General features: G+C 63.8%; 52 protein-coding genes and 2 tRNA genes (1 of these 54 only partly in view). 29 read left to right on the top strand and 25 right to left on the bottom strand.

Annotated features, from left to right (window positions below):
- Window positions 1–46 carry the start of a glutathione S-transferase family protein gene (locus tag U1738_RS08050; protein WP_332788520.1) on the bottom strand. Its footprint begins 614 nt before the window's first position, so 46 of the gene's 660 nt are visible here — the first part of the coding sequence; the start codon lies at window positions 44–46; its stop codon lies beyond the left edge, outside the window.
- A gap of 37 nt (window positions 47–83) precedes the next feature.
- Complete coding sequence (locus U1738_RS08045) at window positions 84–509, bottom strand: VOC family protein (protein ID WP_332788576.1); 426 nt, start codon at window positions 507–509, stop codon at window positions 84–86.
- 91 nt (window positions 510–600) lie between these two features.
- On the opposite strand from U1738_RS08045, the gene U1738_RS08040 reads away from it, so the two are divergent.
- The 5 genes from U1738_RS08040 to U1738_RS08020 all read left to right on the top strand — a co-directional run bounded on the left by U1738_RS08040 (window position 601) and on the right by U1738_RS08020 (window position 4,993).
- Window positions 601–1,299, top strand: coding sequence for a winged helix-turn-helix transcriptional regulator (locus U1738_RS08040; RefSeq protein ID WP_332788519.1), 699 nt, complete (start codon window positions 601–603; stop codon window positions 1,297–1,299).
- A 111-nt stretch (window positions 1,300–1,410) separates the two neighbouring features.
- Window positions 1,411–2,415, top strand: a complete 1,005-nt coding sequence (gene cobS / locus U1738_RS08035) for a cobaltochelatase subunit CobS (protein WP_332788518.1) — start codon at window positions 1,411–1,413, stop codon at window positions 2,413–2,415.
- 7 nt (window positions 2,416–2,422) lie between these two features.
- The gene (locus U1738_RS08030) at window positions 2,423–2,860 is read left to right on the top strand and encodes a hypothetical protein (protein WP_332788517.1); all 438 of its coding nucleotides are present in this window, start codon (window positions 2,423–2,425) and stop codon (window positions 2,858–2,860) included.
- Window positions 2,857–4,689 carry a cobaltochelatase subunit CobT gene (gene cobT / locus U1738_RS08025; protein WP_332788516.1) on the top strand — a complete coding sequence of 611 codons (1,833 nt, stop codon included), beginning with the start codon at window positions 2,857–2,859 and terminating at the stop codon, window positions 4,687–4,689. Before U1738_RS08030 ends, cobT begins: the two co-directional genes overlap by 4 nt.
- On the top strand, window positions 4,682–4,993 hold the full coding sequence (locus U1738_RS08020) for a ribbon-helix-helix domain-containing protein (protein ID WP_332788515.1): 312 nt from the start codon (window positions 4,682–4,684) through the stop codon (window positions 4,991–4,993). The genes cobT and U1738_RS08020 overlap by 8 nt, the downstream gene beginning before the upstream one ends.
- 76 nt (window positions 4,994–5,069) lie before the next feature.
- On the opposite strand, the gene U1738_RS08015 is transcribed toward U1738_RS08020, so the two are convergent.
- Both U1738_RS08015 and U1738_RS08010 read right to left on the bottom strand, forming a co-directional pair.
- On the bottom strand, window positions 5,070–9,695 hold the full coding sequence (locus U1738_RS08015; RefSeq protein WP_332788514.1) for an NAD-glutamate dehydrogenase: 4,626 nt from the start codon (window positions 9,693–9,695) through the stop codon (window positions 5,070–5,072).
- Window positions 9,696–9,917: 222 nt separating this feature from the next.
- Window positions 9,918–11,171 carry a PAS domain-containing protein gene (locus U1738_RS08010; RefSeq protein WP_332788513.1) on the bottom strand — a complete coding sequence of 418 codons (1,254 nt, stop codon included), beginning with the start codon at window positions 11,169–11,171 and terminating at the stop codon, window positions 9,918–9,920.
- A gap of 207 nt (window positions 11,172–11,378) precedes the next feature.
- Between U1738_RS08010 and U1738_RS08005 the strand changes: the two genes are divergently transcribed.
- The 3 genes from U1738_RS08005 (at window position 11,379) to U1738_RS07995 (ending at window position 14,069) form a co-directional block, all read left to right on the top strand.
- Window positions 11,379–11,454: transfer RNA gene (locus tag U1738_RS08005), tRNA-Thr, on the top strand.
- Window positions 11,455–12,417: 963 nt separating this feature from the next.
- Window positions 12,418–13,335 (top strand): CsgG/HfaB family protein, encoded by a 918-nt coding sequence (locus tag U1738_RS08000; RefSeq protein ID WP_332788512.1) that lies wholly within the window; start codon window positions 12,418–12,420, stop codon window positions 13,333–13,335.
- Window positions 13,336–13,538: 203 nt separating this feature from the next.
- A complete protein-coding gene (locus U1738_RS07995; protein WP_332788511.1) occupies window positions 13,539–14,069 on the top strand; it encodes an OmpA family protein in 531 nt (176 codons plus the stop codon).
- Between the two features lie 25 nt (window positions 14,070–14,094).
- Here U1738_RS07995 and U1738_RS07990 read toward each other — a convergent pair whose 3' ends face one another.
- The 9 genes from U1738_RS07990 to U1738_RS07950 all read right to left on the bottom strand — a co-directional run bounded on the left by U1738_RS07990 (window position 14,095) and on the right by U1738_RS07950 (window position 20,378).
- The gene (locus U1738_RS07990; protein WP_332788510.1) at window positions 14,095–15,534 is read right to left on the bottom strand and encodes a DUF4384 domain-containing protein; all 1,440 of its coding nucleotides are present in this window, start codon (window positions 15,532–15,534) and stop codon (window positions 14,095–14,097) included.
- Window positions 15,531–15,989 carry a hypothetical protein gene (locus U1738_RS07985; protein ID WP_332788509.1) on the bottom strand — a complete coding sequence of 153 codons (459 nt, stop codon included), beginning with the start codon at window positions 15,987–15,989 and terminating at the stop codon, window positions 15,531–15,533. The genes U1738_RS07990 and U1738_RS07985 overlap by 4 nt, the downstream gene beginning before the upstream one ends.
- An 11-nt stretch (window positions 15,990–16,000) precedes the next feature.
- Complete coding sequence (locus U1738_RS07980) at window positions 16,001–16,516, bottom strand: hypothetical protein (protein WP_332788508.1); 516 nt, start codon at window positions 16,514–16,516, stop codon at window positions 16,001–16,003.
- An 88-nt stretch (window positions 16,517–16,604) separates the two neighbouring features.
- A complete protein-coding gene (locus U1738_RS07975) occupies window positions 16,605–17,036 on the bottom strand; it encodes a DUF4384 domain-containing protein (protein WP_332788507.1) in 432 nt (143 codons plus the stop codon).
- Window positions 17,033–18,172 (bottom strand): hypothetical protein, encoded by a 1,140-nt coding sequence (locus U1738_RS07970; protein ID WP_332788506.1) that lies wholly within the window; start codon window positions 18,170–18,172, stop codon window positions 17,033–17,035. The genes U1738_RS07975 and U1738_RS07970 overlap by 4 nt, the downstream gene beginning before the upstream one ends.
- A gap of 3 nt (window positions 18,173–18,175) precedes the next feature.
- On the bottom strand, window positions 18,176–18,721 hold the full coding sequence (locus U1738_RS07965; protein ID WP_332788505.1) for a hypothetical protein: 546 nt from the start codon (window positions 18,719–18,721) through the stop codon (window positions 18,176–18,178).
- On the bottom strand, window positions 18,718–19,569 hold the full coding sequence (locus U1738_RS07960; protein ID WP_332788504.1) for a hypothetical protein: 852 nt from the start codon (window positions 19,567–19,569) through the stop codon (window positions 18,718–18,720). Before U1738_RS07960 ends, U1738_RS07965 begins: the two co-directional genes overlap by 4 nt.
- Entirely contained in the window at window positions 19,529–19,909 is a 381-nt protein-coding gene (locus U1738_RS07955; RefSeq protein WP_332788503.1) for a hypothetical protein, read from the bottom strand. The genes U1738_RS07960 and U1738_RS07955 overlap by 41 nt, the downstream gene beginning before the upstream one ends.
- Window positions 19,910–20,045: 136 nt before the next feature.
- Window positions 20,046–20,378 (bottom strand): hypothetical protein, encoded by a 333-nt coding sequence (locus U1738_RS07950; protein WP_332788502.1) that lies wholly within the window; start codon window positions 20,376–20,378, stop codon window positions 20,046–20,048.
- A gap of 327 nt (window positions 20,379–20,705) precedes the next feature.
- Between U1738_RS07950 and U1738_RS07945 the strand changes: the two genes are divergently transcribed.
- From U1738_RS07945 to U1738_RS07915, 7 genes are all read left to right on the top strand, one after another.
- Window positions 20,706–22,559, top strand: coding sequence for a caspase family protein (locus U1738_RS07945; RefSeq protein ID WP_332788501.1), 1,854 nt, complete (start codon window positions 20,706–20,708; stop codon window positions 22,557–22,559).
- 957 nt (window positions 22,560–23,516) lie between these two features.
- Window positions 23,517–26,024, top strand: a complete 2,508-nt coding sequence (locus U1738_RS07940; RefSeq protein ID WP_332788500.1) for a TonB-dependent receptor domain-containing protein — start codon at window positions 23,517–23,519, stop codon at window positions 26,022–26,024.
- Between the two features lie 265 nt (window positions 26,025–26,289).
- Window positions 26,290–28,704: a TonB-dependent receptor domain-containing protein gene (locus U1738_RS07935; protein ID WP_332788499.1), complete on the top strand. Its 2,415-nt coding sequence runs from the start codon at window positions 26,290–26,292 to the stop codon at window positions 28,702–28,704.
- 177 nt (window positions 28,705–28,881) lie between these two features.
- Complete coding sequence (locus U1738_RS07930; RefSeq protein ID WP_332788498.1) at window positions 28,882–29,919, top strand: DUF2332 domain-containing protein; 1,038 nt, start codon at window positions 28,882–28,884, stop codon at window positions 29,917–29,919.
- A gap of 55 nt (window positions 29,920–29,974) precedes the next feature.
- Entirely contained in the window at window positions 29,975–31,786 is a 1,812-nt protein-coding gene (locus U1738_RS07925) for a methyl-accepting chemotaxis protein (protein WP_332788497.1), read from the top strand.
- Window positions 31,787–31,957: 171 nt separating this feature from the next.
- Entirely contained in the window at window positions 31,958–32,113 is a 156-nt protein-coding gene (locus U1738_RS07920) for a hypothetical protein (RefSeq protein WP_332788496.1), read from the top strand.
- 221 nt (window positions 32,114–32,334) lie between these two features.
- Window positions 32,335–34,809: a TonB-dependent receptor gene (locus tag U1738_RS07915; protein ID WP_332788495.1), complete on the top strand. Its 2,475-nt coding sequence runs from the start codon at window positions 32,335–32,337 to the stop codon at window positions 34,807–34,809.
- Here U1738_RS07915 and U1738_RS07910 read toward each other — a convergent pair.
- A complete protein-coding gene (locus tag U1738_RS07910) occupies window positions 34,799–35,797 on the bottom strand; it encodes a FecR family protein (protein WP_332788494.1) in 999 nt (332 codons plus the stop codon). The genes U1738_RS07915 and U1738_RS07910 overlap by 11 nt on opposite strands.
- Window positions 35,794–36,240 (bottom strand): RNA polymerase sigma factor, encoded by a 447-nt coding sequence (locus U1738_RS07905; RefSeq protein WP_332788493.1) that lies wholly within the window; start codon window positions 36,238–36,240, stop codon window positions 35,794–35,796. The genes U1738_RS07910 and U1738_RS07905 overlap by 4 nt, the downstream gene beginning before the upstream one ends.
- A 211-nt stretch (window positions 36,241–36,451) precedes the next feature.
- Between U1738_RS07905 and U1738_RS07900 the strand changes: the two genes are divergently transcribed.
- Together U1738_RS07900 and U1738_RS07895 are read left to right on the top strand one after the other, a co-directional pair.
- A complete protein-coding gene (locus U1738_RS07900; RefSeq protein ID WP_332788492.1) occupies window positions 36,452–38,791 on the top strand; it encodes a TonB-dependent receptor in 2,340 nt (779 codons plus the stop codon).
- 16 nt (window positions 38,792–38,807) lie between these two features.
- Window positions 38,808–40,280 carry an amidohydrolase gene (locus U1738_RS07895; protein ID WP_332788491.1) on the top strand — a complete coding sequence of 491 codons (1,473 nt, stop codon included), beginning with the start codon at window positions 38,808–38,810 and terminating at the stop codon, window positions 40,278–40,280.
- A 66-nt stretch (window positions 40,281–40,346) separates the two neighbouring features.
- Here U1738_RS07895 and U1738_RS07890 read toward each other — a convergent pair whose 3' ends face one another.
- The gene (locus U1738_RS07890) at window positions 40,347–41,420 is read right to left on the bottom strand and encodes a PepSY-associated TM helix domain-containing protein (protein WP_332788575.1); all 1,074 of its coding nucleotides are present in this window, start codon (window positions 41,418–41,420) and stop codon (window positions 40,347–40,349) included.
- 4 nt (window positions 41,421–41,424) lie between these two features.
- Window positions 41,425–43,533, bottom strand: coding sequence for a TonB-dependent receptor (locus tag U1738_RS07885; protein ID WP_332788490.1), 2,109 nt, complete (start codon window positions 43,531–43,533; stop codon window positions 41,425–41,427).
- Window positions 43,534–44,140: 607 nt separating this feature from the next.
- Between U1738_RS07885 and U1738_RS07880 the strand changes: the two genes are divergently transcribed.
- Window positions 44,141–44,578, top strand: a complete 438-nt coding sequence (locus U1738_RS07880) for a GNAT family N-acetyltransferase (protein WP_332788489.1) — start codon at window positions 44,141–44,143, stop codon at window positions 44,576–44,578.
- A gap of 217 nt (window positions 44,579–44,795) precedes the next feature.
- Here U1738_RS07880 and U1738_RS07875 read toward each other — a convergent pair.
- Window positions 44,796–44,886 (bottom strand) — tRNA-Ser (locus U1738_RS07875).
- A 102-nt stretch (window positions 44,887–44,988) separates the two neighbouring features.
- Here U1738_RS07875 and U1738_RS07870 point away from each other — a divergent pair.
- The gene (locus tag U1738_RS07870; RefSeq protein ID WP_332788488.1) at window positions 44,989–45,861 is read left to right on the top strand and encodes a peptidylprolyl isomerase; all 873 of its coding nucleotides are present in this window, start codon (window positions 44,989–44,991) and stop codon (window positions 45,859–45,861) included.
- A 141-nt stretch (window positions 45,862–46,002) separates the two neighbouring features.
- Here the strand turns inward: U1738_RS07870 and U1738_RS07865 are convergent, their stop codons facing one another.
- The 6 genes from U1738_RS07865 to U1738_RS07840 all read right to left on the bottom strand — a co-directional run bounded on the left by U1738_RS07865 (window position 46,003) and on the right by U1738_RS07840 (window position 50,451).
- Window positions 46,003–47,064, bottom strand: coding sequence for a 5-(carboxyamino)imidazole ribonucleotide synthase (locus tag U1738_RS07865; RefSeq protein ID WP_332788487.1), 1,062 nt, complete (start codon window positions 47,062–47,064; stop codon window positions 46,003–46,005).
- 10 nt (window positions 47,065–47,074) lie between these two features.
- Window positions 47,075–47,557, bottom strand: coding sequence for a 5-(carboxyamino)imidazole ribonucleotide mutase (gene purE / locus U1738_RS07860; RefSeq protein WP_332788486.1), 483 nt, complete (start codon window positions 47,555–47,557; stop codon window positions 47,075–47,077).
- Window positions 47,558–47,599: 42 nt separating this feature from the next.
- Entirely contained in the window at window positions 47,600–47,914 is a 315-nt protein-coding gene (locus tag U1738_RS07855) for a hypothetical protein (protein ID WP_332788485.1), read from the bottom strand.
- Complete coding sequence (gene gpmA, locus U1738_RS07850; protein ID WP_332788484.1) at window positions 47,915–48,601, bottom strand: 2,3-diphosphoglycerate-dependent phosphoglycerate mutase; 687 nt, start codon at window positions 48,599–48,601, stop codon at window positions 47,915–47,917.
- A gap of 99 nt (window positions 48,602–48,700) precedes the next feature.
- The gene (locus U1738_RS07845; protein ID WP_332788574.1) at window positions 48,701–49,819 is read right to left on the bottom strand and encodes a M14 family metallopeptidase; all 1,119 of its coding nucleotides are present in this window, start codon (window positions 49,817–49,819) and stop codon (window positions 48,701–48,703) included.
- 11 nt (window positions 49,820–49,830) lie between these two features.
- Window positions 49,831–50,451: a DUF4136 domain-containing protein gene (locus tag U1738_RS07840; protein ID WP_332788483.1), complete on the bottom strand. Its 621-nt coding sequence runs from the start codon at window positions 50,449–50,451 to the stop codon at window positions 49,831–49,833.
- A gap of 162 nt (window positions 50,452–50,613) precedes the next feature.
- On the opposite strand from U1738_RS07840, the gene ykgO reads away from it, so the two are divergent.
- From ykgO to U1738_RS07820, 4 genes are read left to right on the top strand one after another with little or no spacing between them, the layout of a single operon-like run.
- Entirely contained in the window at window positions 50,614–50,739 is a 126-nt protein-coding gene (gene ykgO / locus U1738_RS07835; protein WP_003046794.1) for a type B 50S ribosomal protein L36, read from the top strand.
- A 2-nt stretch (window positions 50,740–50,741) separates the two neighbouring features.
- Window positions 50,742–51,356 (top strand): HAD family hydrolase, encoded by a 615-nt coding sequence (locus tag U1738_RS07830; RefSeq protein WP_332788482.1) that lies wholly within the window; start codon window positions 50,742–50,744, stop codon window positions 51,354–51,356.
- Window positions 51,357–51,401: 45 nt separating this feature from the next.
- Complete coding sequence (locus U1738_RS07825) at window positions 51,402–51,725, top strand: type II toxin-antitoxin system Phd/YefM family antitoxin (protein ID WP_332788481.1); 324 nt, start codon at window positions 51,402–51,404, stop codon at window positions 51,723–51,725.
- Window positions 51,722–52,117 carry a type II toxin-antitoxin system VapC family toxin gene (locus U1738_RS07820; RefSeq protein ID WP_332788480.1) on the top strand — a complete coding sequence of 132 codons (396 nt, stop codon included), beginning with the start codon at window positions 51,722–51,724 and terminating at the stop codon, window positions 52,115–52,117. The genes U1738_RS07825 and U1738_RS07820 overlap by 4 nt, the downstream gene beginning before the upstream one ends.
- Here U1738_RS07820 and pyk read toward each other — a convergent pair.
- Window positions 52,114–53,571, bottom strand: coding sequence for a pyruvate kinase (gene pyk / locus U1738_RS07815; protein ID WP_332788479.1), 1,458 nt, complete (start codon window positions 53,569–53,571; stop codon window positions 52,114–52,116). The genes U1738_RS07820 and pyk overlap by 4 nt on opposite strands.
- A gap of 71 nt (window positions 53,572–53,642) precedes the next feature.
- Here pyk and U1738_RS07810 point away from each other — a divergent pair, with 71 nt between their 5' ends.
- The 6 genes from U1738_RS07810 to ruvC all read left to right on the top strand — a co-directional run bounded on the left by U1738_RS07810 (window position 53,643) and on the right by ruvC (window position 57,668).
- The gene (locus U1738_RS07810) at window positions 53,643–53,939 is read left to right on the top strand and encodes a DUF1244 domain-containing protein (protein WP_332788478.1); all 297 of its coding nucleotides are present in this window, start codon (window positions 53,643–53,645) and stop codon (window positions 53,937–53,939) included.
- Between the two features lie 180 nt (window positions 53,940–54,119).
- On the top strand, window positions 54,120–55,442 hold the full coding sequence (locus tag U1738_RS07805; protein ID WP_332788477.1) for a metal-dependent hydrolase family protein: 1,323 nt from the start codon (window positions 54,120–54,122) through the stop codon (window positions 55,440–55,442).
- Between the two features lie 60 nt (window positions 55,443–55,502).
- Window positions 55,503–55,742 carry a DUF2312 domain-containing protein gene (locus U1738_RS07800; protein WP_055782068.1) on the top strand — a complete coding sequence of 80 codons (240 nt, stop codon included), beginning with the start codon at window positions 55,503–55,505 and terminating at the stop codon, window positions 55,740–55,742.
- A gap of 21 nt (window positions 55,743–55,763) precedes the next feature.
- Window positions 55,764–56,300 carry a DUF1003 domain-containing protein gene (locus U1738_RS07795; protein WP_332788476.1) on the top strand — a complete coding sequence of 179 codons (537 nt, stop codon included), beginning with the start codon at window positions 55,764–55,766 and terminating at the stop codon, window positions 56,298–56,300.
- 29 nt (window positions 56,301–56,329) lie between these two features.
- Complete coding sequence (locus U1738_RS07790) at window positions 56,330–57,073, top strand: YebC/PmpR family DNA-binding transcriptional regulator (RefSeq protein ID WP_332788475.1); 744 nt, start codon at window positions 56,330–56,332, stop codon at window positions 57,071–57,073.
- A 109-nt stretch (window positions 57,074–57,182) separates the two neighbouring features.
- Window positions 57,183–57,668, top strand: coding sequence for a crossover junction endodeoxyribonuclease RuvC (ruvC, locus tag U1738_RS07785; protein ID WP_332788474.1), 486 nt, complete (start codon window positions 57,183–57,185; stop codon window positions 57,666–57,668).
- The last annotated feature ends 3 nt before the right edge of the window (window positions 57,669–57,671 follow it).

Genomic DNA, 57,671 nt, shown 5'->3' with positions numbered 1-57,671 from the left:
GGGCGAATTCCGGCACCCATTTGAAGCCGGTGATGGTCGGGATCATGGCGTCGCTCCTGTCGCTGTGTTCTACGCGCCTGCTGTTACGCCGCAGCGTCGGCCATATGCTCGGGGCCGTTCTCGGCGGCGGCGGGGTCCATCCAGAACGGGCCGAAGCCGTGGCCGTCGGGGTCGGCGAAGGCGCGCGAATACATGAAGCCCATATCCTCTGGATCGTGCAACTCGGTGCCGCCGGCCGCCACTGCCGCCGTGGTGATCGCATCGACATCCGCGCGGCTGTCCAGCCCAAGCGCTAGCAGCATGCCGCTGCTGGTCTTGGCATCGATGATCGTCTTCTTGGTGAAGGTCGCGTAGAAAGCGTGATCCAGCAGCATGAAGTGGATCGTGTCCGACCAGTTCATGGCGGACGCCTGTTGATTGGAGAATTTCTCGTTCTTCACCATGCCGATCGCTTCGTAGAAAGCGGTCGATGCGGCGACGTCTGCCACGGGCAGGTTCACGAAGATCATCTTTGTCACGGCACTGCTCCCATTTTCGAAACGCTGTTGTTCGCGAATCGCTATTTGACCTTGATGCTCCTCGTAGTTACATAAAGCAACCATGAAGTTAGAAAAAGTAACTGAGTCGTCGAAAGGGGCGGACAAAAGGCGTTACGACGATGCCTGTGCGGCAACGCACGGCATGGATATCATCGGCGAGCGCTGGGCGTTGCCGGTGATGCGCGAGCTGATGATGGGGCCGCGCAGGTTCGGCGAATTGCGCAAGAGCCTGCCGCTGCTCAGCGCAAATGTGTTGACGCAGCGGCTGGCGGGGCTGGAGGCGTCGGGCATCGTGCGGCGGATCATGCTCCCGCCGCCCGCATCGGTGCAGGTGTACGGCCTGACGCCGTGGGGGCAGGAGGCCAGCCCGGTGTTTCAGGCGCTGGGGCGCTGGGCGGCGAAATCGCCGAGCCACGATCCGACCCGGCCGTTCAGCCCGATCTCGCTGATGCTGTCGCTGCGCACGATGTTCTCGCCCGCGCTGGCCGGCGATTTCCGCGCGCGTATGGTATTCGTGATCGGCGAGGAGACGTTCTGGCTGACGGTTCACGACGGCGAGATGGGCATCGGGCGCGGCGGACTGGACGACGCCGACGTGACGATCACGGCCGCGACGCATGGTGTGGCGGCGGCGGTCTATGGCGGCGTGCCGCTGGATGCGCTGGCGGCGGACGGCATGCTGGACATCGCGGGTGATCGCGCGCTGTTCGAGCGCTTCGCGACGATGCTGCCGATGCCGGAGAAGGCAGGTTCGGCTTGACGTAGGCCCTTTCCGTTCGCACTGAGCCTGTCGAAGTGCCGTTCTTGCTTTTCGCGCGTTGAGCGAAGGACAGGGCTTCGACAAGCTCAGCCCGAACGGTGTTCTAAAGCCATGACCGACATCCCGAATATCCAGCCCGACAGCCGCGAGACGACGATCCTCGACGCGCCCGACCGCATGGTCACGGTGCGCGAACTGTTCGGGATCGATTCGGACATGGAGGTGCCGGCGTTCAGCGAAGCGGACGAGCGCGTGCCCGATCTCGATCCGGCCTATGTGTTCGATGCCGATACGACGCTGGCGATCTGCGCCGGCTTCGCGTTCAACCGCCGCGTGATGGTGCAGGGCTATCACGGCACCGGCAAGTCGACGCATATCGAACAGGTCGCCGCGCGCCTGAAATGGCCGTGCATCCGCATCAACCTGGATGCGCATATCAGCCGCATCGATCTGGTCGGGCGCGACGCGATCGTGCTGAAGGACGGCAAGCAGATCACCGAATTCCGCGAAGGCTTGCTGCCCTGGGCGCTGCAGACGCCGACGGCTTTGGTGTTCGACGAATATGACGCGGGCCGGCCCGACGTGATGTTCGTGATCCAGCGCGTGCTGGAAACGGAGGGCAAGTTGACGCTGCTCGACCAGAACCGCGTGATCCGCCCGAACCCCAATTTCCGCCTGTTTGCCACCGCCAACACGGTGGGCCTGGGCGATACGAGCGGCCTGTATCACGGCACGCAGCAAATCAACCAGGGTCAGATGGACCGCTGGAACATCGTCGTGACGCTGAACTATCTGCCCGCCGCGGTCGAGGCGCAGATCGTGCTCGCCAAATCGGGCGAATACGACAAGCCGGAGGGCAAGACGCAGGTCGACAATATGGTCCGCGTGGCGGAACTGACGCGGCGCGGCTTCATCAACGGCGACATCTCGACCGTGATGAGCCCGCGTACCGTGATCACCTGGGCGCAGAACGCGCTGATCTTCAAGGATGTCGGCTTCGCGTTCCGGCTGAGCTTCCTCAACAAATGCGACGAGGCAGAGCGTTCGCTGGTCGCGGAATATTATCAGCGCGTGTTCGGCAAGGATCTGCCGGAGAGCGTGGTGGGGAAAGGTTGAGGCGACGATGTTCTTTCTCGACGATGATTTTTGTCGGCGTCAAGTGCGGGACATTAAGTTAATAACGCCGGGGCGCTCCGAAGTGCGAGCCGGGGTACAGCGCTGGGTTCACGACGTCGAAATGACGGATGGCACAAAGCTCGTAATTCTTGACGTGACAATGGCTCAGATCAGTAAGCTTCCAGCCCATACATTTGCGGCTCAACAGGGCCTGATAGCTTGGTCTCCCGATCCAGATGGAGGTGATGACTTCATCAATCCGATTGTGGGTTGGGCAGTAACTTTCGATGGCCAGATACTCCCGATGAACGCTGGAGGGTCGGTTGACGATTGTGATCCTGACGCGGTGATTATCGGAACCGATGGCCGGGTGTGGCAAAATGGGTTTGTCCAGGCGCCAAATTTGGAAAGCTACAGGCAACGCCTCATCGACGATCAGTTGTGACCACCGAAACCCCCCTCGATCGATTCAAGGCCGTACTCGGCGGCACGTCGCGCGCGCTGGCCGACGAGCCGGAGATCGAACTCGCCTTCACCGCCGACGCGCCGACCAGTTCGGGCAAGCACATCAAGGTGCCGATGCCGGCGCGGACTTTGCCGGCCGAACAGGTGGCGGAGGCGCGCGGGTTCGCCGATGGCTTCGCGCTGCGGCTGAAATATCATGACGCCGCCGTGCATACGCGCGCGGCGCCGGGCGAAGCGGTGGCGCGCGCGGTGTTCGATGCGGTGGAGGGGGCGCGGGTCGAGGCGCTGGGATCGCGCGGTTATGCCGGGATCGCGGCCAATCTGGCGACGGCGCTCGACATGAAGCTGCGCGCCGATCCGATCACGCGGGCGCGATCGCGGGAGGAAGTGCCGTTGTCGACCGCGCTCGGGCTGATGGTGCGGGAGCGGCTGACCGGGCAAAGCGCGCCGGCCGTGACCGCGCCGGGCATGGCGCTGGTGCGCGACTGGATCGAGGAGAAAGCCGGCAAGGATCTCGACGCGCTGGCGTTCGCGATCGACGACCAGAAGGCGTTCGCCCAGCTGACCACGCGGTTGCTGGAGGATCTCGAGTTGATCGAGGGGGACATGATCCCCGAGGATAGCGACGAGGGCGGCAACGACGACGAGGGCACCGACGAGCAACAGTCCGACGAGGGCGATGACGGCGAGAGCGAAGGCGAGGACGGGCAGGGCGAGGTCGAGGCGCGTGGCTCCGAGCGCGACGCGGAGTCGCAGGACGGCGAGAATGCCGAACAGGGCGACGAAGATTTCGAGGATATGGACGGCGAGCCGGGCGACGAGGGCGAGGAGGGGATGCTGCCCGTCCGCCCGAACCGGCCGATGCAGGATTTCGCCGGGCAGTTCGATTACAAGGCCTGGACCACCGCCTATGACGAGGTGATCGCGGCGACCGAGCTTTGCGACGCGGACGAACTGGCGCGGTTGCGGTCCTATCTCGATCAGCAATTGGTGCATCTGCAGGGTGCGGTGACGAAGCTTGCCAACCGGTTGCAGCGGCGGCTGATGGCGCAGCAGAGCCGGTCGTGGGATTTCGATCAGGAAGAGGGGATGCTGGATGCGGCGCGCCTCGCCCGCGTCGTGGTCAACCCGATGCAGTCGCTGAGCTATAAGATCGAGCGCGAGACGGATTTCAAGGATACCGTCGTCACGTTGCTGATCGACAATTCCGGATCGATGCGTGGACGGCCGATCTCAATCGCGGCGATCAGCGCCGACATTCTCGCGCGGACGCTGGAGCGGTGCGGGGTGAAGACCGAGATTCTGGGCTTCACGACGCGCGCATGGAAGGGCGGGCAGGCGCGCGAGACGTGGCTTGCCGCCGGGCGTCCGCCGCAGCCGGGGCGGCTAAACGACGTGCGCCACATCGTCTACAAGAAGGCCGACGAGCCGTGGCGGCGGGCCAAGCCGAGCCTCGGGCTGATGATGCGCGAGGGGCTGCTGAAGGAGAATATCGACGGCGAGGCGCTGATCTGGGCGCATGGCCGGCTGATCGGGCGGCCGGAGGATCGCAAGATCCTGATGGTCATCTCGGATGGCGCGCCGGTGGACGATTCGACGCTGTCGGTGAATTCCGGGAGCTATCTGGAGCGGCATCTGCGGCAGGTGATCGGGTGGATCGAGACCAAGTCGCCGGTGGAACTGGTGGCGATCGGGATCGGTCACGACGTGACGCGATATTACAATCGCGCGGTGACGATCATGGATGCCGAACAGCTTGGCGGCGCGATCATCGAGCAACTGGCGGCGTTGTTCGACACGAATGATTGAGGCCCCGGATGGCGGGTTTCGCGGGCCGGTGAAACGATCGGTGACGATCGCCGGGCATCAGACGTCGATCAGTTTGGAGCCGGTGTTCTGGAGCGCGCTGGAGGCGGCGGCGGTGCGGTTGAAGCTGCCGCTCAGTGCGCTGGTGGCGCAGATCGATGCGGTGCGGATCGTGGGGGATGATCCGCCGAATCTGGCGAGTGCGATCCGGTCTTGGGTGTTGTCCACTCTTGATCCTCCCCGGTACGGGGAGGGGGACCATTTGCCACTTCCGGCAAATGGTGGAGGGGGCTCTCCACGAGCGTGACGCTTGTGGCCCGCCCCCTCCACCATTCGCTGAATGCTCATGGTCCCCCTCCCCGTGCCGGGGAGGATATGATGAGTTACCGGCCCAACAAGACCCTGGCCTGCCCGGCGATCTGCGCGAGCATTGCGGCGTTCGGGGCGGCCGCGCTTTTCGCGCGATCGACCACCGCCTTGAACTGCGCGACGCGGCCAGCGTTTGCCGACAGCCACGCTTCGACCTGCGCCTGCGGATCGCCCGAACCGCGGCCGAGGAATTCGAGCCGCAATTGCTGGAAATCGCGCGCGAGGCCGGCGATGAGCAGGCGTTCCCATGGATCGCTGGGCGAGATGCGCGCGGCGTTGGCCTGGGCCCAGTCCAGCCCGAGCGCCTGACCGAGGCGGGTGAACGCGCGGGTGAGGACCAGTTCGTCGAGCTTCAGTCGCTCGCCGAGATCGGCGAGGCCGACCGCGCCGTCCAGCTCGAACAGGCGGACCGTCTTCTGCACCAGCTTCTTCGGCGCACCCGCCGCTTCGAGGCGCGCGGCGATGCGGGCGCTTTGTGCGCTCGCTTCGGCCAGCAGCAGATGCTTGGTCTGCTTGTCGAGCGAGGCGATGCCCTTGGCGAGGCGGCCCAGCACCTCGGCAGGGCTGGCACCGGGGGGCGAGACGCGGAGCAGATCGGCGATCTGCGCGCGCGTCGCCACGGCGACCTCGTCGAACAAGGCGATGCGCGCGGCCTCCGGCATCGCGGCGGTTTCGATCTCGGCCCACAGATCGGGCAGGTCGAACAGGCGTTCCGCCACCACGAACAGCGCGGCGATGTCGGCCATGCCGGCACCTTCCTCCTCGGCCAGTTCGAAGGGGTAGAGGACGCCCATGCGGTTGACGATGCGGTTGGCGAGCTTGGTCGCGACAATCTCGCCGCGCAGGCGATGTTCGTCGATCGCCTTGCCGAACTTCTTCTGCATCGCGCGCGGGAAGGCGGCGTGGAGATCGTCGCGGAGTTCGGCATCGGTGCCGAGATCGCTATGCTCGATCGCGTCCTGCAAGGCGAGCTTGGCGGTCGCCAGCAAAACGGCGAGTTCGGGGCGCGTCAGGCCGCGCAATTCCTGCACGCGGCGCAGCAGATCGTCGTTGGAGGCGAGGCCTTCGACCGCGCGGTCGAGCCGGCCGGCGCCTTCGAAAATCTCGATCACGCGGACATAGCTCGGCAAGGCCTGTGCGCCGTCATTCTCGGCCACCGACAGCGCCAGCGTCTGCAGGCGGTTGTCCTCCAGCACGAGGTGCGCGACGTCGTCGGTCATGCTCGCCAGGAAGGTGTTGCGCTTTTCGTAGGCGAGACGGCCTTCGATCATCTCGCGGTTGAGCGCGATCTTGATGTTGACCTCGTTATCCGAACAATCGACGCCGGCGCTGTTGTCGATGAAGTCGGTGTTGATGCGCCCGCCCCGTGCGGAGAAGGCGATGCGTGCGGCCTGCGTGACGCCCAGATTCGCGCCCTCGCCGATCGCGGTAGCGCGCAAATCCTCGGCATCGACGCGCAGCCGATCGTTGGCGGGATCGCCGACCGAGATGTTGTTCTCCGCCGCCGCTTTCACATAGGTGCCGATGCCACCGAACCAAATGAGATCGACCGGGGCCTTCAGGATCGTGGAGATGAGTGCGGTAGGCTCCATTTCCTGCGCATCGGTGCCCAACGCGGCGCGGATCTGCTTGCTGAGCTTGATCGTCTTGTCGGTGCGCGGGAACACGCCGCCGCCCTTCGAGATCAGCTTGGCGTCGTAATCCGCCCAGCTGGAGCGGGGCAAAGCGAACATGCGGTTGCGCTCTTCCCAGCTTGCCGCCGGATCGGGATCGGGATCGAGGAAGATATGGCGGTGGTCGTAGGCCGCGACGATCTTGAGCGTCTTCGACAGCAGCATGCCGTTCCCGAACACGTCGCCTGACATGTCGCCGCAACCGACGACGGAGAGGGGGTCGTTTTGCACGTCCACGCCGCGTTCGGCGAAGTGGCGCTGCACGCTGAGCCACGCGCCCTTGGCGGTGATGCCCATTGCCTTGTGATCGTAGCCGACCGACCCGCCGGAGGCGAACGCATCGCCGAGCCAGAAGTCGTTCTCCAGCGCTATCGCATTGGCGACGTCGGAGAAAGTCGCGGTGCCCTTGTCGGCGGCGACGACGAAATAAGGATCCTCGCCGTCGAGGATGCGTACATCGGCGGGATGGACCACCACGTTCTCGACGATGTTGTCGGTGATCGACAGCAGGGTGCGGATGAAGATGCGGTAGCTTTCGGTACCCTCCGCCAGCCAGGCATCGCGGTTCGAGCCGAGCGGGAGTTGCTTGGGATAGAAGCCGCCCTTGGCACCGGTCGGGACGATCACCGCGTTCTTCACGCGCTGCGCCTTCATCAGGCCGAGAATCTCGGTGCGGAAATCGTCGCGCCGGTCGGACCAGCGCAGGCCGCCGCGCGCCACGGGTCCGGCGCGCAGGTGGATGCCCTCGACGCGGGGCGAATAGACCCAGATCTCGCGCCATGGCACCGGCGCGGGCAGGCCGGGAACGAGGTGACTGTCGAGCTTGAATGCCAAGGCGGTCTGCCCGGCGGGGGCGAAGGCGTTGGTGCGCAGGCAGGCGACGATCACGCTGCGGATCGCGCGCAGGATGCGATCGTCGTCGATCGCCGAGACGGCGTCGAGGCCGCGTTCGATCGCGGCGTCGGTTGCCGGGATGCTATCCCCGGTGCGTTGCGGATCGTGCGCGGCGTTGAACCGGTCGATGAGGTATCCGGCAACGGCGGGCGCGCGGCGCAGCGCATCGACCACGGTGGTGAGGCCGTAAGGTAGGCCGGCCTGGCGCAGATAGCGAAACCAGGCGCGGAACAGCACCACGGCGCTCGGTGCCATGCCGGCATCGACGATCAGGCGGTTGAAGGCGTCGTTCTCGGCCTTGCCTTCCAGCACGGCGGCGACGGCATCTTCCAGCACCTTCGGATCGCCCTTGAAGGCGGTTACCGCCTCGACGAGGAATTCGTGGACGAATCCTTCGGTGTCGCCGGACAGCGCCGTCGGAATTTCCTCGATCACGCGGAAGCCGAAATTCTCCAGCACCGGCACCGCATCGGACAGCGCCAGCGCGCCGCCTTCGCGATAGATCTTCAGGCGCGATCCACGGCCGACATCGTTGAACAGGCGCACGGTGCGATCGGTCGGGCTTTCCAAACGCGCGAGGCACAGGATGTCGCGTGCGGCTTCCTCTGCCGAGGTGGCGTTGCGATAGCCCTGCGGGAAGGTGGCGGCGTGGCCCAAAGCGAGGCGCGCGGCGCGGGTCGGATCGACCAGTTCGCCGAGCGCGGCCTCGACCGCCGGCACCCAGCCACGCACCATGCGGGCGAGCCGCACGTCGAGCGGCGCGGGATCGGGCATATGCCCTTCGCCACGGAGATCGAAGGTGTAGCGCATCATCGCGACGACGCCGTCCTCCAGCGCGATCGACCAGTTGAGCAGCGCACCGTTGCACGCCTCGCCAAGCATCTCGCCGATCGCGACGCGGCGCGCGGTGGTCAGATCGTCGCGCGGCAACCAGACGAACGCGAACATGTGCCGCCCGAGGATCGATCGCACGAGCACCAGCTTGGGTCGCGGCCGATCCGCCAGCGACATGGCGGTGAGCGCGAGATTCTCGAGACTGTCGGCATCGAACGCGGTGACGAGATCGTGCGGCAAAGCGGCCAGCGCATGGGTCAGCGCCTTGCCGGTATGGCCCTTGGGATCGAAGCCGAACTTCGCCTCCAGCGCGGCGAGGCGGGTGCGCAGCAGCGGCACGTCCTGCGGCGGCGCGCCGAGCGCGGCGCTGGTCCACAGCCCGGCATGGATCGAGAGGCCGACGACCTTTCCGCCCTCGACCACCGGCACCAGCACCAGATCGAGCGGCACGTGGCGGTGGACGCTGGAGATCAGGTTCGATTTCAGCAGCAGCGGCGCTTCGCCACCGGCGGCGAAATATTCGAGCGCGGCGGTGCGCGAAGCCTCGGCCAGCAATGGCACTTCGTGGCGGTGACGGGTAATACCGATCCGCTCGACGCTCTTGCCGTTGCTCCACAATTCATGGCCGAGCAGGGTGAAATGCCCGTCGAGAAACCAGCGCAGCAATTCCGCGCCTTCGCCATCGAGATCGAACAGGCTGCTCGACTGCAGGGCCTCGGCATCGGCGGCGATCGTGCGTTGCAGCGCCGGCCAGTCCGCCACCGCCGCGCGCACATCCGCTAGATTGCGTTCCAGCTCGCCGATCAGCACGCGCCGTTCGCGCGCATCGGCGCGTTCCAGCTCGATATAGATCATCGATTCGGGGGCACCGGTGTCGCCGACCTCTGTCAGTGCGCCGGTGGCATCGCGCGTGACGCGCAGCACCGGGTGAATGATGCGATCGATGCCGATATTGTGCGCGCCGATCGTCGCGGCGATCGAATCGACCAGGAACGGCATGTCGTCATTGACGATCGCCAGGCGCATGCGGCGGCGCGTTTCGTTCAGATCGGCACCGGGCAATACCTCCAGTTCGATCGCGGGCGTACCGGCGATGCGCTTTTCGGCGGTCGCGGCGACGAAGGCGGCGGCCTCCGCGCGCTCCTTCTTGCCGAAATTCTGCAACTCCCCTGGAAGAGCGCCCTTGGTCAGCCGGGCGGCAAGCGCATCCGACAGCGATTTCAGCGTGGTCTTGGCCATGGGCACATCCTATGCGCCTGCCGCTTTTTTAGCTCAACCCCTGTGGTGGGTGCCTAAAGGTTGGGCAGCAACGGGGGGAAAGAAGGTCGTTTCACACAAAGACACTAAGACACGAAAAGAAAGGATTTTGGCCGCGAAAGCGGCAAGAAAGCCAGGCCATCCGCGCAGCAATATTCCAATATTCTTCTTGTTCGTGTCTTCGTGTCCTTGTGTGAAAAATTCTCAGGCGGCCGCGCGCATCGCCTTTTCGGTCAGCGCGGCATCGCCGATCGCCGCCACGACCTGCAAGCCGCCGGCACCGTTGGAACGCGCGAGCAGCACGACGTAATCGCCATCCGCCACGCCGGTTTCCAGCGTGACATCGGCCAGCACCGTTTTTTTGGCCAGCTTTGCACGATGATCGGTCGCCGGCTTCGCGACCGGCTGGCGCAATGCGCGCTCGGCCTGCACCACGCCCTTGATCCCGCCTTCGAAGCTATCAAGGAAATCGCCCAGCGCGCCGGTATCCACGCCGACACGGCGGGCATGGCCCAGCACGGCGGCATATTCGGTCAGGCGGGTCTTGTCGTAATCGGCACCGAAGACGAGCTTGACGATCGGCGTCATCGGCGCACGCAATTGTAGCGTGATGCCGGCCTGATCGAGCAACGCCTCATAGGCGGCCGGATCGCGATCGGCGGCGGCGGCGAAATCGTGTGCGCGGCCCAGCGCGCGGTAGAGCGTAGAGCGGGTGCGCGTGTCGGCGGCGCGGACGGCGGCGGCGGTCTGCTGCGCCAGCATCAGCTGATCGGCGAGATTGGCCACCACGTTCAATTCGAGTTCGCCAGATTCCTCACGCTCGGCGCTCGGGCCATCGGCCCAGACCGGCGTCGCGACGACCCGCTGCGGCGTGGCGCGCACGGCGGCCTGAACCTCGGCATCGAGCTGCGCCTGCGTCTCGGCGTCGACCAGTTCCTTCCAGTTGATCACGCCGTAGATGAAATCGATCGTATCCTCGTCGGACGAGAACGGCATCAGGATGCCGCGATACATCGTGTTGAAGCCGCGCTGCGACACGAATTCCGCCTCGAAGCCGATCGGCGCGCGATTGGCGATGATCTGCAGATAATGGTCGGTGAGGCGCGACAGCAAGGATCGGCTCGGCACCTGGGAGATCAACGTCACGGACGAATCGAGATCGCATTCCGCGCGCAAGGCGGAGCCGAGATAGGCGATGACGGGATCCTCGATCCCGCGCGAAAAATCGAGCAGCACGGCGTGCGGGCCGAAATCGGCGATATTGGCGGGGTCGAGATCCTCGATCGACGGATAGGCGCGGCCGCGCAGCAGCGAGACCCAATGGTTGTAGGCGCGCACGTGCATCCGCCGCTCGTCGGTGCCGATCTCGACCTTCGGTTCGCTGACGACGGGCTCGTCGTAGCGAAGGTCGATCTCATCCGCGTGCAGGTCGCCATCGAAACCGCGAACATTGTCCATTGCGCAAACACCCTTCGTGGACCGCGCAGGCGATCCGTTCCACGGTCATGCTTGTGCACCCGGCATGGTAAACGATGGGTAAAGGGATTGTGCGCTATCTTCGAGGCGACGGAAGATAGCGGCACGAAGCGTGCGACGACGCTTGTAAGGCCCCCAAGGACCTGCTAACCGCGCCGCCTCGTGAACGTCGCAACGACCGCCACGCACGCCGCTTTAGCTCAGTTGGTAGAGCATCGCATTCGTAATGCGGGGGTCACAGGTTCGAGTCCTGTAAGCGGCACCATCCCTTTGAGAAGGGAAATCCGAAAATTGCTGGTGAAGCCCGTTCGGCTGGGACGGTTTCTGGGTCCTACGTGGGACGCTTTCGGCAGGGTTTCGGGCGCTGACCTACGCGTCACCTCTTTGATAGATACATCGCTGTGGTGTCCTGTTTGACAGGCTTCGGCTTCGAGCCTTTGCGGCGGTAGATGAGCCGACAGCGGGCACTTCTCGATACCGCTCCGCGTCGTCGGCCAACCCGACGTGAAAGTGATCGCCACTTTCAAATAACTTCTGCGTAACGGTCTTTGAACCGCGCTCGTAAAGATCGAGATCGTTCCTTCTGACGCGATAGAATCGAAACCGTTAGCGATGAGATTTGGACTCAAGTGTTTGACTTATAGTATAATTACGCGAAATCGCCTTGTTCAAATAATAGGCCAGCATTAATGCCGTTTTATTAGCCCTTTGTCCCAGGGGGCGGGTTTTCCCGTTCACACATTAGAGGTTAGTAATATGCATATCATTCACCTGTCTCAGCCTGCCATCGATCCCGGTAAGGCTGCTCTCCATCATTCTGTCGCCGCGAGCGTTTGCGGCCCGGAGGCTGCCGTATACGACGCTGGTAGGTTCCGGGACGGCGGTCCCGGCGTCATACCGGGCGCCATTTTGGCCTGCATCGAGCAGGGCATGAACGACGAGGAATCTATCGTCCTCGCTGTGGCACGCGTTTCGCGGTGCAAACGGTCCACGGTATGGACCGTTCTCGATTATCTCAGCGGTACGGATTCGCACGTTCACCCGGGGATGGAAAGGGGGGCGCCATAACGTAAATCGAGGCGAGAAAGCCGCTGGCTCCCCCTCTGGTTGCCCGTACCTCAGTTGCGAATCTAGAACTTCCAAAAAATACCCGCCCCTCGCATTGCGCTTAGAACTACTTTTTCCTATGCGTTCTGTGCGTTCCGAAGTCCGCGCGGGGGGGATATGTATGAGCAGATTGATTCGCGCGTTGTCACTATTGTCTTTTTTGTTGATTGCTTCCGAAGCGAACGCTCAGTCGCGCCAACCGATAGTTGCGGTCGCACGCATCGATGATCTCGCGCAATCTAATAAATCTGCTGCACTGACCGCCATGATATTGTCGGCGGTGGCGGGAACCAGCAAGTTCCGCGTGGTTGAGCGTGAGCAGCTCGGCAATTTGGTTGGCGAGCAGGGGCTCGCGCGAAAGGGCGTGGTCACATCAAGAAATCGCGGAAAAGTAGGGGGGTTTGAGGGCGTTGATTATTTGATCTACGGGTCTATCACGAATTTTTCTGCCAACAAGAAATCTGACATCGGGTCGACGTTTCTTCTCGGTGCCTTGAGTGGTAGCAAATCAACGACAACTACAGCATGTTATAAAGGGTCGGTCACGCTCTCGCTCGACATCAAGATCACTGATGGCCAATCGGGCCAGATTCGTTATGTGAAACGGCTCGACGAGGTTCAGAGTGCTGGCACAATCTGTGGTGAAGGGGTGCCTGAGGCCAATGCTTCGGCATTGCTCCGCTCAGCTGCCGACAAGGTCGCAATTGGGCTGGTAACTACTGTTTATCCGATCAAGGTTGCAGATGTTCAGCAAGACGGAACGATAACGCTGAACTATGGTGAAGGGGCGGTCAAAGTCGGCGACACCTTGGCTGTTTTTGACTCTGGAAAGGTGGTGCTCGACCCTGATACAGGCCAACCTATGGGCACCAGCGAAATTCGCCTGGGCCTGATCCAAATCACGGACGTGCAGACCCGGATGTCCAAAGCAAAGGCGGTCGCTGGATTCACAGCACCGCCCCAAGTGAAGGCGATCGCCCGGCCGGCGACCCAAGATGACATCAGTGCTTTCAAGGGAATGAAAAAGAAGAAAAACTAGAATGACTTTGCTGCGTATCGCGCACGGCCGGGAACGATATCGGGTTTGGACGCGCCGTTCGGTCCTGATTTGATGCTTTTCATCGTCGTCCCGGTCAACCCGCGGAAAGCGCTGCGGAGAAATTAGGGAGAATGACTGTGCGATTCGGATTGGTTCTTTTATTGTGCATTGCCTGGCATCCATCGACTGCATCGGCACAGGAAATGACCGTGGAGGAAATGGTTGCGCGTATTCGTGCGACGGTCGGTGCCGAAGCGACGAGTCGGCCGGCTGAACCCGCCGCTACGCGTACCTTCACGATCGAAAATGGTGTCGATCAAAATGCAAAGACGGCGATGCCGCAAGATGTTGCCCCGCGTGTGGTGAAACCCCCGCTGACGCCGACGACGTGCCAAGTCGCGCTGGACTTCAATATGATCCTGTTCGAGCGCGGATCGGCACAATTGGCTCGCGACCCGCAAACGCAGAGCACCCTGATAAAGCTCATTACGGCGTTGACAGATCCACGGGCGGGCAATTTCGCGTTCATCGTTCGGGGCCATACGGATGCGACCGGCACGATCGATAAAAATCTGCGCCTTTCCAAGGCGCGCGCGGAGACGGTCGCGAAAGTGCTGATCGACGGCGGGGTGCGTTCAGATCGTGTCCAGGCGGCTGGTCTGGCAAACCTGATACCCGTTGACGCAGCAAATCCCGCAAGCTTCAAGAATCGTCGCGTGGATATCTGCACATGATTGATCGCCCGGATGCCACCCCGCGCTATTGCACTCGGAAAGTCAGCGTGTCGGTCGACAAGGTCTGATCGGCGGCGAGAGCGGCGTCAACCAGTTCACGCGCCGAATGGAACCGGTCGAGCGGTGTGAACGCAATATCGGGAACCGAGTCGGAAATGCGCGGCAGGAAATCGTCGTTGCCCGCCAAGCAGGAGAACCATTCGCCGGTGTTGCCGGTTTGCGCGCGGATCACATACGGGTCCTGCTCGGAGGGCATGCGCAATATCTCCCCGGCCGCGAGACGATAGGCAGAGCGGTACTGGTTCGGAAATACTCGGATCACCTTGCCGACCGAGTCGGTATAATAGCAGGCGACATAAGCGGGTTCGGCAACCGTCGCCTGGAATGCGAGCTTGTCTCCGGCCCGCACGAAAGGCATTTGGCCATTGGGATAAATGAACGGGCCGGGTGCTCCGGAAACCTTCACCGCTGGCTTGCCTGCTGCTGGGCGGTTCATCGGTGCCGGGGGCGCAGAAAGATTAATGAGCGCCTGATACAATTCGAAGCCGATCTGGCCGCTCGGCGCCAGACCTTGGGCGCGCTGGAAGCTCGCAATTGCCTGTTGCAACTGCTCGGGTGAAGGGTTGGCGGGAGCAAGCCCGCGGCGCGTCATTTCCGTAAGGACGGCGGCCCGCTGACCTTCCGGTTTCATCCGCTTGAAGTCGCGAAACTGCGAAGCGACGTTGTCGGAAGGAAGCACGCGCGCGAGGCAGGTCGCGTAGGGCAGTTGCATGAAGGAACCGACTGCCTCGATCATGGTGAGATCGATTAGCGCCTTGACGCCGGACTGAACGCCATCCGACTCGGTGCTGGTCAACGACAACGAGCCGCCGACGATCTGGATGAAGCTGGACAGAAAGCCCGACTTGCTCTTGGTTTCGAGTCTCATGGTCCGTGAATGAAACGTGCCATCGACCAATTGCTCGTTGGCATCGGTCAGATAAAGCGACACGGTTAGGGTGGAGATACCGCGTTGGCTTTTCACCGTCGCGCCAACCGCTGAGGCGATCGAAATCCCGCCGCCATTGTCCTTGGACTGGACTTGCTGCTCGAATGCAGTGACCGAGCCTGCCGTCTGCAGAAAGCCCGTCTTTCCGACGACGTTGGCACGGTTAATCATAATGCGGAAGAAATGGCTTCGCCTCGACATTTTGGTGGCCGCGTCGATGATCATGTCGCGAGTAAAACCACCCTTGTCGGTCGGGTCGGCAATGCCCTGCGGAACCAAGACGAAGCTCGCGGGCTGGGAGCTGCGGGAAAGCAGTTCATCCATGCACGACAGCGCAGGGTCGAAAGCGCTGGCCGCATCGATCGGAGCCCCCTGTGGCCTCCCCGGAAAAGGCGAACTTTGTGCCGCGGCCGATACCGGGCTCAAAACAAGAGCCACGGCGACCAGCCAGCCGGAATAAGCCGCAAATCGTTTCAATGCTGCACCTCATTGAAAAATGCGGGTAAATTGATAGAACTGCCAACTGGTGGGCATTGCCTTCCGTCGCTCGTGCCGGCAAAATAAATCTGGTCGGCAATGACTGCCTTGCCGGGCTGCCCCAGAACGAGCTCGTCCGGTGAGGGATTGTGGCCATCGGCCTGCGCGGCGCGCTGAGCGTCGGGCAACGTGCGCGGATCGCATTGCAGGATTTGGGGTGCGCGCGGCTTTACCATCGTCCTGAGCATCTGCGCTGCCGTAGCGAACTCTATTGTTGTCTGACGCGATTGTGATGCGAGATCGAGGTCCTGCGCCTTGCTGCGCGGATAGTCCTGGGTCAGCACCGACGGCACCGATGGATCGCCGACCGGCAGGGACATCGCCTGCGCCGCTGCCGAGGCGCTGTGGGCGATGGTCATCAACAGGCCGAGCGCCAAATATGATGTTGCGCGCATAATGGATCCTTTCAACAGCCGCGATTTGACGAACCCAGGATGATCGTCGAACGCCCCCAAGGGAGGAAATCGGTAGCGACAACGGTGCGAACCGCGACGAACGAGCTCACCGATCCCTGCCGCCCGGGCCCGGCCGATGCCGAGCTGATTCGTGTACGCCCGCCCGGCAGGAGCGAAATAGACGCCGCCGTTCCGATTGAGCTTCGCAGCCGCGCGTTGCCATAGACGGAGCCACACACCGTAGCTTCGGTGACCGAGGCGCTCGATCCGGGGCCAAGCGCAAGCGCGAGGCGCGTGCCGCCGCTCGCGCGCTGGACCACGGAGCCGGTCACGGTTGCACCTTCCCGAACCGTCGCTGATGTCACGTTGGCGTCTGTCAGCGGACCGATCGCCAACGCCGCCATGCTCGACACGTCGGATGACTGCGAGACGTCCCCGCCAATCGCGACCGCCTGTGCATAAACGGAAGTTGGCGCCATGAGGTGCGCAAGAAGGATGGCCGACGCCAGAAAATATGGATGTTTCATATCGCTCCTTCCGGTGCAGCTTCGATAGCGCACCATCGATATAGTATCGAGCGGGCAGAACAAGGACTGTGCAGCTTACAACTGTTTTTCAGATATTTTCGACATTGAAGGCCAGCATTCGTTGCTCGCGTTTGCTTTGCCCAGCCAGCCGCGAATCTGCGTCAAGCAAAGAGCGTCCGCTGTCGATGTCGGTCGTCGCCGTGATCAGAAACGCATATTTCCCCGCCGGGGGGGTGATCTGGAAACCGCCGGTCCGCGGGAATCGGGCGCGGTCGCCCGCCCGGACGTAGACCGGCGCGCCATCCGCCTGACTGGGGATGACCGGGGTCAGTTTGCCCGAGGGCGCACGCAACCAGAGCCGCACTCCGACGTCGCGCGAGGCTGACAGGGTGATCGTAATCGAGTCACCCACCGCATACACCGCCCCTGGTCTATCGAGCGCGGCCGACAAGTTGATCGCTTCGTCGCCGCCTATGGTCGCCATAGCGACCGCCGCCAGCAAAATCCTCAGAATTGTCATCGATCTTCCCCCTGTCTCAGCTGCTCCGCATGTTTCATCAAGGTTTGTGCGCGGTCGAGATCGACCGGCACACCGACGCCGTCGCGGTAGATTTCGGCCATGTCCTCATTGGCGGCCGCCGAACCTTTCGCCCCCGCCGCGCCAAGATAGTGGAGCGCTTCGCGCATCGCTTCCGGCGTTTCCGGGCCGGCCAGCCAGAGATCCCGGCCATGGGCGGCGAGACCGTTCCGATCACCCAGCAACGCGGCGCGGCGCCAGTAGGAAGAGGCTAGTCGCGCGCCGCCGTCGAGCATATGTGCCTGACCAGCCAGAAACATGGCATGTCCAGAAGATGGCATCGCCTTTGCGGCCTCGCCGCACCAGCCCACTGCCGCGGCGATTCGCGCGCGGTCATTTCGCGCCTTCGTCGGCTCGAGCGCCACGAGCGCGGCTTCGCATTTGCGCAGCGGCGCCCGGCTGGCGTTCGACCACCACAGCGCGCCGATTGCGGCGGCTGCGCAAAGCGTGACGATCAGCACGGCGGCAGATCTCCACCCACGCCGTGACGAAGGGCGCGCGGCCTCGTTTGAGTCCGGGGAGCGCCAAAGATCCTTGAGTTGCTCAAGTCGATCGACTGCGCGTACCGCAATCCGGCCGGCCTCCTGCGCTTCGGTGAGCGCGGTGCGGGTTGGGTCGGCTAGATCGCAGAAATTAACACTGGCAAAAGCGAAAATCGGGGCCGTTTCGACCGACGGATCGAGCCCGGCAACGACGCGGCGCACCTTTGCGTCGAAACCGTCCACTGGGTCGATTGCGCCCCGGCCGCCACAAGGCAGGCAGCCGGTTGCTATGATGCGTGCGTTGCCGGGTGCACCGTAGCGGGCGCGCTTGTCGGCAAGCGCGAGCGCCAAAGCGTACGACCCGCCCGAAAAATCACGGCGCAGGAAACGCACCATGGCCCCGTCGAGGCGGCGGTCGTCGCTTTCGTCGGCGCGTGCATCGGTCAGGACATCAATGGCGTCGGCGCGTTGATGCCCTACCGCGAAGCGCTCCTGACGGTCGAGCGCGGCCATCCGCTCGACCCGGACCGCAGTCATAACCGCCTCACCGAGGATGACGATCGGAAATTCGACTTCGGCAACCCCCGCTGCGACCATGACCTACAGGAACCCCAGGGTCAGCTGGTGCGTCCGCAGCCGCTCGATCGGCGATTCGGCGCGCTCCCAAAAGGCATCGACGCCGCCGCTACGGTCGGGTTCTCCGATCAGCCACACAGTTCCACCGCTATCGGAAAGTTTCAACGCAGTGCCGGCCGGGATCAGTGCCAGCGCGTCGGGCGAAAGCTCGATATTGATCAGCCAATCGCCTGAGCCCGGCGCACGCAAAATACGGATTGTGACGCCCGCCTCGCCCATCACGAGCTCGTCGGACGCCCCGTCATCGGCCGCGCGGCGCAAAAACGCACGGCCAAAACCGCGCCCGGCCCAACTGGTTTCCAGCGTCGCCAGCACTGCCCGACGGGCCATTACAAAAGCACGCCGGGCGTCCGGCGACGTCCAGACCAACACGGCATCCTCCGGACGCCAAGGGGCACCGCCCGCGTACGCTTCGAGGCGTGGACCAAGCGCGTCGAGCAGATCCGGTTCGATCGTTTCTTGTTGCCGGTTGAGAATTTCGGCAAGCGCTTGCGCGTCGGATATCTTCATTGGACCATCGCTATCATTCGAGCGCGGAACTTGTCCGTCACACAGTCCTTAAGCTGCGTTTCGGCTTTCACGCGGATATGGTGAAATTTACGGCGATCAATCCCCTGTTTCAGGCAAAAGGCGGAAACGGTGGTGTCGCCGCGATGCAGGGAAACCTGATATACGTCGTCATAGGGAGGCTGCAGCGCCCCAACGCACTCGTGCAGATATTCGTAACCGCGCCTGAAATCGGGCAGCATTTCAATCTCGTCTTCGGTAACATCGAGAACTTCTTCAGGCTCGAAAAAATCCTCGCAAAATTGCGCGAAAAATCCCTTCACCGTGTCTTTTTCTTTCGGGAGATTATGGTCGTTCGGGTGATGCGCGCGGACGTAAGCCGCAACGCGATCGCATAGATCGTCCGAGTAACGATTATTCGGGTCGTCGCTGCCATCATCCCATCCGGCTTTCGCGCGGACTGCGCTGACGATGGGTTGCAATCGCCGCCAGGTCTTAGCGCGGTTTTCCAGATCGGCCGTAGCGCGCAGGCGCATCCGGTAAAGGCCGCTGCGCAAACAGGCCCAGACGATCGCTGGAGACTCTTTCCCGGCCAGCCGCTCGCGTGCGCGGATCAGCTCGTCTCGCATCGGCGCGGCATCGCCCAACAGGCTGATCGCTGCTGCGTACATCGTACTGCGCGGCGGCCGCCCCGAAGCGCCACGCTCGTTTTCGGCCAGCGCAGCGCGGCTGTGATCGAGCGCGCGCGCCGCCCGATTGACGAATTTATCCCAAGTGGCCGAATCGAGCTCACCGTGCACGACTATTGTATCAATCACGTCGTCCGCGATCGGCATGATGATGTTCAGCACTGACTTGCTCATACTCGTCCAATTGGACTCGAGCCAGTACCGATCGTCCGCCCCCAAATGCGTCATGAAACTGCCCCCGCGTCTGACTATCGCTATAGCCGACGACCGATCGTCGCAATGCCGAAGAAATATTATAATTTCGACGAAGGATGGCCCAATCGGCGCGCGCCGGACCCCCGACAATGATCGGATACAGAACTGGATATTCGACGTCGATCGAAACCTCGCCGACGATACGGGTCGAATCGGCGCTTGAGGCTAATTGAGCATCGGCGGGTACGGCCGCGGCGAAGGTGGCGAAGATTAGGACGGGCGTGAACAGACGAACGCTGAACATCATTTTCTCCTTTTTGGTGAGGCGCCATCGCCCCCGCATCTGTTTCGGGCGGGAATGGGAAAGCTTAGTTTGAGCGTGTATTTGGCCTTGGGCGGATACTTCCCTCTCCCGAACCCTCGGTCCGGGAGGGGATGCGGTCTCAGCGTTTCGGCGCGCCGATGACGCACTGGCTGGCAGAAGAGTGTGAGTTGTCGCCGACCGTGATCGCGGCCTGCACGTTGCTGCGGCAACGCATGTTGACACTGCCGCGGACGGTGGTCGCTTCATAGATCACGCCTTGGTCAGCGCGTGCCGACGAATTATTGCCGACCGTGATCCCGGCTAGCACATTGGTCTTGGCGTCGATCGTGACGTCACCGTCGATATAGGTCGCATCGGCGTTTGCCGCTGCCTGGGCAGAAGCGGGCGCGGTGACGGCGAAGCTGGCGACGAAGGCGGCTGCGGCGGCGATTGCGAGACGAACGTTGAGCATGATGTCCTCCTTTGTGCGAGGCGCCATCGCCTCTGCATCTTCGTCGCGGGGGCGCAGCGGGGGGTGTGCGCACGCACCGCAAAAATTTTTCGTGTCGCAGGTAATTTTCCGCCGCAGGGCAAATCGTCCTTTCCGCGACCCGGCAATCAACCATCAGCATTTGTTTCAATTGCGCACTGCGGCATGACGCGCTGCTTGTGGCAACAGGACGTGCTGCCTATACTTGCGCGCAAGGGGCAAGTGATACGGTCAAGCTTGGGGGGCGGCTTCAACATGCGGACGGTATTTCTCCTGCCGTGTTTCTTGGTGCGATGGTGGTTTTGCACAATGATCACCGTGGCCGCGATTGCCGCGCCCGCGATCGCTGCCGCAGCTACGCCTGAAACGCGCGTCGCGCTGATCATTGCCAATTCGAAGTACGAAAAGGCTCGCGCGCTGGCGAACCCGTCGTCCGATGCGCAACTGATCAAGGCGACGCTCGGCGCGCTCCACTTTACCACGATCAACATCATCGAAAATGCAACGCGCGCCGAAATGCAAGCTGGGCTGCGCGATTTCAGCGTGCTCGCCGACAAGGCTGATGTTGCAGTTATCTACTATGCCGGGCACGGCATCGAGCTGAACAACACTAACTATCTCGTCCCGACCGACGCTCATCTCGTGCGCGACCGGGACGCCGAGGTCGAAGCGATCAAGCTTGATACGGTGCTGCAGATGACCGAGGGTGCCAAACGGCTTCGCGTGGTGATCCTCGATGCCTGTCGCAATAATCCCTTCGATGCCATGATGATCCGTTCGGGCAACAGCACGCGCTCGATCTCGCGCGGCCTCGCGCCGATCGAGCCGGCGGGCGAGAGCCTCGTCGTCTATTCGGCTAAGGCCGGCCAAGTCGCGGCCGATGGCACGCAAGCGAACAGCCCGTTTGCCCGCGCATTGGCCCGGCGGATGATCGAGGAAGGCAGCGAGATCAGCTTGACCTTCCGCAAGGTTCGCGACGACGTGCTGCAGGAAACCTCGGGCGATCAGGAGCCGTTTACATATGGCTCGCTGTCCAGTCGCGAATTCTATTTCCGACCATCCAACACCAATGGTGCGGCGCGGGCGAAGGACGATATGGAGTTTCAGGCCTGGGATTTGTGCAAATCGGCCACGTCGCGCGCGCCTTGTAACTCCTATTTGGCGAAATATCACCAGGGGCGATATATCGATCTTGCGCGCCTGCGCGTCGCAGATATGGTCGCACCCCGAGCCGCAGCGCCCGAGATGGCGGCAAGCGGCTCCAGCTCGCTTGGTCGGGTGGCCTTGTCGGGAACGGTTGCAACCTTCCCAGCGGTCGCAACCCTGTCGCGCGCGGCGTCGGTCGGGTTATCAAGCCGTCCGATCGCGGTGGCCGTGGGTCCGATTCTGAGCGGCAAGGAGTGTCGCCTCTACATGGCGACCGCCGGCCAGCGCGAAACCTATGCGAACCCGTTGGAATATGCGTCGCGGACGAACTGGGTCAGCTGGTTCTACAAGGATTGTGTGAGCCGTTTTGAAGGCATCCGAACCGCGATCCAGGCGGCACTGGCGTCGTCCGGTAAGATTGTGGTCGGGCCCGGCGGCGTCACGGTCAACGGCCGCCTGTCCAATGTGGTGCAGGACAATATCGACGCGCAAGGCGGCTACGGGCAGCAGGGGAGCTATAGCATCAGCTCGCAAGGGATGTTGGTAACCTTCGACTTGAACATCAAGGACAGCGCCGGGCGGATCGTGTTCGGCATACCGCTTAGCAAACGCCTCGAAACCGGCAGCCTCGAGCAAACCGGAGCGGTCGATGCTCAGAGCGGCCAATCCGGCGAAGGGATTTATGCGGTGTTGCAGCAAAGCATTGCACTGGCGGCCGCCCGCCGCATCGCCTTCCATTACGCGCCTTTGGAGGTGGTGAGCGTGAAAGACCGGAAGATCCAGCTCAATTATGGAGCACCGCTTCTGAACATCGGGTCGCTGGTCAACGTTTCTAGCCCCGATGGCAATAGCGCGATCCGTTACCGTATTATCTCAGTGGGCGACGGCCATGCGCTTGCGGAAAAATACAGCGATGGCGATGAGCGCAGCATCGTGCCGGGCAATCGCGCGACAGCGATCGAGGATGATGATCCCGCAGCCAATCAGTCGCGGTTCGATCGTGTAGAACTGCCGTAACGCGGCGCTGTCCATGGCGGTCGTCGATCAAAAGGCTGGCATGCTGACGTGCCCCGCTGAAGCCTGCTCTGAAATCCTCGAAACTCGGTTGGAACGCGATTAGCTAGTCGAATGTTCAGATTGGAGACAACTATTCGAACAAGATCAATCCGAAAGACCGTAGATTTTGATCGGCGCTACCGCCGCGCGCAGCTATCGCGTCAGATGCGTCTTGAATAGTAGTCGGACCCAATTGAGATCCGGTCCTTATCTTATGTTGCGATTCCGTAAGGTCTGGATAAACTCGCTGAAAGGGCCAACTCCGCGATTGATCTTTGCAGCCCCTTGAAACCATTGCCAGATACCCGGATTATATTGCCCGATACTTCCGGAAACACCCGACATGGTTCGGTTGAGGAAAAACGCCAGCGCTGGCTAACGGTACATTTGGCCGCCCAGACAAACTTTAGCTTGGTAACCGAGGAATATACTCGAACGATGGAGCGCGAGGGACGTTCGCCCGCGACCGTATAAAGGCGCGCTGGGTTCTCGAGCTTTTCGCTGGTATCGCCAAGCGTCCGATCGGCTCGTCGACGCCGCACGATTGCTCGACGTGCTAAAGCGTGTCGAGCGTCTCGGACGTTATGAACGGCACTGCGGCCAAGAGCACGGCGAGAAGACCAGGTACGGATTGAGCGCGAGGACGACGATTAGGGCAGCATCGCCCGGACGATCTCACGAATATCGCTTCGCCGGTCGAAAATTGTTAACATCGCATGGCCAAAATTCGCGCCATGATCTGCGACCCTCGATAGGCACGGCGCGGCACGGCGTCCGATGTTTCATCTTTCGGTTGCTCCCGAATACTTGCTGTTACTGCAAAAATCCGATGTCATCAACCGCGCCGCCGAAACCGATCCTATCATTGCCTCGACGACCGCGCATCTGCGCAGGCGGGGATGGATATTGGGGGTATCGATGAAGCTTTATTTTCTTAGCGCGGCAATCGCGCCCTTGTGCCTAATAACGCCAGCGATGGCGGAAACGATGACGGTGGCCGTCGATGCGCCGGTTGCCGTCGATGCAGATGCCGGCGCGTCGCACCGGGCCGGGGCCAAGGATTCCGACACCGTCACCACCGGCGTCGCCAAGGGCCGCGATCGCCTGGACAGTGCGACCTCGACCAGTTCGCTGCGCGAGGCGGAGATCGCCAAGATGGCACCGCTGTCGATCGGCGAGCTGATGCGCAACATTCCGGGCGTCCGTTCCGAAGCACATGCCGGTGCGGGCAACGCCAACATCACGATCCGCGGCCTGCCGCTCGCCACGGCGGGGGCCAAGTTCGTGCAGTTGCAGGAGGACGGCCTGCCCGTGCTCGAATTCGGCGATATGTCCTTCACCACCGCCGACATGTTCCTGCGCGCCGATCTCAACCTTCAGCAGGTCGATGCCATCCGTGGCGGATCGGCCTCCACCTTCGCATCGAATTCGCCGGGCGGCATCATCAACTTCATCTCGAAGACCGGCGAGACCGAAGGGGGCGCGTTCGCGCTGACATCGGGCCTGGATTATGATCTGTATCGCGCCGATTTCGATTACGGCCTGCACCTGAGCGATACGCTGCGGATGCATATCGGTGGCTTCTATCATCAGGGCGAAGGTCCGCGCCGGGCAGGCTTCAATGCCATGCGCGGTGGCCAGATCAAGGCCAACATCACCAAGACATTCCCCGGCGGCTATATCCGCCTCTACGGCAAATATCTCGACGATCGTTCGCCGTTTTACGAGACCGTCCCGCTCCGCGTCACGGGAACGAACGGCGATCCGCAATACGCGGCCGTCGCAGGATTCGATCCGACCAAGGACGTGACGCTGTCGCGCTATGCTCAGTCGGTCACGCTGCTTGACCGCAACAACAACGTCACCACCGACGATGTGCGCGAAGGGCAGCACGCGATCATGAAATCGTTCGGCGTCGAGGCGCAAGTCACTCTCGGCGGCTGGACGGTCACCGACAAGTTCCGCTTCTCCGACATCGGCGGGCGGTTCATGGGCACGGTCAACCCCACCTTCTTCCCGGCCGCGACCGCAGCGTTGTTCTTCGGCGGCCCCGGCGCGACCTTGAGCTATGCCAATGGTCCGCAGGCCGGCACCGCGATCACCAGCCCGACGACGTTGAACGGCAATGGTCTGCTGGCGGCGATCCCCTTCCAGGACAAGCCGATCACCAGCCTCGACAACGTCACCAACGACATCCGGGCGAGCCGGACCTGGGCCATCGGCGGAGGCGATCTGACCACCACGGTCGGTTTCTATGCGTCGCGGCAGTCGGACGATGTCGATCTGCTGTGGACGACGCAGTTGATGGAAGTGCGCGGCGACGGCAGCGCGGCGCTGGTCAACATCACCAATGCCGCCGGCCAGCCGGTGACCCAGAACGGTATCGTGTCCTATAACATCGCCTTCGTACCCGGCCGGATCCGGCGGCGCATCAATGTCGATTACGGCGTCAACGCACCGTTTGGATCGGTCAATTACCAGATCGGCAAGATCGCGATCGGCGGCAGCCTGCGGTACGATTTCGGCACCGCGCGGGGTTCGGTCTATGGGTTCGACTTGGGTGGCGGCCGCGTCGGCACCACCTCACGCGACATCAACGGCGACGGCATCATCTCGATCGCCGAGACGAAGGTCGGCATCACGCCGCTCACCTCGCCAGCACCGGTCGATTACGACTATAAATACCTCTCTTACTCCGCCAGCGTGAACTATCGCATCGCCGAACCCTTTTCGGTCTTCGGCCGCTACAGCCGCGGTGCGCGCGGCGTTGCCGACCGCGTTCTGCTGACGCCGCTGCTCAGCACCACGGACGGCAGCCTGCGGTTCGCCAATACGGCGTACGATCCGGTCAGGCAGGCCGAGATCGGCGCGAAATTTCGCCAGTTCGGCCTGACCCTGAACCTGACCGGATTCTGGGCCAAGGCGCAGGATACCAACCTGGAAGTCGCGAACGCCACGCCGATCCAGCGCGTGTATCGCGCGATCGGCATGGAGTTCGAAGGCGGCATCCACCGGGGCATCTTCGCCCTGAACGCCGGTGCGACCTATACCAAGGCCAAGATCGTCGAGGACGTCAACACTCCGGCCAATGTCGGCAACGTGCCGCGCCATCAGGCGAACCTGATCTTCCAGGCCACGCCGCAGATCACGACCGATCGCTTCAGTGTGGGCGCGGTGTTCATCGGCACCACCGGCAGTTACACGCAGGATAGCAACCTGCTGAAGATGCCGGGCTATGTCACGACCAACGCGTTCGTGCAGTTCCGGCCGATGGACCGTTTGCTGCTCTCGCTGAACGCCAACAATGTGTTCGACAAGCTCGCCATCACCGGCACCGACAGCGCGACGATCCCGGCAAATGGAATCGTCGGCGCGCGGGTGCTGACCGGACGAACCGTATCGTTGACAACACGGTTCGATTTTTGACGCGCACCGGTCTGGACGCCACCTGCCGGCGTCCAGGCTGATCGGCCTGATCGAAGGCATCGTCACTTCGCGGATATCCGGGACGTTCCGACAGAGGTCGGTGCAAACCGCCTATAATGTGATCGCGCAACACATGCCCTGAAGGGCACGTCGCCAGGTGCGCAATACATATTCACCGGGGGAATTTATGAAAAAAGTAGCAGCATTACTGGGTGTTGGGCTGTGCGCGACATTCGCCGGTCAGGCACATGCAAGCGACGCACTCATGGTACCGCACCCGGTCGATGCGGACGCTCAGGCTGCGCCATCGCCAAAGGATTCCGACACCGTCACCACCGGCGTCGCCAAGGGCCGCGATCGCCTGGACAGCGCGACCTCGACCAGTTCGCTGCGCGAGGCCGACATCGCCAAGCTGGCACCATTGTCGATCGGCGAGTTGATGCGCGACATCCCGGGCGTCCGTTCGGAAGCAGGAGCCGGGGAGGGCAATGCCAACATCTCGATCCGTGGCCTCCCGATCGCCTCGTCGGGTGCCAAGTTCGTGCAGTTGCAGGAAGACGGCCTGCCGGTGCTGGAGTTCGGCGATCTGGCCTATCTCGGCGCGGACATGTTCCTGCGCGCGGATATCAATCTGCAGCGGGTCGATATCATTCGCGGCGGATCGGCATCGACCTTCGCGTCGAACTCGCCGGGCGGCATCATCAACTTCATCTCGAAGACCGGCGAGACGGAGGGTGGCGCGGTGGCGCTGACCAGCGGCCTGAATTTCGGCCAGTATCGTGCCGATTTCGATTACGGCCTGCGCCTGAGCGACAGCCTGCGGATGCATGTCGGCGGCTTCTATCGCCAGGGCGAAGGCCCGCGCAGCGCCGGCTATGACGCGCAGAAGGGCGGCCAGCTCAAGGTCAACATCACCAAGACGTTCGATGGCGGCTATATCCGCCTCTACGGCAAGTATCTCGACGATCGCTCGCCTTATTACGATTATGTTCCGGTCAGGGTCAGCGGCACCAACGGCGACCCCAGCTATTCGGCCTTTGCTGGTCTGGACCCGAGCAAGGATACGCAGAATTCGCGCTATATTCAGTCAGTCGCCCTGCTGGGTCGCGACAATAATCCCACCACCGCCGACGTGCGCGAGGGGCAGCACGCGATCGTAAAGTCGTTCGGCGTCGAGGCGCAGGTGGATCTGGCCGGCTGGACAGTGATCGAAAAATTCCGTTACGCCGATATCGGTGGACGATTCATCGCCGGGATCAATCAGACATATCTGCCCGCATCGACGGCGACGACGAATTATGGCGGTGCCGGTGCGACCTTGTCCTATGCCAATGGTCCACGGGCCGGTGCCGCGATCACCGATCCGGCGGCGCTGAACGGCAACGGATTGCTGGCCATCATGTCCGTCGAGGATATTCCGATCAATCTCGACTATGTCACCAACGATATCCGGGCCAGCCGGACCTGGAACGTCGGCGGCGGCGATCTCACCACCACGGTCGGCTTCTACGCATCGCGCCAGACGGTCGGCAAGGACCAGCTATGGACCAGTCTGGTGCGGGAAGTGGGCAGTGACGGCAATTCCGCGCTGATCAACATCACCAACGCCGCCGGGCAGGCGGTGACGCAGAATGGTGCCCTGACCTACAATCTGTATCTGGCACCCGGTGGCTTCCGGCGGCGCACGCAGCTCGATTACAGCACCAACGCGCCGTTCGCCTCGATCAACTATCACATCGGCAAGATCGCGATCGGCGGCAGCCTGCGCTACGATTTCGGCTCCGTGAACGGCACGCTTTACGGTTCCGATCTGGGTGGCGGCCGCGTAGGTGCCACGTCGTTCGACATCAACGGCGATGGTCGTATCTCGATCGCGGAGACGAAGGTCACCATAACGCCGCTCACGTCGCCGGGGCTGGTCGATTACGACTATAAATACCTCTCGTATTCGGCGGGCGTGAATTACCGCATGGCGGAGGAGTTTTCGCTGTTCGGGCGCTACAGCCTCGGCCACCGCGCCAATGCGGATCGCATTCTGTTCACGCCGATCATCGACACGACCAGCGGGAAGCTGACCGCTCCCAGTGCAGCCTATGATCCTGCCCGCCAGGCAGAAGTGGGCGCCAAATATCGCACGGCGGGGCTGACGCTGAACCTCACCGGCTTCTGGGCCAAGGTGCACGATACCAATTGGGATCCGGTGAGCGCCACACGGATCTCGCGCGATTATCGCGCGATCGGTGCGGAGTTCGAGGGCGGCGTTCGTCGCGGCATCTTCGGCCTGACCGCCAGCGCGACGTACACCAAGGCGAAAATCACCGCCGATGCCAATAATCCGGCGTTCGTCGGCGATGTACCGCGCCGTCAGGCGAATCTGATCTTCCAGGCGACGCCGCAGGTCATAACCGATCGCTTCAGCATCGGCGCGGTGTTCATCGGCACGACCGGCAGCTATGCGCAGGACAGCAACCTGCTCAAGATGCCGGGCTATGTCACGACCAACGCGTTCGTGCAGTTCCGGCCGGCGGAACGCCTGTTGCTGTCCGTCTATGCCAACAACCTGTTCGACACTTTTGCGATCAACGAGGTCAGCAACGCATCGATCCCGGCGAGCGGGATCGCCAACGTTAGGGCGCTGACCGGCCGCACCATATCGGCGTCGATGCGGTTCGATTTCTGATCCGCAGACGTATGCCGGTGGGGCGTGCCCGGGGGGCACGCCCCGCTCCTATAATGCATTGAATGATAGCGTTCCGATGTCCGACACGTTGCGGATTCTGGCGCGCTCGACAGCTTGGAATGGCGATGCAACGATGACAACGCACGAAAAGCTCTGGACGGGGCGGGCCGCACCGCAATGATGTGTTCGCACATCAATGAAGCGGAACTGGTCCGTCAGGCGTCGGTGGCCCGCAAGCTTGGGTCGCCGTTCGTGGCCCGGGTGCTGGAGGCGGGGCAGCGTCAGTTGTTCCACGCGCCGGCGACTCGCCACATGATCGCGAACTGGCCAAGCGACCCCGCACGTGCGGCGATGGCGATGCGCTTCAACGGCGCGCTGCATGCGCTGGCACGGCGTGGTGTCGTGCCGGCGCTCGGCATTCTCTACGCCCGCAAAGAGGGTGATTTCGATGGCCCGATCGCGGCGGCGCTGGCGCAGGAAGACGATTTCATCGCGACGTGGATGCAACGCACGCCGCAGACCAACGAAGTCGGGCGGTCGGCGGCGATCGTCGCCGCGCTGCTGGTGGCTCACGCCGATCACGGCCTGCCGTTCGAACTTCTCGAACTCGGGTCGAGCGCCGGCCTCAACCTCAATCTCGCGCGCTACGCTTACGATCTGGGCGGGGCTGCCATCGGGCCCTCCAATTCCACGGTGCGGCTTTCGCCGGACTGGACCGGGCCGGCGATCCGCCCCGCGACGATCGAAATGGTGTCTGCGCGGGGTGTCGATATCGATCCGCTCGATCCCGCCGATGTGGCGACGCGCGAACGGTTGCTGGCCTATGTCTGGGCGGACCAGCCGGAACGCGCCGAGCGTCTGGACCGTGCGCTGACGATCGCCCGCGATCATCCGCCGCAGATCGATCGGGACAATGCGGCGGACTGGATCGAACGGCAGCTGCTTAGTCTGCAGGACGAGGGCGTCTGCCGCGTCGTATTCCATTCGATGGTGCTGCAATATCTCCACGCCGATGATCGGGCGCGGGTGGCGAGCGCGATCCATGCCGCCGCCGAACAAGCCAGTGTGAAGCGCCCCCTGGTGTGGATCCAATTCGAATGGAACGCCGATCGCACCGACGTGATGCTCCAGATGACGAGCTGGCCCGATGGCCGCAAGCGCGATCTCGCCCGCTGCCATGCCTATGCCGCCTGGATCGACTGGATCGGCGCATGAATTCGTCACGACCAACCCCTGCCTCGAACGCCAATCTTACCCGGAGCTTATGGCCATGTTGACCGCTCTCAGCATCCCGCGAAAGCTGGGTCTTTCCTTCATCGCCGTCAGCGCGGCGGCGGCGATCATGATGTTGGTGTTCTTCACGAACATCAGCCAGATCCGGCAATCGACCGAGGAGAACAACCTCAGCCAGTCGATCTTCGCCAAGGCGCTGACGCTGGAAACGTCGATGCTGCGCCAGAACAGCCAGTTCCGCGGTTTTCTGGTGACATCGGACGCGACGTATCTGAAGTCCTACAACGAGGCGCGCGACGAATACGACAAGACATCGGTCGAGCTGGAAGAGTTGCTGACCGATCCCGCGCGCCGCGCGCTTGTCGCCCAGTCGCGCAGCGAAACCCTGGCATGGCGGAAGAATTGGGGCGATCGGCTGATCGAGCTTGTGCGCGACGGCGGGCGTGACGAGGCCCAGGCGGAAGTGCGCGCGGCTGGCGACAAGGTGCTGGTCAGCAAGGTCGCGATCCCCCTGCGCGAAATTCGTGCGACCGAAACCAAGCATATCGACGCCAATTCCGCGCGCCAGGACAAGGCGATCGCCACCGCGATGACCGCGCTGATCATCGGCGGCCTGGCGCTGATCGGCCTGGCGACGGGGCTGGCCGTGCTGCTGAGCAAGGTGATCGCACGACCGATCACGCGCTTGACCAAATCGATGGCCGAGCTTGCCGCCGGGCGTAACGATCTCCCCGTGCCCGATGTTGTACGTCGCGATGAGCTTGGCGACATGGCGCGCGCCGTCGTCGTGTTCCAGGATGCGGCCCGTAACAAGCAGGCGGGCGACGCCCACAAGGCGCGCTCGGATACCGAACAGAAGCTGGTGGTGGAAACCCTCAGCGAACAGCTCGCAACTCTGTCGGCGGGCGATCTTACGGCGACCATCTCGATCGATTTCCCGGCGGATTATGCGGCACTGAAGAACAATTTCAACGAGGCGCTGGGCAATCTGCGCACGCTCATCGCGGCGGTCGGTGACAGTGCGACCACGATCCGCACCGGATCGAACGAGATCGCCCAGGCGTCCGAGGATCTCGCGCGACGCACCGAAAGCAATGCGGCCAGCCTGGAGCAGACCGCCGCATCGGTGACGCAGATGGACGGTCGTCTGCGGACCAGCGCCACGGCCGCCGCCCAGACGGCGGAGCGCACCGATCAGGCACTGACGATCGTCAGCGGCGGGCGGGACGTGGCGGATAAGGCGGTGCAGGCGATGGGGCGGGTGTCCGGAAGCGCCAAGGGCATCGATGCGGTGATCGAAGGTCTCGACAAAATTGCGTTCCAGACGCGCGTCCTGGCCATGAACGCCGCGGTCGAGGCGGGCCGCGCGGGCGAGGCCGGGCGCGGCTTCGCGGTCGTCGCGGATCTCGTGTCGGCCTTGGCGATGCGCGCCGAGGAAGAGGCCAAGACGGCGCGCGACCAGTTGACCGTGACGCAGGCGGATATCGTCACCGCCGTCGATGCGGTCCACAAGGTGGACGATGCACTGGTCACGATCTCCGACGATGTCGGCGAGGTCCACCGCCTCGTCGCGCGGATGGCGAGCGACAATCAGGCGCAGTCCGCCGCGATCACCGAAATCTCCGCCGCGATCGGCACGATGGATCGATCGACCCAGCAGAATGCGGCGATGGTCGAGGAAACCTCGGCCGCCGCGCGCAATCTGGTGTCGGAAGTCGGCCGGCTGTCGGAACGCTCCAGCCGCTTCGTCGTCGGCACCGGCGGCAATCGGGCAACGCCCAGGCGAACGTCGCAATATAGCGCCCCTGCGCGCGAAGCGGCGGCCGGCGAACTGGCCTATCACGGCTGAGGCGAACCCGGCGTTCGGGCATCCTTGCGGGCCAGTTTGCGCGAAACTGGCGGCGTGTCGATCGGCGGCCAGCACGAAAGCCCGCCGCCGCGATCATGGAGGTTAAAATTTCGTTACGATCGCGGTGAGGTTTTCGAGTGCCAGAATCGTTTGATCTTCGGACGAAGATGGATGACCGGCATGGGTGACACTGTGAAAATGATCGGCTGGTGCTTGCTGGCCTATGCCGCGATCAAGGCGCTGTTGGCCCCGTATGCCGAATACGACCTGCACCGATCGTTCACGGTGAGAGCAAAGCGCGAAATCAAGGCTAAAGGTCCGGCCTGAGTCCAAGCAACCCGCCGCTGTGCGGACCGGAGGCCTGCTCCTGCCGGTGCTGCTCCACAATTTCGGCAACTCTTTCTCGTTGCTCGCCTAGCGTTGCGGTCGCAATCATGCACCGCAGCATGAACTGGAAATAGCGATCGGGCCTGATATGCTGACGGCATATGGCGATCGGATGGGCGAACACATGGCGGAATCTTGCTCCATCGTGTTTCGCCGTAGCGTTGCTCTTCGCCGAACCCGTCGCGGCGCGGCAGGAGGCCGCGAGCATCACCGCGTCGATCGCCGCCGTCGGGCGTAGCGCTGGCGTGGAAATTCTGGTGCGGGATCCGCCGGTCAGGCATCCCACACATTTCTCGTTGCGCTCGAACCTGTCTCCTCGGGCCGCGGTCGCAAGCCTTGCCCGCGCCTTCGGACTGACGGTCGTCGAACTCGGCCCCCGCCGCTTCATGCTCGTGCGCCCGCCGCCCGATCGACCGCGACAGCCTGACCCCGTCATTCCGGCGGGTGACATCGTCGTACAAGCGGGGCGGATCGACGAGCGCGCCGGATCCGCGCCGGTTTCGATCGGCGCGCTTGGTGCCGCGGATCTTCGCACCGCGCAGGTCCGCCGATTGGACGACCTGTCGGGCACGGTTCCCGGCCTGATCGTGACGAGCCAGACGAGCGGCACGACGCCGCTGTTCGTTCTGCGCGGGCAGCGCCGGGCGGTCGGCGACACGCTGCGCCTGCCGGTGGTGACCTACCTGGCCGAAGTGCCGCTGCCCAACGAAGGCGGGTTGCTGCCGGTGTTCGACATGGCCGGCGTGCAGGTGCTGCGCGGGCCGCAGGGCACCCTGTTCGGACGGAATACCACGGCGGGCGCGATCCTGCTCACGCCGGAAAGGCCGTCGCAGACATTGGGCGGCTATGCGGATACGACCCTGGGCGACCATGGTTTGGTGACGCTCGAGGGCGCGATGACCGGCCCGCTCGGGCCGGACGTCGCGATCCGGGTGGCGGGGCAGATCAGCCGGCGGTCGGGGCTGGTACGCGATACCGCACAGCAGGTCGGGCTGGACGATGTGCATAGCGATGCCGCGCGGGCCATATTGGTCGCCACGCCTTCCGCGACCGTGACGCAGACGATGATGGTCGACTGGCTCAACGCCAACGAACACGGCGTGGCCGACATCCTGATCGGCGTCTATCCCGCCCCCGGCGTTCCCGGCGGCGGCAGCGCGCGTATGCCGGCGGCGGCGCCCTATTTCGATTGCGGTCAGCCCGGCTGCGATATCGACGACGCGCTCGCCGAGCAGCAACAGCGCGGCATCCGCCGCACCGCCACCGGCATCGTGCCGCGCGCGCATCGCGCGATCGCGGGGTTGTCCAGCACGACCGAGATCGGGGACCGCTCACGGATGGGGCGGCTGATCCTCGGCTATCGATCGACCCGGATCGAAACGCAGCAGGACCAAGACGGTACGCCATTACCGATCCTCGACGTTACCGAACGGGTATCGCGACGCCAGTTGACCGCCGAAGTGCAGATGCGGGGGCAAACCATTTCCGCAATCGACTGGGTCGGTGGTTTGTTCGCTTCCGACAGCCGGCCGGTCGGCGACAACACGACGATCACCTACAATCTGCTCCGGCCGGGCGTCGCACCAGTTTACAGAGCGCGTTACGAGCGGATCGTCAACCTGGCCGCTTATGGTGAGGTGCACGTGCCCATGACGCCAAAGCTGCGTCTGACGCTGGGCGCGCGTTATGGCTGGGACTGGATCAGCGGATGCGGCATCGTGCGTGCGTCGGAGACGGTGCGAAGCGCCGCGGCCTGCGCAGCGCAGGGCGGGACGCGCGGCAACGTTCGCGCAGGCGCGCCCTCCTGGACGCTGGGTCTGGACCGTCGTGACGGCGATACCTTGCTCTATGTCGTCACACGCCGCGCGTATCGTCCCGCCGGCTTCAACGTCCCCGCGCTTGGACCCGCGCTGGCACAATATCAGACCTTCCGGCCGGAAACCCTCGACGATCTTGAGATCGGCGCAAAGCGGCAATGGCGCATCGACGGATGGCGCGGGTCCGCCGCGATCGATATCTATGCGGGCCGCTATCGCAATATCCAGCGGACGCTGGTGCCCTCGACCGGAATGGATGGCGACGGCGATGCCGAGAACGATCCCGTCTCCCTCGTCGTCAATGCGGCACGGGCGCGCATATCGGGGGTCGAGGCGAGCGCGGAGATCGAGCGCGATGGATCGCGGATCGGCCTCGCAGGTACGATCACCGACGCACGCTACAGCGCGTTCGACGTCGCACCGGTGCTGCGACCGTTGCTCGGCGACGATCCCGTTTCCAACGTCTTTTCCTACACTCCGCGCTGGACCGCGATCATCTCCGCACGCTACCGCCTGCCCGTCGCGCGGCGGCTGGGCAATCCACATATCGGCGCGGTTTTGCGCGCGCAGGGCCGAACCTATTTCTCTGGCCGGCGCGAAGATCCCTTCACCGTGCAACCGTCCTACATGCTGGTGGATATGGATGCGGACTGGAGCGCGATCGGCGGGACGCGGGTCGATCTGGGGCTGTTCGTCCGCAACCTGTTCGACCGCACATACATGATCGGCGGCGGTGTGGTGACGCCGGCGATCACCACCGCAACCGCAATCTACGGCGCACCACGCACGATCGGCGGACGAATGCGGATCACTTTTTAGGCGCGGCCAACACGATTCCTTGTGGATCGTCCCGCACCACACGCACGATTCCGGCAGCTGAGATCATGTCCACGAAACCGCTTTTGCCGCCGATGCGGAAACGGCCGGTAATGGGCATCTTTGCAACGCCGGACCCCAGGATGCGGATCGGCCGCGCGGCGTAGCGATTGTATCGTGCCACGGCCTCGGCCAGCGGGGCGCCCGCGAAGACCAGTTCGCCGTGCGTCCAGCTGCCCTCTTCATCGGCATCGACCGCCTTGGTGCCGACGATCCGGCCATTGGCGATCGTGACGGCATGGCCGGGATCGACGAACACGCTTTCATTCTGTCCCCCGTCGGCCGAGACGCGAATGCGCCCGCGTTCCAGCACGGTGCGTACGTTCGTGCCGTCGCGCGCAACCGTGAAGGCGGTGCCGATCGCCGTCACGCTCGCACCGGCTGCATGGATGACGAATCGTCGCGGCGCGTGCGCTACGTCGAAATGCGCCTCGCCTTGCAGCAGGGTCACGCGTCGCTCGCTATCCCATGGCCCGAGCCGCACCCGGCTTTGCGGAGCGACGATGAGCATCGAGCCATCGGGCAGTGCGACATGGCTCCGCTGGCCGGCCGAGGTGATGATCTCGCGCGGTTGCGCATAGGCGATCTCCGTCGCGGGCGGCGCCAGCCGGGGCAAAAGCGTCGCCGAAATCGCGACGACCAAGCCGGCCGTGGCGGCAACGCCGGCATAGCGACCCCAGCGGATCGACCGGTGGTCCGGCATCGGCGCGCGGGCCGCCGCGCGCATCGCCAGCACCGCCGGTGCGTCGCCGATCGTATCCATCGCCTGCCAGATGCTCTCGACCTGCGCCCAGGCGGCGGCATTGGCCGGCCCGGCCAGCCGCCAGTTCGCCAGCTCCAGATGCTCTGCCGCGGTCATCTCGCCGGAGCGCAGCCGCGTATACCAGGCTGCGGCCATCCCCTCGGGCGTGTCGTCATGCAAGTCCATCATGGCAGCCCCAGTGAGACAAGATGGCGCAACGCCTTCATGATATGCTTTTCGACCGCACTGACCGAAATGCCAAGCGTCGCCGCGACTTCGCCATAGGACATCCCCTCGAACCGGTTGAGCACGAACACCTCCCGCGTCCGGTCCCCCAAGGATTCCAGACCGGCGACGAGCCGCGCGATCTTTTCCTTACCCTCCAAGACGCGCTCCGGCGTCAATACCTCAACCGGATGATGAAGATCGGTCATTTCGACATGCGCATCGCGCTGTCGCACCAGGCCGCGTCGACCATGATCGGCCAGCACGGCGGCCGCCACGCGGAACAGATAGCCCTGCAGATGATCGATCGGATCGCCCGATGCCCGGGTCTGCATTCTGAGCATCACATCCTGAACCAGATCCTCGACGTCGGACGGCGGCGCGCGGCGCGCGAACCAGGCCCGCAAGCCGGGCAGGAAATCGGTCGCGACAGGAGGCGTGGAGCGGGTAGGCGCGATCGTTCGAAAATCCCGAAGACGAAGTGTTCGCGCAATAGTGTAAGGCGATATCTCCGATCCAGAAAAAAGAATTTCGTATGACAGGTGAGTGACGATCGTTTGCGTGCGTCCTTTGAGATGGCGGACCCGCGCACGGGCCGCGCATCAAGGGGGCCAAGCCATGACACGATCGACCTCTCGCATTCTCCTTGCCGGCACCGCGTCGCTGCTGGCGCTGAGCGCATTGCCGGTGCAAGCCCAGGAAACACCCCCGACCGAGGCGACCGTTGCAGCGGATGACGGTGAGATCGTCATCACTGCGCGCCGCCGCGAAGAACGCGCGCAGACCGTCCCGGTCTCCGTCACCGCCTTCAATGACGCGATGCTGCGCGACAAGGCCGTGACGACGATTTCCGACCTGACCTATATCACCCCGGGACTGAACGTCGCCCCGCAGACGTCGCGCGACACGCCATCGCTCGTCATCCGGGGCCAGCGCCGCGCGGTGTCGGGCGCAGGCGCGCCGGCCGTCGTAACCTATTTCGCCGACGTACCGCTGCCCAATGAAGGCAGCATCATGCCGACCTTCGACATCGGATCGATCCAGGTGCTGAAGGGACCGCAGGGCACATTGTTCGGCCGTAACACCACGGGCGGCGCGCTGCTCGTCTATGGCAAGGCCCCCAGCTACATCTTCGGCGGCTATGCCGAAGCCACCTATGGCAGCTACGACGAACGCACGTTCGAAGGTGCGATCAACGTGCCGATCATCGCCGACGCCGTGGCGTTGCGCGTGGCGGGCCAGATCACGCGGCGCGACGGCTATACGAAGAATATCGGCGTCGGCGGCAATCTCGACGATCGCCACGCCGATGCGATCCGCGCATCGTTGCTGATCGAACCGTTCTCGGGCGTCAGCAACACGACGATCTTCGACTATAATCGCGCGCGCGAGAATGGCACGGGCCTGGTCGCCAACGGCGTCTTCCCCAATCCGGCCGTGGCGGGCGGCGGCAATGCGCGTACCGCAGCGGCGCGGCCATTCTTCGATTGCGGCGTGGCCGGCTGCGACGTCGATATCGCGCTGGCCGACCAGCGCGCGCGCGGCGTACGTACGGTGGCCACCAATATCGCGCCGCGATCGGATCGCGACTTCTGGGGCGTCGCCAACACCACATTGGTCGAAGGCGCGGTGGTGAGCGCCAAGAACATCTTCGGCTATCGCTCGACCAGGGTGCTCTCCGCGCGCGACTATGACGGCACTCCGCTCGCCACCTACGAAGGCGAGGCGACCGTGAACGTCCAGCAAGTGTCGAACGAATTCCAGCTGTTCGGCAAGGCCTTTGCCGACCGGCTGGACTGGATCGTCGGCGGTTTCTACCTGAAGAGCCAGCCCAACGGACTGAACAATTCGGTCACCCGCTCCGCCTATCGCGGCGGCGCCCAGACATCGGTCGAAAACTATATCTCGACCGAGAGCAAGGCCGTGTTCGCGCAGATCGGCGTCGATCTCGCCGGCGTGGTCGACGGGCTGAAGCTCAACGCCGGCGGCCGCTACACCTGGGATTCGTCGTCGGGCTGCACGGTCAGCGCGGCAACGACCGTGCCGACGATCGGCAGCGCTGCATGCGCTAGTCGGGGCGGCATCAGCGGCGCGGCCGACAGCAAGGCACCGACCTGGACGATCGGCCTGGACTACAAGGTGAATGGCGACGTCTTCACCTACATCGTCGCGCGGCGTGGCTATCGCTCGGGCGGGTTCAACCGCGGCGGGCTCGCGCCCACGCTGGCGCCGTATCAAAGCTATGCGCCCGAAACGATCACCGATCTGGAAGGCGGTATCAAGGCCAGCTGGCTGATGGGGGACGTCCGCAGCCGTTTCAACATCGCGGTCTATCGCGGCAAATACGCCAATGTGCAGCGCGCGCTGACGCTGGGCGCGAATTTCGACGGTGACAACAACGCCGCCAACGACGCCAACAGCCTGATCATCAACGCCGCGAAAGCGACGATCTCGGGCGCGGAATTCGATGCCGCCTTCACGCTCAAGGGCGTCACGCTCAGCGGCTTCGGCTCCTACACCGATGCGCATTACGACCAGTATGACGCGATCCCCGTCTTCGTGCCGTTGCTGGGCGCCAATCCGGTCGCCAACAAATTCTCCTATACCCCGGCCTGGACCCTCGGCGCGGCGGTGCGGTACACGCATCGCCTCGGGGGCGATCTCGGCGATATCGGCCTGAACGTGAACTATTTCTGGAGCGACAAGGTCTGGTACGTCGAGCGGCCGCTCGACACTAACGGCATCCAGAAGCCCTACAAGCTCGTCAATGCCAAGATCGACTGGAGCAACATCGGTAAACGCGGGATCGACCTGGGCGTGTTCGTGCGCAACATGTTCGACACCAATTTCGCCAGCGCGGGCGGCGTCGTGACACCGGCGATCACCACGACCACACTCGTCTATAACGAACCGCGTGTGGTGGGCGTGCAGCTGCGCTACAGCTTCGGCGGCCGTTGATCGGGAAGGAATGACCATGACGAAATGTCAGTATCTGCTTTGCGCCACGTTCCTCGCCTCGGCCTGCGCCGCACCCGCGGTCGCCACGCCGCTGACCGAGGCGGATCGCGTCGCGATCCTCGCCAATGTCACAGCAGGCAAGCCGCAGATGGACAAGGCCGCGCTCGATATCTGGAAGTTCGCCGAGGTCGGCTTTCAGGAAACGAAGAGCTCGGCGCTGCTCCAGCAACAATTGAAGGCTGCCGGCTTCACGGTCGAGGCAGGTGTGGCCGGCATGCCGACCGCGTTCATCGCGCGCTTTCGCAATGGGGCCGGACCAGTCATCGGTATCCTCGCGGAATTCGATGCGCTGCCCGGCCTCGCGCAACAGGCGGTGCCCGAACTCTCGCCGATCGACGGGCAGGTCGCCGGCCACGCCTGCGGGCACAATCTGTTCGGTGCGGCCTCGGTTTCGGCGGCGATCGCGGTCAAGAAATGGATGGTCGCGAACAAGGTGCAAGGCGAACTGCGCTTGTATGGTGCGCCGGCCGAGGAAGGCGGATCGGGCAAGGTCTTCCTGGTCCGCGCCGGGCTGACCAAGGATGTCGATTCGATGCTGCATTGGCATGCGGCCGATCGCAATTCCGCATCGCAGGGCACGAGCCTCGCCAATGTGAGCGGCAAGTTCCGCTTCACCGGCATCGCCAGCCACGCCGCCGCTGCGCCGGAACGCGGGCGTTCCGCGCTGGAGGGGGTCGAGGCGATGGACGCGATGGTCAACATGATGCGCCAGCGCGTGCCGCAGGAAACGCGCATCCATTACGTCATCACCGACGGCGGCAAGGCCCCCAACGTCACGCCCGCCACCGCCGAGGTCTATTATTACGTCCGTCATCCCAATCAGAAGATTGTCGCCGAGATCATGGAGCGGGTGAAGAAGGCGGCCGAGGGCGCGGCGCTCGGCACGGGCACGACGGTGAAGTTCTCGCAGGTCGGCGGTACGTTCGATCTGTTGCCCAACGATATTCTGGGCAAGGTGATGTACGAGAATCTGAAGCGCGTCGGCGGCGTGCAGTACAGCGCGCAGGACGAGGCGTTCGCGGCCAAACTGCGCGCGACACTGCCGGCCGGCGGCAAGGCGCCGCCCGCCGCCACCGACATCATGCCCTATTCGTCGGGTGAGATCGGCTATGCGTCGACCGATGTCGGCGATGTCAGCTACACGACGCCGACGGCGGGCATGGTCGCCGCCGCCTGGGTGCCGGGTACACCGGCGCATAGCTGGCAGGCGGTCGCGGCCGACGGGATGGACATCGGCCTGAAGGGTGCGGAGGTCGCGGCGAAGACGCTGGCGCTCACCGCCGCCGATCTGTTCTTGGCCCCCGACACGATCGCGGCGGCCAAGGCCGAACTCGATCGGAGGCGGGGGGCCGATTTCGTCTACCGCCCGCTGCTAGGCGATATTGCCCCCGCACTCGATTATCGGAAGAACGGCAAGTCGGGCGATTGACGCCCGCGACCTGCGTCCGGCTCAATGCTCAGCACCGTCGAACCCGGAGTTCGGAGCCTCATCTCATCAAGCTTTGGCAGGACGGGGACGGGGACTAGGACGGGGACGGAACCAGAATGTCCATACCGCAAGCGTACCGAGCAGGAGCATCGCCAACCCCGAACATGTCATCAGCAGGCGGTAGGCCAGCCCGCCGATCTTGGCGGCGTGGAGCGGATAGGCCGCGTTGAAAACCTGCGCGCCCGCCGGCATCGCCAGCGCGTCGCGGGTGGCGAGCAGTCGCCCGTTCCCTGCATCTAACCACAGCATCGTCCGGCCGTTAGGCAACCATTCGGTGGCACGCTTCATGCGGATCGCGATCGGATCGCCGACCTTCCGCGGCAAGGCGAGGATGCGCAGCCGGGCATCGGGAAAGCGCCGCTGTGCGGTCAGCACCATCGCGCGCCAGTCGGGATGCGCGGCGAGCGGCGCACTGTGCAACTTGGGCGGCGTCATCGCCGCGGTCACCTCGGATGGTGACGAGAATGGCGCGACCACGATCGCGGCGACCGGCTTGAAGATCATCATCGCACCCGTCAGCCCGGACAACAGCAGCAACGGCGCGACGACGATGCCTAGATCGCGGTGATGCATCACGATCGCCGCGCGGCTCAGCCGCTTGGGGAGCAACCGGAATTTGAACGTCCGGCGCGTCCGGAACCACAGGATCGTCCCCGTCACCACGAACAGGATCGCGGCGAGCCCCGCGATGCCGCCGATCGTCTCGCCAATGTCGCCGGCGAACAGATGATGGTGGAGATCGAACAGCCACAATTCCGGGCGCGCCCACTGGCTTGCCCAGCGTTCGACGATCACGCCGCTTTGATCGGCATAGGCACCAGCGCCATGCGCAAACCGCAGCTGGTGCAGCCCGAGCCGCTCGGTGGCATAGACGATGCCCTGAATGTCCTCCCCGTTTCCCAGCATCCGCTGCGTGGCCGCGGCGATGGCGGCCGGATCGGTGACCAGCGCATCGCTCGAATGGCGCACGCCGATCCAGTCGTCGCGGTGAACGAGGATCGCGCCGGTCAGTCCGAGGATCGCGAGCACCAGCCCGATGACCCCGCCGGTCCAGCGATGGATCAGGTCGAGCCAGCGCATCATGTCAGAACCGATAGTCCCAGCCGAGCGTCAGCGTGCGTCCTCGCCCCGCGAAATAGCTGAGATTGTCGGTCGGCAGCCGGGTGTCGCTGCTATAGTCGATATACGTGATGTCGAAGAGGTTCTGCGCGCTCAGATTGAGCGCACCGAAGCCGGTGTCGTAGCGGATGCTCGCATCGGTCAGCGTATAACCGCCAAAGTCGTTGCGCGGATCGCGGACCAGCCCCTTGAAGGTGCGCGACAGATATAGCTGCGTCTGGACGCGCGCCGACACGCGGCCCTTGCTGTAGCTTGCCGCGAGGTTGAGGCGATCGGGGGAGATATTCGTGCCGTCGAGATCGGTATCGACGATGCCGTCGGGCACCGTGTTGCTATCGTAGCGGCCGTCGAGATGCGCGTAGCCGACGTTGATGCGAAGTCCATCGATCGGCGTGCGGACGCCCAGATTGACCTCGATCCCCTGAATCTCGACGCGCAGGCGCTGGACGTCGAAAATTCCGCCGGCATTGGCGATCAGCAACTGTCCCTTGTCGCTCGACGACCAGAAATACGTCACGCTGCCGTCGAACGGCCCGCGCTTGGCCTCGACGCCGATCTCGCGGTTGTTCGAGACGATCGGGCTGATGTCGAGGAAGTTGTCGAGATCGACCCCGGGGCGGTTGATCGCGCGGGTGATGCGGCCGATGTCGGGGACGGTGAAGCCTTCCGCATAGCTGGCATAGGCGCGCAGGCCCGGCACCGGCTCGAAGATGACGCCACCGTTGAACAGCGCATCCGAGAATTTGGGCGTACCGCCGCTGACGAAACTGCGGTTGGCGGTGGCCAGCGTCGTATAATCGTCGATCTTGATCTGCACGTTTTCGTAACGCACGCCACCCGCCAGCCGCAGCCGCTTGTCGAACAGCGCGAGGTTGAGCTGACCGAACGGCGCGAGGCTGCGGAAGTCGGTCGGCGGCACCCAGATCCGGTCGGTCGCGATCAGCCGCTGCTCGGTCTTGTCGAACAACACGTCGAGCCCGGCGATCGCGGTCACCGCCTCTAAACCGGGGAGTGCGCGTTCGTAGCTGAACTTGCCACCGAACTTGCGCGAACGGTTCTCCGACTGGTCGAGCAACGTGCCCACCGGCGCGATCTGCACGTCCTGGAACGTCGCGATCGCGGTCGTCTCCATCCCGAACGTATCGTGGCTACGGTTGAAGAAGACCTGCGCGACGAGGTTTCCGCCCGCCAGCGACGGATTGGTCAGCGACAGCGCGACGCTCTCGGTCCGGTTGGCGGCGGACTTGCCCGGCGGCGTGCCACGTACCGCGCTGGTCGGCAGGCCGGTCGCCCGGTTGCCCGCCAGCGCGACATAGTCGCCGTCGCCTTTCAGCTCGAAGCGGCTCGCGATCAGGTCGAGCCGCGTGCTGTCGCCGAGCTGATAGCCGAGCCGCGCGAACAGCGAGAGCGTCTTCGAATCCTGCGTCTCGCCCTGTGTCAGGTTCAGCCCGACGCGGCGCCCGTCGCCGTCGTAGAACACACCGCGCACGTCATAGGCCGCGCCGACCGTCGCATCGAACCGCCCAGCCTTGTATTGAAGCAACCCCGCCGCCTTGCCGCCAAGCCCGTCGCTGCGGAAATCGCTGTCGGCGGTACCCTGAAGCAGCACGCGACCGCCAAGTCCTTCGGTCTTAGGCGCGCCGACGGTCACCTGGTTGACGATGCCGCCCGTGCCGCCGATCCCCTGCAACGCGTTGGAGCCATAGATCAGCTCGACCCGATCGACGAAGAAGCCGTCGATCGTGAAGCCGTCGCGGCTGCCGTCGCGCAACGGCGTCGATTGGGGGATGCCGTTGATCGCATATAGCGGCGAGCGACCACGCAGCGTCTCGCCTGCGCCCGACAGTTTCTGCCGGGTCGGCGAGAAGGACGGTGTCAGCGTCGCGACCGCATCGGTGACCGAGCCCGAGATGGCGAGTTGCTGGTCGAGTGTGGACTTGTCGATAATGTCGATCGTCAAGGGCAGCGCACTGGGCGGAAGGATCGATCGCGCGGCGGTGACGATCACCTCATCGTCACCCGCAGTGGCATCACGTTTTTCGAGCGCAGATTCGCTTCCACCAGTCTGAGACATCGGCCCACCTTGCGCACGAGCCATCGTCGGCCCCGCAAGTGCGATCGCAAAGACGGATGCCAGACATCCCGTCCGCAAAACCATGTCATTCCCCCTAATATTCTCGAACGGCCGCCACCTAACGCGACGATCTCGCTATTGCAAGTCATTCGCATTCGTGTGTCGATTGATCGAACCGCGTGAAAGAGAGGTGGCACTTCAATCCGGAGTGGATCGCAATCGGAGGTATGGTACAGCGGATTTCGCAGGACGGAACGGGGCCGGTTTTCGTCAGATCCTTGCTCAACGTGGATCACAAACGATCGGGCTGTTGAAACGGCCTGACGCCTCGCCCTGATCGTTTCGATTGGTATCGAGAAATGGGAAGCGCTTTTAACTGAGGATGCCTGCCGGCATTGGTTCACTCAGACGGACCCGACCTGACGTATCAGGCCAGTCGACTAAATCGTCCGCTGGTCGCTACTGCCATGTGAAAAACGAGAGTTATCCGGCTAGTATGCTGGCTTGAGCAAGTGCGTTCTCACAGCTCTTTTTCCAATGGGAAATATCGCCTTCATCTTAAACCGCTCGATTGTGGGGAATGGCTAGCGGGTGCTAAGCAATAGCCGTGATCACAATCCGCCCCGCCATGTCTGATGATGCAGAAGCACTTACAAATCTAATGCGCGGTTCGGCTGCCTATCGCGGTAGCTACGCAAGTATCCTCGACGGATATGCAGTCACACCCGCGCAAATCGAGCGAGACGTTTTTCATGTTGCTGAACGAGATGGCGAGTTGTGCGGCTTTTATAGTTTGATCCTTGAGGGGGAGCCGGAACTGGATCTGATGTGCGTAGCGAATAGCGTTCAGGGTAGGGGCTTAGGCTCGATGCTTTTTCGGCACATGACAGGCGAAGCGAAACGGCTGGGCATCGCCGTCATCAAGATAGTGTCCCACCCGCCTTCGGTCGGCTTCTATCGGGCGATGGGCGCGATCGTCACCGGGACAAAAACGCCGACGATCAAGGCAACGTGGAGCCGTCCGATCCTGTTGCTGACGATTTAACCACCTTCCCGATCAACCATCCCAAACGGGAAGCCGCTTCGGTCTCCAAAAATACCTCGTTTTTCGACCGCGCATGCCTCGTTTTCGCCTCTTCGATTCGTTGGATAGGCATGGAACAGCAAGGATGGCCGAGGTCGAACCGGCTCGCTAAGCGTCGGTAGTCACGAGGAAAAAGTCGAGATTAGTAGTCTTTTATAGACCCCTGCGGGATAGTTTGTGGCGGAGCGGGAGGGATTCGAACCCTCGATACGCTTTTGACGTATACTCACTTTCCAGGCGAGCGCCTTCGACCACTCGGCCACCGCTCCGCATGTCCTGGACGGAAGCGGCTGCCTAGAGGGTGATTGCGGCATGCGCAAGCGCCGCCTTGCGATTGCGTCGCGGTGGTGCGGCGTGCCACACTCGCGCGCATGCTGATCTCGCTCATCGCACTGCTTGCTGCCGTGCAGACTCCGCCCGCCGCTCCCCCCACCGCTGTGGCACCTTCGCTGCCGTCCGATGTCGCGGAGGGGGACTGGCGGCCGATCCCCGACGACGAGTTGCTGGTGATGACGCTGGCGGGCGGCAGGACGGTCGTCATCCGGCTCGCTGTGCGGTTCGCGCCGGAGCATGTCGCCAATGTCCGCACGCTGGCGCGGGCCGCGTGGTGGGACAAGGAGAGCGTGTACCGCGTGCAGGAAAACTGGGTCGCGCAATGGGGCGATGCCAGCGAGAAGAAGGCGATGGCGCCGGGCGTGAAGGACGTGCCCGCCGCCGAGTTCGAGATCGCGCGCTTCGAGGCCGCGCGGACCTTGTCGCGGCCGGACAGCTATTCGACGCAATCGGGCTTCACCGCTGATGGCTGGCCGATCGCGGGGGACGGCAAGGCGGCGTGGCTGACGCATTGCTACGGCATGGTCGGCGTGGCGCGCGATGCCTTGCCTTCGACCGGCAGCGGATCCGAACTGTTTACCCCGATCGGGCAGTCCGCGCGGCGGCTGGATCGTAATTACACCGTGGTCGGGCGGATCATCGCGGGGATGCAATATCTGTCGGCCTTGCCGCGGAGCGAGGCGGCGATGGGGGTTTATGCCAGCGCAGGCGAGCGGACCGGGATCGTGTCGGTGAAGCTGGCGAGCGATATTCCGGCGGCGGAGCGCCCTAAGTTCCAGTATCGCAGCACCGACAATCCGCGCTTCGCGGCGTACATCAAGCTGCGCGAGGTCGCGGCGGCACCGACTGTGGCGACGGGGGCGAGCGTTTGCGATGTGCCGCTGGCAGTGCGGCGGGTCGGGGCGAAGTAGCGATTGTCTTCATTCTCCCGCCCCGATCGTCATCCCGGCGGAGGCCGGGATCGCGATGAGGCGAGCGTCTGGCGCGCCTTCCAGAGATCCCGGCCTCCGCCGGGATGACGGTTGAACCGGCCGGGAGGCCCAGTCCTCGGCTCACCCCAGCCGGGTGACATGCCCCATCTTGCGCCCCGGCCGCACGTCCTTGCCGTACAGATGCAGATGCGCCCCCGGCTCGGCCAGGATCTCCGCCCAGCGATGCGCGTCTTCGCCGATCAGATTCTCCATCGTCACGGCGAGGGCGTTGAGGGCGGTGTCGCCCAGCGGCAGGCCGCAGATCGCGCGGATATGATTCTCAAATTGCGAGGTCGTAGCGCCCTCGATCGTCCAATGCCCGCTATTGTGCACGCGGGGGGCCATTTCGTTGAACACCGGGCCATCCGCGCTCACGAAGAATTCGCAAGCCAGCACGCCGACATAGTCCAGCGCCTCGGCAATGCGCACGGCGAGCGCGGTCGCCTCCTCGGCCTGCGCCAGCACCTCCGCCGGCGCGGGCAGGGTGGACGTGTGCAGAATGGCATCGACATGCACGTTGCGCGGCACCGGATAGCGCGCCACCGCGCCGTCCGCCCGCCGCGCGATCAGCACGGAGAATTCGTGGCTGAAATCGATGAACGCCTCCAGCACCGCCGGCCCGCCGATCGTCTCCCACGCGGCATCGGCCTCGTCCGGCGTGCGGATGACCATCTGGCCCTTGCCGTCATAGCCGAAGCGCGCGGTCTTCAACACGGCGGGCGTGCCGGTATGCGCCAGGCCCGCATCGAGATCGGCACGGCTGTTCACCGCTGCCCAGCGCGCCGGTCGCCCGCCGAGGCTTTCCACGAACCGCTTTTCGGCCACGCGCTCCTGCGAGACGCGCAGCGCCTTCGGGCCGGGATGGACCGGCACGTGTTCGGCCAGCCATTCGACCGGCGCGACATCGATATTCTCGAATTCGTAGGTCACCACGTCGCACGCGGCGGCGAAGTCCTTCAGGACGATGCGGTTGTGGTAATCGGCGCGCGTCAGGCTGGAGGCGGTCTGCGCGGCGACGCTCTCGCGATCGGGCGCGAGGATATGGGTGCGATAGCCGAGTTCGGCGGCAGCGCTCGCCAGCATCCGCCCGAGCTGCCCGCCGCCCAGGATGCCGATCGTCGAGCCGGGGGGAAGCGTCTTCATCGGTGCGCCTTCATTGCGGATCGGTCGCCACGCTCTCGGTCTGCGCAGTGCGCCATGCCTTGAGTCGCTCGGCCAGCACCGCATCCGACGTGGCGAGGATCGCGGTCGCCAGCAGCCCGGCATTCTTCGCCCCCGCCGATCCGATCGCCAGCGTGCCGACGGGAATGCCGCCGGGCATCTGCACGATCGACAACAGGCTATCCATGCCGCTCAACGCCTTGGATTCCACCGGTACGCCGAGCACCGGCAGATGCGTCAACGCAGCGACCATACCCGGCAGATGCGCCGCACCACCCGCGCCCGCGACAATCACCTTAAGCCCGCGCCGCTCGGCCTGTTCGGCATAATCGACCAGCCGATGCGGCGTGCGATGCGCGGAAACCACCTTCGTTTCGTACGCGACGCCCAGCGCATCGAGCGCCTCGGCGGCATGCCGCATCGTCTCCCAATCGGAAGTGCTGCCCATGATGATGCCGACGAGAGGGTGCGTCATGGTCGCGCGTTAGCGGGGGTGGGGGCGGAGGGCAACTGTGGGTCAGTCGAAGGCGGATGCCATCGCCTTTTCGTAGGCTGCAGTTTCCTCGGCGAACGCTGCCCGTTTGCGCCGGAGCGACATGTGTCTCCAGAAGTTGATGGCGACGAGCAAGAGCGCAGCAGCCGCAAGATAAGCGCCATTCTTGATATCGTGATTTCGGAGCGCAAATACAGCACCTGCCAAAATTACGAGAGTACTCAGCCAACCACCCCATATCGCGAACCTATCGGCGACCCACGAAATCGGTGCTTCGGGCCGCCCACTTTTTGGATTGGTCGTGAAATCGGCGAATCCAAATAGGCGGCCCAGCTTCACTCACCGCTCGCTGAGATAATAGCGATCCGTCGCATTCAACTCCGCGTCCAGTTCATACACGATCGGCTGGCCGGTCGGGATTTCCAGCGAGGTGATCTCGTCGTCCGGGATGTTCGACAGGTGCTTCACCAAGGCGCGCAGCGAATTGCCGTGCGCGGAGATCAGCACGCGCTGTCCGTCCTTCAGCGCTGGCGCGATGCGGCCGTCCCAATAGGGCAACACGCGGGCAATCGTGTCCTTCAGGCTCTCGGTCTGCGGGATGGCGATGCCGGCATAGCGGCGGTCCTGCGACAGATCGTAGGCGCTGCCCGCTTCCAACACTGGTGGTGGAATGTCGAAACTGCGCCGCCAGATATGCACCTGTTCGTCGCCATGCTTGGCCGCGGTCTCGGCCTTGTCGAGTCCGGTCAGGCCGCCATAATGCCGCTCGTTCAGCCGCCAGTCCTTTTCGACCGGCAGCCACAACCGACCCATCTCTTCCAGCGCGAGGTTCAGCGTCTTGATCGCGCGGGTCTGGAGTGAGGTGAAGGTCTGGTCGAAATCCAATCCCTTGGTGGCCATCAACTGCCCCGCCGCCCGTGCCTCGGCCGCGCCTTTCTCGGTCACGTCGACGTCCCACCAGCCGGTAAAGCGGTTCTCTAGGTTCCAGCTGGACTGGCCGTGGCGGATCAGGACTAGGGTGGGCATGGGCTTCCTCTATCGTCGTCCCGGCGGAGGCCGGGACCGCGTGCGGCACGGGCACGCTGGATGGCTGGCGGCCCCGGCCTCCGCCGGGGCGACGGTGTGCTAGAGCGTGTCGATCACGTCCGCCAGCACTTCGAGACACGAATGCGCCAGTTTCTTCGAGCGCTCCGCACCCCAGCCGAACTCTGCATCAGGGTTCGCATCGTGATCCTTGAATGGCATCTCCAGTGTAAAGGCGATCGCACCGAAGCGTTCGGCGACCTGGTTGGTCGACATACTCAGGTTCGCCTTGCCCGGCGCGGATTTGCCATAGCCCATCTGGGTCTGGAAATCGGGCGTGTGCGCGGCGAGGCGGCGGCCGAAATCGTAGAATTGCTCGCCCCGTTCATCGGTCCAGCTGGGAATGCCCTCGAACCCGGCGAAGAAATTGGCCGGGATCGCCTCGTCGCCATGCACGTCCATCGCGAAGGCCATGCCAGTCTCGTCCATCGCATTTCGCACGCACAGCACTTCCGGACTGCGCTCCGCTGTCGGCTCATGCCATTCGCGGTTCAGGTTCACGCCGGCGGCATTGGTGCGCAGATGCCCGCGCCGCGTGCCGTCCGGGTTCATGTTCGGCACGATATGAAACGTCGCCTTGGCCAGCAGCGCCTGCGTTACCGGATCGGACGGGTCGGTCAGCCGCTCCAGCGCGCCTTCCATCCACCATTCGGCCATCGATTCGCCGGGATGCTGGCGGGCATAGAGCCAGACCGGCTTGGGGCCGTTGCCGATCGTCAGGCAATCGATCGCCTGCCCGTCGAGCGACACGCCCAGTTCGCGGTGGGTGACGCCGGGCTTCAGCGCGATGCGGGCGACCAGCGCCTCGTGCTGTTCCATCGTGTAGGGCGCGAAATAGGCGAACCAGGCGAGATCGCTCTCACCCGTCCAATCCCATTCCAGCACGCCGTCCGCATATTGCGTGTCGGTCATCCGCCAGCTCAGCCGGTCGGTCGAGGCGCGCGTCTTGTAGTTCGGCCAGCCATCCGGATACGCCGATTCGCCCGCGTTCAGGATGCGGAATTTCAGCGTCCGGCCTTCCGCTCCTCCCACGCGAAAGTAGAACCACTGGAAGAAATCCGAATCCTTGTCCTTGCGGATCCGGAGGTTGACGGTGTCGCCTTCGACCGAGACGAGTTCGATATTGCCGCCGTCGAAAGCGGCGTTGACGGTGATGCTCATTTGTCCGGTTGTCATTTGACCGTGATAGTGCGGCCGGAATCGCCCGGAAAGCCCCGGAACAGCGCGCGGGCCATTTTGGCGGCCGAATTCGCCGCCACCGCTTCGGGTGCGCGAATGTCGGCAACGGTCTGCGCGCGACCTTCCCAGATCACCGTGCCGTCGCTGCGGCGACGGATCTGCACCGCGAGTTCGGACGCGATGATCACGCGCGCCTTGGGCTTGCCGATCGGGAAGGAGATGCCGCCGCCAAGGCCCACGCCGCCGCCACCACGATAACCGCCGCCACCGCCGACGCCGCCACCCAGACCGATCGACACCGGCGACCGGCGTGGGCCGACATCCTGGCTGGTGCGCGTAAAGCTGACCACCGCAAGATATTGTGCCGGCCCGCCGATCGCCGGAGCGGTATAGCCGGACGCGAGCAATTCGGTATTCACCGCCGCCGCATAGGTCTGGTATTCGATGCTGGGCGCAGCGCCGCCGGGCAGCGGCTCGACCGTGATCGTTCCGCGTTCGAGCGGCGCGCCGAGATGGAAGCGCGTCACCTCCACCGGGCCGCTCGTGCTGGTCGTCGCGCAGCCACCGAGCGATACGCCGACGATCGCCAAACCTAATGCCGCTGCCTTGATCACGGGTTCGTCTCCGAAGATATTGTTGCGTACAGGTAACGCTTTGCCGCCAACGATGATCCGTGGCGGGTTCAAGATGGGCCGCCCGGGTTGACTTGGGAAGCCCCCGAAGATAGGCGCAGCCCTCATTTTCCGAACACCAGAATCAAGAAGCGATTTTCTGACATGAAGATTCGTAACAGCCTGAAGTCCCTCAAGGACCGCCATCGCGACAACCGCGTGATCCGTCGTCGCGGCCGCACGTACGTCATCAACAAGACGAACCGCCGCTTCAAGGCACGCCAGGGCTGATCTTGCCCCGGCCGTCTGCCGTCGTCTTCGACGTCGGCAACGTCCTGTATGCGTGGAACCCCAGGGTTCTCTACGAGCGCCTGATCCCAGAGGATCGGGCGCTCGATGCGTTCCTGCGCGACGTCGTGTCGATCGACTGGCATTTCCAGCACGACGCCGGCCGTCCGTTCGCGGAAACCTCGGCGGAACTGATTGCCGAGCATCCGCATCATGCCGATCTGATCCGGCGCTGGGGCTCGCATTTCATCGACAGCATCACCGGCATGATGCCCGGCATGCGCGATCTGATCGATGACCTCGATGCGGCGGGCGTGCCGCTCTATGCGATCACCAATTTCTCCGGCGAGTTCTGGGCGCCGTTCCGCGCGCGCGAAGCGGACGTGTTCGATCGTTTCCGGGGCATCATCGTGTCCGGCGACGAGAAATTGCTCAAGCCGCATGCGCCGATCTACCATCTCGCACTCGACCGATTTGGGCTGGAGGCGGGGCAGGCGGTGTTCGTCGATGACCGTGCCGACAATGTCGCTGGCGCTGAAGCTGTAGGCATGGCGGGCTTGCTGTTCACAGATGCGGAAACTCTGCGCGCGGACCTTTCTAAACTGGGTGTGCTTGCCTGACGACCGATAAAGGTGTACACCGCGTACACAATCCGGAGTCATGCCATGGAAATGTCCGTCCGCGAAGCCCGCGCCAATTTCGCTCACGCGCTTGACGCGGCGGAGCGGGGCGAGCGTGTTACCATCACCAAGAACGGCAAGGCCGTCGCCGAACTGGGGCCGCCCCCTGCGCCGTCCGAAATTCCAAAAACGCTGGGTGGCTTGGATTGGGAACGAATGGCGCGCGTGCGCAAAGAAATGGGCCTTGATAAATATGATGGTCCGCCGCTCGACGACAAATGGCTAGAGGAATTTAACAGTCCCGATTGGACGCGCGAGATTTGGGGCGAGTATCTCGATAACATCGATAAGGGGCCTGAAGGCGAGTGAGGCTCCTGCTCGATACTCATTTCCTTATCTGGCTCGTCAATCAGCCGGGATCGATAAGCCAACGCGAATATGCACTGATGGCTCGGCGCGAGGGGCCGCTTATCGTTTCGACGATCACGATTTGGGAATTGCGGATGAAATGGAGATCGCTGGATCGCCATGGCAAACCCAAGGGCGATCTCTCGCCTGAGTGTGGACTAGATTTTGCAGAAAGAAATGGCTTTACGCTCGCGCCGCTCAATCCCTCAGATTGCACCGTGGAGGTCGATCCGCCGATCTCGCACAAAGATCCTTTTGACGAGATGTTGCTTGCCCAAGCCCAGCGTCTTGGCGCTAAGCTGCTGACGCGCGACACCAAGCTCCTCGATCACCCGCTGGCGATCTCCGCCTAGGCGTCATGCCCCTTCAACTCGTCACCCAATAGCCGCACGACGTGCAGCACGTTGGTCGATCCCGGCGTGCGGAACGGCACGCCGGCGATCACGATGATACTGTCCCCGGCTTCGGCCAGGCGGTGACGCAGAGCCATGCGCTTGGCCTTGGCGACCATTTCCTCGAACGATTCGACGTCCTTGGTGTGTACCGCATGCGTGCCCCAGAGTAGCCCCAGGCGCCGCGCCGTTTCCAGCTTGGGCGTCAGCACCATCAACGGCACGCCGGGCCGTTCGCGTGCCACGCGCCGGGCGGTGGAGCCGGACGTGGTGAAGCAAACGATCGCCTTCGCGCCGATCGTCGCGGCGATCGTCTTCGCCGCCTCGGCCAGCGCGTCGGACGTGGTCGGATCGGCGCGGGTGATGGTGAAGTGCACGCGGTCGCCATGCGTCGGATCGCTCTCCACCGCATTGCCGATCGAATTCATCATCGCGACCGATTCGATCGGCCACGCGCCCGCCGCGCTTTCCGCCGACAGCATGATCGCATCCGCGCCGTCATAGATTGCCGTCGCCACGTCGGACACTTCGGCGCGCGTGGGGGAGGGCGAGGTGATCATCGATTCGAGCATCTGCGTCGCCACCACCACCGGCCGGCCCAGCCGGCGCGACACCTCGACGATGCGCTTCTGCAGCGGGGGCACCGTCTGCGGCGGCAATTCGACGCCGAGATCGCCACGCGCGACCATCACGCCGTCGCACTGCTCGATGATCTCCTCCAGCCGGTCGATCGCCGACGGCTTCTCGATCTTGGCGAGCAACGCCGCCTTGCCGCGGATCAGCGTCCGCGCCTCGGCCAGATCCTCCGGTCGCTGCACGAAGCTGAGCGCGATCCAGTCCACCCCCTGATCGATCGCGAAGGCCAGATCGCTGCGGTCCTTGGCGGTCAGCGCGGCCATCGGCACGACCACGTCGGGCACGTTCAGCCCCTTGTTGTTGCTCAGCATCCCGCCGACCTCGATCCGCGCCGTGATATGCTCCGGCCCGTGATCCTCGACGCGCAGCACCAGCTTGCCGTCGTCCAGCAGCAACCTTGCGCCGATCTCGATCGCCTGGAAGATTTCCCGGTGCGGCAATTCCACGCGCGTCGCATCGCCCGGTGTCTTGTCGCGATCGAGCCGGAAGATCTGGCCGGTGACCAACTCCACCTTGCCGCCCTCGAACTTGCCGACGCGCAATTTCGGACCCTGAAGATCCGCCAGGATCGTCGTCGGCCGGCCATATTTCTTTTCCAGCGACCGGATCGCCTGGATCACCGCGATCTTCGATTCCTGATCGCCATGGCTCATGTTGACGCGAAACGCATCTGCGCCTGCCTCGAACAGCTTGCCGATCATCTCGGCGCTGTTGCTCGCGGGTCCAAGCGTCGCGAGCACGCGCACCTTGCGCGAACGCGGGCTGATGGCCTTGGTCATTACGGCATCCTTTAGCTTGCAGGCCCGGCTCTAAAGCCTATCTCCCGCCGATCAACCGGGAGATTAACCAAATGTCGCATCTCGATGATCTGGACGACGCCGTCGCGGCCGCCGCGTTCCGCCGGCTCGTCATTCATCTGCGTCACCGCGAGGATGCGCAGAACATCGACATGATGGGTCTAGCCGGCTTTTGCCGCAACTGCCTGTCGGACTGGACGCAGGAGGCGAGCGACGGCGCGCTGAGCAAGGATCAGGCGCGCGAGACGATCTACGGCATGCCCTATGCCGACTATAAGGCGCGCCAGCCCGAGGCGACGCCCGAGCAAGTGGCGCGCATGGCCGAGAGCATGACGAAGAACCCGGCTTGAAGGCGTCTCCAAGCGCCCGTCATCCCAGCGAAGGCTGGGATCTCAGGCGGTTGGCGCAGGACAGGAGCCGCATAAGATCCCAGCCTTCGCTGGGATGGCGTTTGAGGCGGAGACGTGCGCGGTACGCTTGACCCCAACCCTGTCGTGCGCGACACCATCGCCAAAAGGGGACGGGTTCCAATGAAAATCGGCATGTTTGCGGCGATGACGCTGCTCACGACGACGATAGCCACCGGTCAGACTGGGCCCGCACCGATGGCGGCCGCGAAATCCGCCGTCACGTACATCCACGCCGGCACCCTGCTCGACAAACCGGGCCAGAAACCGCGTGGGCCCAGCACGATCATCGTGCGCGACGGCAAGATCGCCGAGATCCGCGATGGCTTCGCACCCCCGGAAGCGGGTGCCGCTTTGGTCGATCTGTCGAAACAGTTCGTCCTGCCCGGCCTGATCGACATGCACGTCCATCTCTGGGGCATCGGTGGCGATCCGATGCGCAACCGGCTGGAGGCGCTAACCCGCGACCGCTTCGACGACATGATGACGGCGGCGGTCAATGCTAAGGTCACGCTGAATGCCGGGTTCACTTCGGTCCGCGATCTCGGCGGCGATCCGCGCGGCATCCGCGCCTTGCGCGATGCGATCGATCGGGGCGAGATCGACGGCCCGTCGATCACCAATGCCGGCGAGATGATCTCCGTCACTGGCGGACATGGTGATGGTGGCAACGGCCTTGCCGAGACCTTCGCGGATGCCTTGCACAAGACCGAGATCAATTTGTGCGACGGGCCTGACGATTGCCGCCGAGCCGTACGCGCGCAGGTCGCTTTGGGCGCCAGGGTGATCAAATTCGCCGCGACCGGCGGCGTCCTGTCGAACGTCGCGGGCGGTCTCGGCCGGGCGATGACGCCGGAGGAGATGAAGGCGATCGTCGACACCGCACACAGCCTCGGCCGCAAGGTCGCCGCACACAGCCATGCGGCGGAGGGCACCAAAGCGGCGCTGAATGCCGGGGTCGATTCGATCGAACACGGCACGTATCTGGACGACGAGGCGATCGCTCTGTTCAAGGCGAAGGGCGCGTATCTGGTGATGACCGAAATGGCCCCGGTCGCCGCTTTGACCCAGGCGCGGGCCGGCGCACTGCCGCCCGCCACACTCCCCAAGGCGGAGGCCGCCGCCGCGGCGATGGTCGCCAGCCACCGGAAGGCCGTTGCCGCCGGCGTGAAGATCGCCTTCGGCACCGACACCGGCGTCTCGAAGCACGGCGACAATGCGCAGGAATTCGCGCTGATGGTCGCCGACGGCATGACGCCGATGCAGGCGATCCGCGCCGCCACGGTCGGTGCCGCCGACCTGATCGGACGCGACGATATCGGCACGATCGCGGTCGGCAAAACCGCCGACATCATCGCCGTCGCGTCCTCGCCGCTCGATGACGTCCGCGCGCTGGAGCATATGGATTTCGTCATGCACAAGGGCGTCGTCGCGCGGGCGAAGTGACGGTTGAGCCGGAACGGTTAACCGCCTAGAGGCTGCGCCACACCCATCACGGAGATCATCATGAGTGACGTTATCGGCGCGGAACAGTTGCGCCTTCTGATCGAGCGGATCGAGCGGCTCGAGGAAGAGAAGAAGGGCATCGCCGACGACATCAAGGACGTCTACGCCGAATCGAAATCGAACGGCTACGATACCAAGACGATGCGCGCGATCGTCCGCCTGCGCCGGATGGAAAAGCATCACCGCGACGAGGCCGAGGCTCTGCTCGAGACGTATAAAGTCGCACTTGGCCTGGCATAACGCCTGTTGGGATTGCCGCGCATGGACCACCGCATCTCGGAACTCGCACAGCGCCTGCTCGGCAAATCGAGCCAGGCGCTGGATGAGGAGGAGCGGCGCGTCCTGCTCGGAATTCAGGACGGCACCACCGTCAGCCGCGATGCGGCGGACGTGTCCGACGAGCGCTCCACCTTCGGGGAGCGCCTGTCGGACCGGGTCGCGGCGGTCGGCGGGTCGTGGGGCTTCATCACCGCATTCACGGTCGTGCTGTTCGGCTGGATGCTGCTCAATTCGGATGTGCTGGCGCATTTCGGCGCGGCGTTCGATCCCTATCCCTACATCTTCCTCAACCTGATGCTCTCGACGCTCGCCGCGGTGCAGGCGCCGATCATCATGATGAGCCAGAACCGGCAATCGGCGAAGGATCGCGTCGCCGCCAGCCTGGATTACGAAACCAATCTGCGCGCCGAACTCGACATCCTGCGGCTGCACCACAAGCTCGACGCGGAGGTGATCGAGCGCCTGTCGCGACTGGAGGCGAAGATCGACGGCTTGGCATCCGCCGCTTCCAAGGGCTAGAAGCGCGCCCGAAGAGACGAGAGAGCATCATGGCAGGCCATTCCAAATTCAAGAACATCATGCACCGCAAGGGTGCGCAGGATAAGAAGCGGTCGTCGCTCTTTTCCAAGCTCAGCCGTGAAATCACCGTCGCCGCCAAGATGGGCCTGCCCGATCCGGACATGAACCCGCGCCTGCGCATGGCTGTCAACGCGGCCAAGGCGGCGTCCCTGCCCAAGGACAATATCCAGCGCTCGATCGACAAAGCGAGCCGCGGCGATGCCGAGACGTACGAGGAAATCCGGTACGAGGGCTTCGGCCCGGGCGGCGTGTCGCTGATCATCGAGGCGCTGACCGACAATCGCAACCGCACCGCCACCAACGTCCGCACGGCGGTCGCCAAGAATGGCGGCAATCTGGGCGCCGGCGGATCGGTGAGCCACGCCTTCGATCGCCTCGGCCTGATCAATTATCCGGCCAGCGCCGGGAATGCCGATGCGGTGTTCGAGGCGGCCCTCGAGGCCGGGGCCGAGGACGTGACGTCGAGCGAGGACGGCCACGAAATCTGGACCTCGAACGAAAGCCTGCACGAAGTCGTCAAGGTGCTGACCCCGGTGCTCGGCGAACCCGAAGGCGCGAAACTCGCCTGGCGTCCGCAGATCATGGTCGACGTAAGCGAGGGCGATGCCGCGACCTTGTTCAAACTGCTCGACTCGCTCGACGATGATGACGACGTCCAGACGGTATGGGGCAATTACGAAGTCTCCGACGACGTCATGGAGAAACTCGGTTGAGTTCTCCCCTCCCGCCTGCGGGAGGGGTCGGGGGAGGGCGGGCTCCCAGGCTACGACCTGAGCTTTCGGCATTCCCTCCCCTAACCCCTCCCGCAAGCGGGAGGGGAATATGATCATCCTGGGCTTGGACCCCGGCCTCGCCACCACCGGCTGGGGCGTCATCCGCGCGGAAGGCAATCGCCTGTCGCACGTCGCCAACGGCCATTTGAAGACCGACAACAAGGAAGCGCTCGCCCGCCGCCTGTCGCATCTCGACAGCATGATCTCCGCCCTGATCGCCGATCATGCGCCCGCCGGCGCTGCGGTGGAGGAGGTGTTCGTCAACACCAACCCGCAATCAACACTCAAGCTCGCGCATGCCCGCGGCGTCATCATGGCGGCGGCCGGGCGCAGCGGAATCGATGTCGGCGAATATGCTGCGCGCCTCGTCAAGAAGGCCATCGTCGGCACCGGCGCGGCCGAGAAGGCGCAGGTCCATGCGATGGTCGCCCGCCTGCTGCCTGGCATCAAGATCGTCGGCGCGGATGCTGCGGACGCACTGGCCGTGGCGATCTGCCACGCGCACCATGTGGCGAGCGCGCGCCGCATCCCGTGATTT

Source organism: Parasphingomonas caseinilytica (assembly GCF_036663755.1).
GTDB lineage: Bacteria > Pseudomonadota > Alphaproteobacteria > Sphingomonadales > Sphingomonadaceae > Sphingomonas.
Note: the sequence above shows the minus strand (reverse complement) of the source record. Positions and strands in the feature narration are given on the sequence as shown.

Excerpts from the sequence above, each read along its gene's own strand:
- U1738_RS08045 (WP_332788576.1), bottom strand. The coding sequence starts at position 509 with ATGATCTTCGTGAACCTGCCCGTGGCAGACGTCGCCGCATCGACCGCT.
- U1738_RS08040 (WP_332788519.1), top strand. The coding sequence starts at position 601 with ATGAAGTTAGAAAAAGTAACTGAGTCGTCGAAAGGGGCGGACAAAAGG.
- cobS (WP_332788518.1), top strand. The coding sequence starts at position 1,411 with ATGACCGACATCCCGAATATCCAGCCCGACAGCCGCGAGACGACGATC.
- U1738_RS08030 (WP_332788517.1), top strand. The coding sequence starts at position 2,423 with ATGTTCTTTCTCGACGATGATTTTTGTCGGCGTCAAGTGCGGGACATT.
- U1738_RS08020 (WP_332788515.1), top strand. The coding sequence starts at position 4,682 with ATGATTGAGGCCCCGGATGGCGGGTTTCGCGGGCCGGTGAAACGATCG.
- U1738_RS08015 (WP_332788514.1), bottom strand. The coding sequence starts at position 9,695 with ATGGCCAAGACCACGCTGAAATCGCTGTCGGATGCGCTTGCCGCCCGG.
- U1738_RS08010 (WP_332788513.1), bottom strand. The coding sequence starts at position 11,171 with ATGGACAATGTTCGCGGTTTCGATGGCGACCTGCACGCGGATGAGATC.
- U1738_RS08000 (WP_332788512.1), top strand. The coding sequence starts at position 12,418 with ATGAGCAGATTGATTCGCGCGTTGTCACTATTGTCTTTTTTGTTGATT.
- U1738_RS07995 (WP_332788511.1), top strand. The coding sequence starts at position 13,539 with ATGACCGTGGAGGAAATGGTTGCGCGTATTCGTGCGACGGTCGGTGCC.
- U1738_RS07985 (WP_332788509.1), bottom strand. The coding sequence starts at position 15,989 with ATGCGCGCAACATCATATTTGGCGCTCGGCCTGTTGATGACCATCGCC.
- U1738_RS07980 (WP_332788508.1), bottom strand. The coding sequence starts at position 16,516 with ATGAAACATCCATATTTTCTGGCGTCGGCCATCCTTCTTGCGCACCTC.
- U1738_RS07975 (WP_332788507.1), bottom strand. The coding sequence starts at position 17,036 with ATGACAATTCTGAGGATTTTGCTGGCGGCGGTCGCTATGGCGACCATA.
- U1738_RS07970 (WP_332788506.1), bottom strand. The coding sequence starts at position 18,172 with ATGGTCGCAGCGGGGGTTGCCGAAGTCGAATTTCCGATCGTCATCCTC.
- U1738_RS07965 (WP_332788505.1), bottom strand. The coding sequence starts at position 18,721 with ATGAAGATATCCGACGCGCAAGCGCTTGCCGAAATTCTCAACCGGCAA.
- U1738_RS07955 (WP_332788503.1), bottom strand. The coding sequence starts at position 19,909 with ATGATGTTCAGCGTTCGTCTGTTCACGCCCGTCCTAATCTTCGCCACC.
- U1738_RS07950 (WP_332788502.1), bottom strand. The coding sequence starts at position 20,378 with ATGCTCAACGTTCGTCTCGCAATCGCCGCCGCAGCCGCCTTCGTCGCC.
- U1738_RS07945 (WP_332788501.1), top strand. The coding sequence starts at position 20,706 with ATGATCACCGTGGCCGCGATTGCCGCGCCCGCGATCGCTGCCGCAGCT.
- U1738_RS07940 (WP_332788500.1), top strand. The coding sequence starts at position 23,517 with ATGAAGCTTTATTTTCTTAGCGCGGCAATCGCGCCCTTGTGCCTAATA.
- U1738_RS07935 (WP_332788499.1), top strand. The coding sequence starts at position 26,290 with ATGGTACCGCACCCGGTCGATGCGGACGCTCAGGCTGCGCCATCGCCA.
- U1738_RS07930 (WP_332788498.1), top strand. The coding sequence starts at position 28,882 with ATGATGTGTTCGCACATCAATGAAGCGGAACTGGTCCGTCAGGCGTCG.
- U1738_RS07925 (WP_332788497.1), top strand. The coding sequence starts at position 29,975 with ATGTTGACCGCTCTCAGCATCCCGCGAAAGCTGGGTCTTTCCTTCATC.
- U1738_RS07920 (WP_332788496.1), top strand. The coding sequence starts at position 31,958 with ATGACCGGCATGGGTGACACTGTGAAAATGATCGGCTGGTGCTTGCTG.
- U1738_RS07910 (WP_332788494.1), bottom strand. The coding sequence starts at position 35,797 with ATGATGGACTTGCATGACGACACGCCCGAGGGGATGGCCGCAGCCTGG.
- U1738_RS07900 (WP_332788492.1), top strand. The coding sequence starts at position 36,452 with ATGACACGATCGACCTCTCGCATTCTCCTTGCCGGCACCGCGTCGCTG.
- U1738_RS07895 (WP_332788491.1), top strand. The coding sequence starts at position 38,808 with ATGACGAAATGTCAGTATCTGCTTTGCGCCACGTTCCTCGCCTCGGCC.
- U1738_RS07890 (WP_332788575.1), bottom strand. The coding sequence starts at position 41,420 with ATGCGCTGGCTCGACCTGATCCATCGCTGGACCGGCGGGGTCATCGGG.
- U1738_RS07885 (WP_332788490.1), bottom strand. The coding sequence starts at position 43,533 with ATGTCTCAGACTGGTGGAAGCGAATCTGCGCTCGAAAAACGTGATGCC.
- U1738_RS07870 (WP_332788488.1), top strand. The coding sequence starts at position 44,989 with ATGCTGATCTCGCTCATCGCACTGCTTGCTGCCGTGCAGACTCCGCCC.
- U1738_RS07865 (WP_332788487.1), bottom strand. The coding sequence starts at position 47,064 with ATGAAGACGCTTCCCCCCGGCTCGACGATCGGCATCCTGGGCGGCGGG.
- purE (WP_332788486.1), bottom strand. The coding sequence starts at position 47,557 with ATGACGCACCCTCTCGTCGGCATCATCATGGGCAGCACTTCCGATTGG.
- gpmA (WP_332788484.1), bottom strand. The coding sequence starts at position 48,601 with ATGCCCACCCTAGTCCTGATCCGCCACGGCCAGTCCAGCTGGAACCTA.
- U1738_RS07845 (WP_332788574.1), bottom strand. The coding sequence starts at position 49,819 with ATGAGCATCACCGTCAACGCCGCTTTCGACGGCGGCAATATCGAACTC.
- ykgO (WP_003046794.1), top strand. The coding sequence starts at position 50,614 with ATGAAGATTCGTAACAGCCTGAAGTCCCTCAAGGACCGCCATCGCGAC.
- U1738_RS07825 (WP_332788481.1), top strand. The coding sequence starts at position 51,402 with ATGGAAATGTCCGTCCGCGAAGCCCGCGCCAATTTCGCTCACGCGCTT.
- pyk (WP_332788479.1), bottom strand. The coding sequence starts at position 53,571 with ATGACCAAGGCCATCAGCCCGCGTTCGCGCAAGGTGCGCGTGCTCGCG.
- U1738_RS07810 (WP_332788478.1), top strand. The coding sequence starts at position 53,643 with ATGTCGCATCTCGATGATCTGGACGACGCCGTCGCGGCCGCCGCGTTC.
- U1738_RS07805 (WP_332788477.1), top strand. The coding sequence starts at position 54,120 with ATGAAAATCGGCATGTTTGCGGCGATGACGCTGCTCACGACGACGATA.
- U1738_RS07800 (WP_055782068.1), top strand. The coding sequence starts at position 55,503 with ATGAGTGACGTTATCGGCGCGGAACAGTTGCGCCTTCTGATCGAGCGG.
- U1738_RS07795 (WP_332788476.1), top strand. The coding sequence starts at position 55,764 with ATGGACCACCGCATCTCGGAACTCGCACAGCGCCTGCTCGGCAAATCG.
- U1738_RS07790 (WP_332788475.1), top strand. The coding sequence starts at position 56,330 with ATGGCAGGCCATTCCAAATTCAAGAACATCATGCACCGCAAGGGTGCG.
- ruvC (WP_332788474.1), top strand. The coding sequence starts at position 57,183 with ATGATCATCCTGGGCTTGGACCCCGGCCTCGCCACCACCGGCTGGGGC.